Consider the following 57,671-nt stretch of genomic DNA (forward strand, 5'->3'; position numbering starts at 1 on the left):
ACGCTCCCGAACGACGAGGTCTTCATCTTCATCGGCGGCGAGCTTCCGAAGAAGTTTCTCGAAGCGTGCGGGATCAAGATGGACACGAAGTTCGGCCGCCCCTGACCGGCCCCGTGCCCCACGGTTACGCTGCGAGAAGAATGGCCGAAGGGGGACGATGAGCGACCGCCTGCGCGTTAGCCCCTCCTCGCCTGTCGCCGTATGTTACCGCAAACCCAACCCCCGTTCCCATGCGCGCGCTCCGTCTCCCCGTCCTCCTCTCCGCCGTCGTGCTCCTCGCCCTCTCGGGCTGCCGCAGCGAGGCCCAGACGCCGACGGTGACCGTCTACAAATCGCCGACGTGCGGGTGCTGCGTGCTGTGGGCCGACCACATGACCGCGTCCGGCTTCACCGTCGAAAGCGTCGACGTGGCGAGCATGGACGACGTGAAGGCCCGCCTCGGCGTGCCGAACACGCTCGCCTCCTGCCACACCGCCGTCGTCGGCGACTACGTGGTCGAGGGCCACGTCCCGGCCGAGGACGTGGAGCGCTTGCTAGCCGAGCAGCCCGACGCCGCCGGCCTCGCCGTGCCGGGGATGCCGATTGGCTCGCCGGGGATGGAGGTCGAGGGCCGACCGGCCGACAGCTACGACGTGTTCCTCTTCACACGGGACGGCCGCGCGAGCGTGTTCTCGCACCACTGACCGTCACTACTTCTCCCGAATATCTGGTTATGTGCCTCGGGGCACCTTGTCGTCAACATGAACAGGATTCTGCTGCTCGCCACCGCCGCCGCGCTCACCTGCTCCGCTACCGCTACGGCGCAGCATGCAGACTCGCTCAACGGCGCCGCAAAGGTGCTGCTTGAGCGAGAAGACTACGTGGCTGCTGTGCCCGCTCTTCGGGAGGCAGCAGAAGCCGGACATCCTGAAGCTCAGTACAACCTCGGGTGGGCACTGATCGAGGGCGCTGGTACTGTCGCCGATCCGGTTGAGGCGAACCGATGGTTGCGGAGCGCGGCGGAGCAAGGGTGGGTAGACGCGCAGTTCAAGCTCGGCTACAGCTACGCGCTCGGCCGAGGTACAGAGCAGAACATGACCAAAGCGTTCCGGTGGTTCGAGACGGCAGCGGAGAACGGCGATGCCGAGGCACAGTTCTTCATCATTGGCATGCTGATGGAAGGTCAGGGCGTGGAGGTGGACCTCGGCCGAGCGCTGGAGTGGGCCGAGCGTTTAGCCGTACAGGAGACCCCGGAGGATCTCCGTATCAGCGGAACTATCACTAACGCCCGCCTGAACCTCGCCCGGATGTATCTCAATGGCGAGCGCGGCGTGGAGCGCGACCCGTTGGAGGCTTACATGTGGCTGCTCATTGCAAACGAGAACAAGATTGACCTCTCGGTGCTGGTCCAGCAGCAGATGATCCGGGATGTCCAAGCGCTGCAAGAAGAACTAGAGTCTGCAGAGCAGGAGCAGGCTCGACAAGAAGCAGTAACCATGCTCGGGCGACCCCTCACCAACCTCGTCAACCTACACGAACAGGAGATATAACCGCTTTGGATGAGCCGGATTGATAGGTGATGGATCCGACCCGGTCTGTACCCAACCCATGGTAAGAGCTTCCGAAGAAGAGGCTGGCGTAGCTTCCCCGCCTTCGCCCGCTGCCCTGCTCCCTGTGCCCTCTCTCGCCGACGCCCGCCCTCGCTTTTCCCCCGCCGACGTCGAGCAGATCGTCTGTGACCGCTACGGGCTCGCGGCGACGGCCTCGCCCCTCCCGAGCGACCGCGACCAGAACTTTTTGCTGCGGCGCGACGGCAAACCTGTCGCGGTGCTGAAGGTCGCGAGCGCGGCCGAAGATCGGGGGATGCTGGAGATGCAGGCAGCGATGATGGCGCGGCTCGAAGCCTGCGGCGTGCCTGCGCCCCGCGTCCGGCCGAGCAGGGAGGGCGAGCGCCTCCTCTCGGTCGAAGCGGACGGGCGGACGCACCTCGCGTGGCTGGTGTCGTACCTCCCCGGCGTCCCGCTCGCCGAGGTCAGCCCGCACAGCCCCGGCCTGCTCCGGTCGCTCGGCCACACGCTCGGCCGGCTCGGCGCGTGTCTCGCCGACTTCGACCACGCCGCCGCGCACCGGACGTTCGACTGGGACCTGCGGCACGCGCCGACCGTCATCCGCCGCCACCTCGGGCACGTACGCGATGCCGAGCGGCGGGCGCTCGTCGGGCGCTTCCTCGACCGGTTCGAGCGGGACACGGCGATGCTCCTCTCCCGCCTCCGCACGAGCGTCATCCACGGCGATGCGAACGATTTCAACGTGCTCGTCGGCCCGCCAACGACGGCCGAGCGCGAGGTCGTCGGGCTGATCGACTTCGGCGACGTGGTGCACTCGTACACCGTCGCTGACCCCGCGATTGCGGCGGCGTACGCGATGCTCGACAAGCCGGACCCGGTCGCGGCGGCGGCGCACGTCGCGGCGGGCTACCACGCGGCGCACCCTCTCACCGAGGCCGAGATCGAAGCCCTCTTCCCGCTCGTGACGATGCGACTCTGCGTGAGCGTGGCGATGTCGGCGTTCCGGCAGACGGCCGAGCCGGACGACGCGTACCTCACGATCAGCGAGCGGCCGGCGTGGGACCTGCTCGAACGGCTCGACGCTGTCCCTCCACAGTGGGCACACCTCCGCCTCCGCGCGGCGTGCGGGTTCGAGCCGAGTCCGTCGTCGCCCGCCGTCGTCGCGTGGCTGCGGGCGCACGCGGACGAGATCGCGCCCGTCGTCGCGCCCGACCCGAGCCGGTCGCCCGTCGTCGTGTTCGACTTCAGCGTGGGCAGCACGGACTGGAGCACGGCCGCGCTCTCGACGCCGATGCTCGCCGCCGACGTGCTGACCGAGCGGATGCGGGCGGCGGGCGCCAAGGTCGGCGTGGGCCGCTACGACGAGGCGCGGCTGGTCTATTCCGGCGCGCAGTTCCGCACGTCGGGCGGCCCGCCGCGCACGATCCACATCGGCATGGACCTGTTCCAACCGGCCGGCGCGCCCCTCTTCGCCCCGCTCGACGGCGTCGTGCACAGCTTCGCCGACAATGACCTCCCGCTCGACTACGGCCCGACGATCATCCTCGAACACCGGCCCGACGACTGCCCGCCATTCTTCACGCTCTACGGCCACCTCAGCGCCGATTCGCTCGACGGGCTCGAAGATGGGCAAGCGGTGCGGAAGGGCGAGCGCTTCGCCGCGCTCGGCGCGCCCGACGAGAACGGCGGCTGGGCGCCGCACCTCCACTTCCAACTCATCACCGACCTCCTCGGTGCGCGCGGCGACTTCCCCGGCGTCGGCGGGGCCGACGAGCGGGACGTGTGGCGGAGCCTCTGCCCGGACCCGAACCTCCTGCTTCGCATCCCCGCCGAGGCATTCCCCCCGCGCGAGCCCACGCACGACGCGATCCTCGACGCGCGGCGGGAGCGGCTCGGCCCGTCGCTCAGCGTGTCGTACCGACAGCCGCTCCACATCGTGCGCGGGGCCGGGACGTACCTCTACGACGCCGACGGGCGAGCCTACCTCGACTGCGTCAACAACGTCTGCCACGTCGGGCATGCGCACCCGCGCGTCGTCGCGGCGGCGGCCGAGCAGATGGCGACGCTGAACACGAATACGCGTTACCTCCACCCAACTATCGTCGCCTATGCCGAGCGGCTGACAGCGCTGCTGCCGGACCCGCTCTCGGTCTGCTTCTTCGTCAACAGCGGCAGCGAAGCGAACGACCTCGCCCTCCGCCTCGCCCGGACGCACACCGCCGCGCAGGGCGTCGTCGCGCTCGACGGCGCGTACCACGGCCATACCGCCGCGCTCATCGACGTGAGCCCGTACAAGCACGACGGCCCCGGTGGCGCGGGCGCTCCGCCCCACGTCCGCATCGCCCCGATGCCGGACGTGTATCGTGGGCTGCATCGTGATTCCGATGCGAGTGCACGCTACGCGGAGCACGTTGCCGACGCTGTCGCCGAGCTGCAGCCCCGGCACGGCGTCGCCGCGTTCATCGCCGAGTCGGTGCTGAGCTGCGGCGGGCAGATCGTGCTGCCAGACGGCTTTCTCGCCGAGGCGTACCGGCACGTGCGGGCCGCCGGTGGCGTCTGCATCGCCGACGAAGTGCAGGTCGGGTTCGGCCGCGTCGGCAGTCACTTCTGGGGATTCGAGACGCAGGGCGTCGTGCCCGACATCGTCACGCTTGGCAAACCGATCGGGAACGGGCACCCGCTCGCAGCGGTCGTGACGACACCCGAAATCGCGGCCTCGTTCGCGAACGGGATGGAGTATTTCAACACGTTCGGCGGGAATCCCGTCTCGTGCGCCGTCGGCCTCGCCGTGCTCGACGTGCTCCGCGACGAGGGCTTGCAGGCCCGCGCCCTCCGCGTCGGTAGTTACCTGAAAGACCGGCTCGACGCGCTCCGCGACCGCCACGCCATCGTCGGCGACGTGCGCGGGCTCGGGCTGTTTCTCGGGATCGAACTCGTGCTCGGCCGTGACACGCGCGCGCCGGCTCCCGCGCAGGCGACGTACCTCGTCGAGCGAATGCGCGAGCACGGCGTCCTCCTCAGCACGGACGGCCCACTCCACAACGTCATCAAGATCAAGCCGCCGCTCCCCTTCGGCGAGGCCGAGGCCGACCGCCTCGCCGACACGCTCGACCGCGTGCTCGGCGAGGATTTCCTCCGTGCGTGACCGGCATCTCGGCACGCGCATGAAGGAAACCGTCATCTCGACCGAGCGCAGACACGCAGGTCGGAGCGAGCGGAGAGATCTCCCCTCGCGATAGGCTGTGACGTGGGAGATCCCTCGGCTGCGCTCGGGATGACATGGTTGAGGTTATGCTGTGCACTGATAGACGACACAGAAAAGCCCGACTGCCGTGGTGGAAGCAGCCGGGCTCGTGGTGGATCGGTGCGCTGGTCAGCGCAAGCTGTTGACGAGCACGAGGTCGACGCGCCCGTCGGCGTCATAGTCGGTCAACTCGGCGAGCGGCCCACGGCTGTCGCGGAGTTGGAGCACGCGGACGTCGCGGGAAGGCCGCACCCACCGGCCGACGATGGGGCCGCTCGCGACGCTCCCGAGGTCGCGCATCGTGGACCGGCCGAGAACCTCGCCGAGCACGCGCTGATCGAGCGTGGCGCGGCGGCGGTCCCGATCACTGCGCGGGGTGCCGAAGATGATGTCTTCGATCGTACGTCGCTCCCATCGGGCTTCGCGGCGGTCGATGCGGCGATCGACGCGCCGGTTGATCCGGCGGTCGTAGCGCGGTGTGGCGAAGCCTTTCTCGTAGCACCAGCGCATGCCCTTCGTCGGATGGCCCTGCCCGTTGCGGCAGAACTTCGGCCCCTTGTCGTTCCGCCGGTCGTCGCGGCGTTCGTACCGGTCGTCGTAGCGGTCGTCGCGGCGTTCGTAGCGGTCGTCGCGGGCGTCACGCCGGTTATCGCGCCGGTCGGGCGCGGAGCGGATGCTGCCGTCGGCGCGGTCGGAGCCGGCGGCCCAGCCCCACCACCCGTCGTCGGTGCGGGACTGCGCGTGGGATTCGGAGGGGAAAGCGGCGAAGACGAAGGCCGCGGCGAGTAGAACGCTCAGTCGGTGCATGGCGGGAGTCGGTTGGGGTGGGAGCCAGCGAGCATGCAACCCGTGGTCCAACAGGAGAGGGAGGGCTTTCGCGCGGGACCGGGCTGCGATTCGTACCAAATACTAGACAACCCTGAACGGGCGGAAGGCCGGGTTAGCGGCGGGCGCGGGCGCGGATACTGGCGTACTGTCCGTCGTTCGTCGTGAGGCCGCGGGTCGGATACTTCCGCGCCTCGCGGCGGACATCCCGGATCCGGTCTTCCGTGAGCGGGTGCGTCGAGAAGAACTGCTCGACGGAGCCCGGGCTGCGCTGCCGGTCGGCGATGAGCTTCTGGAACATCGTCGCCATGCCCTCCGGGTTGTAGCCGGCGCGGGCCATGTAGCGGACGCCGAGTTGGTCGGCCTCGCGCTCCGCGTCACGGGAGAACTTGGCGATCGCGCCGCCGCCCGCGATTTGAGCGGCGATCTGCCCCGCCAAGCCCGGATCCTGACCGAGCAGGATGGCCGCGCCCGCGTTCAGTCCGTAGGCGCTCGTGAGCCGCTCCGTACCGTGGCGTTCGACGCCGTGCGCGATCTCGTGCGCGATCACGCCGGCCAATTCCGCCGTGTTGTCAGCCGCCGCGATCAGCCCGGTGTGGACATAAACGAGGCCGCCGGGCACGTTGAACGCGTTGATCGCATCGTCCTCGACGACGTGGAAGCGCCACGGCAGGTTCGCGAACTCCGTCTGCGCGACGATGCGCTGGCCGAGTTGGTCGACGTACCGGTTCAGCGTCCGGTCGTTCGAGAGGCGGACCTGCTGCGCCACGTCGCGCTCGAGCTGCTCGCCCATCTGCCACTCCTCTTCGAGCGAGACGAGGTTGAAGTCATTGAGCCCGAGCGAGGCACAGCCGGCGAGCGGGAGGCTGACGAGCGCCAGCAGGAGGAAGAGAGAAGGGATAGAAAGGCGTCGCATGGGGAGAGAGGTTGGTGGTGGATGCACCGAGCATGCAAACCCCTTGCCGTTCCTCGACCCCCTGCCGCGCTTGCCGTCGCTTCGCTCCTAGCTTCGCGCGGCGGTCCCTGCCCTCGTCAAGGGGGACAGCTTTTCGCGTCGGGGAGCGCAGCGACCACGCGAAAAGCGGGGGGTCCGCTCATGGCTCGTCGGTCGGCTCTTCGTAGAGCCAGAAGTACCACACGACCCACGCCGCCGCAGCGACACCGACGAGCGTGACGATCCAAGCAGTAGTGTCCATCGGTCAGGGCGCGCCGAGTTGGAAGCGGCGCAGGCGCAGGCTGTTGGTGACGACGGAGACGGACGAGAGCGCCATCGCCGCCGAGGCGAAGATCGGCGAGAGGAGGAGGCCGAAGAAGGGGTAGAGCACGCCCGCCGCGAGCGGGATGCCGATGACGTTGTAGACGAACGCGAAGAAGAGGTTCTGCTTGATCGTCCGCAGCGTGCGCCCGGAGAGCCGGAACGCATCGGCGACGGCGCCGAGGCTGTCGCGCATCAGCGTCACGTCGCTCGCTTCGATGGCGATGTCGGTCCCCGCGCCCATCGCCACGCCGACATCCGCGGCGGCGAGCGCGGGCGCGTCGTTGATCCCGTCACCTACCATCGCTACGACGCGGCCCTCGCGCTGATACCGCCGCACGACCTCGGCTTTGTCGGCCGGGCGGACGTTCGCCTCGACGCGCTCGATTCCGACCTCGGCCGCCACGGCGCGGGCCGACGCCTCGGCGTCGCCCGTCACCATCACGACCTCCAGCCCGAGATCGCGAAGTGCCTGAACAGCGGCCTTCGACGTGGCCCGCACGGTGTCGGCGACGGCGAGCACGCCCGCGGCCGACCCGTCCACGGCGACGCGGACGACGGTTTTGCCCGACGCAGCGAGGTCGGCGTCGAACCCGTCGAGACTGGCTTGCTCGATGCCGTGCTCGGACAGGAAATCGCGGTTGCCGATGAGAACGGCCCGGCCGCCGACCGTCGCATCGATGCCGAGCCCGGTCTGCGATTGGAACGCTTCGACGGCGGGCAGCGCGAGCCCGCGCGCTTCGGCCTCGGCCACAACGGCTGCGCCGATGGGGTGCTCGCTGCGCGACTCGGCGGCGGCCGCGAGCGCGAGCAGGTCGGTCTCGCGCCAATCGCCGACGGGCACGACATCGGTCAAGCGCGGCTCGCCCTCGGTTAGCGTCCCCGTCTTGTCGAGCAGGACGACCTCGACGGCGCGGACACGCTCGACGGCGTCGCCGCCTTTGAGCAGGATGCCGTGCTCGGCCGCCTTCCCCGTCGCCACGACAATCGCGGTCGGCGTGGCGAGGCCGAGCGCGCAGGGGCACGCGATGATGAGCACGCTGACGAACGTGAGGAGCGCGTACGCGAGGCGCGGCTCCGGCCCGAAGTCGAACCAGACGACGAACGTGGCGATCGCGATGAGGAGGACGGTGGGGACGAAGATGCCCGCCACGGTGTCGGCGAGGCGCTGGATCGGCGCTTTGCGGCCCTGCGCTTCGCGGACGAGCCGGACGATCTGCGCGAGCGTCGTGCTCTGGCCCGTCCGGCTGACGCGGAAGGTGAACGCGCCTGTGCGGTTGACCGTCGCCCCGATCACCGCATCGCCGGGCCGTTTCTCGACCGGCAGCGGCTCGCCCGTGAGCATGCTCTCGTCCACGGCCGAGGCCCCGTCGATGAGCGTCCCGTCGAGCGGCACGCGCTCGCCCGGCCGCACGACGACGACCTCGCCGACGGCGACTTCGGCGACGGGCACCTCGACCTCGCGGCCGTCGCGGACGACGCGGGCCGTGTCGGGTTGCAGCCCGATCAGCTTGCGGACGGCGGCACCCGTCTGCCCTTTCGCCCGCTCTTCAAGGGCGCGGCCCGCGAGGATGAGCGTGATGATGACGGCGGCGGCCTCGAAGTACACGTCCGGCATCCGGCCCGTCGCCGCCATCCACACGCCGGGGACGAGCGTCGCGGCGACGCTGTAGCCATACGCCGTCCCGACGCCGAGCGCGACGAGCGTGTTCATGTCGGCGGCGTGGTGGCGGAACGCGCGCCACGCCCCCGTGAAGAACCCCGACCCGGCCCAGAGCACGACGGGCGTCGTGAGCGCGAGCATCAGCCAGCGCATGCCGGGGAAGTCGAGCGCGCCGTGCGCCATCGAGAGGACGACGACGGGGAGCGAGAGCAGCGCCGCGCCGATCAGCTTCCGCTTCGTCGCGCGGTAGCGGGCGGCGCGCTCGCGCTCGACGGCGTCCTCGTCCGCGTGCTCGACCTCGGCGCCGCGCGCGACGAGCCCGGCATCTTCGAGCAGGCGGACGAGCGCGTTCGGGTCGGCAACGCCGGGGACGTAATGCAGTTCAGCCACCGCAGGATCGGCGTCGGCGTCGACTTCGCTGCGGAGGAAGCCGTTCGACCGGGACAGCACCGCTTCGATGTCCGCTTCTGTCGGTGGATTCGCGGCCTCGGCGAGCGGGACGACGAGCGACTCCGTGCGGATGCCGTAGCCCGTCCGCTCGACCGTCGCCGCGAGCCGGTCGATGCCGACCTCGTCCGCGTCGTACTCGACGAGGGCCTCGCCCGTGGCGTAGTTCACGCTCGCCGAGCGGACGCCGGCCTCTCGGCCGAGCTTCTTCTCGATCCGCACGGCGCAGGCCGCGCACTCCATCCCCTCGACGGGGAGGGCGACGCGGGTCGGGCCGTCGGTGTTCGTGGCAGGGATCTGCTGAACGGGAGGTTCCATCGCGGTCGGTCGAAGGTGCCCGGGTCTAACCCTCGGTCGCACGCTCCGATCCCGGCCCGCCAAGCGTTCACACAAAACCCCACCCGCGTTACGGCGCGGGCGGGGTTGGCTGACGCGGGGCGAGGCCGGAGCCGTCGCCGGGGAGGCGCTACCGCGTCAGCACGGTCTTGCGGACGACGCGCCCTGCGCCCTCCACATCGAGCGTCACGAAGTAGACACCGTTGGAGAGGCCCGAGGCATCGAGCGTCTCGGTGTGCGTGCCCGCCGCACGCGAGGCGTCGGCGAGGCGGCGGACTTCGCGGCCACGCACGTCAAGTACCGTCAGCGTCACGTGGGCCGAGCGGTCGAGCGTATAGCGCACGGTCGCCTGCGCCGCGAACGGGTTGGGGTAGACGGCGTCGAATTCGAAGCCGAGCGGCGCGGCATTGCCCTCACTCGCCACCGGGTTCTGAACGCCGAGCACGACGACGCGGGAGGCGACGAGCGTGGCCTGCGCGCCGGGCGCGCCGGACACCCGCACGGCCTGGCCGCTTGCGAGAGCGCCGGGGTCGAACACGGCCCCGGACTCATCCACGAACAGCACGTCGGCGGCGTAGTCTACGCGGAGGCCGGGGAGTCCAAACGTGGCCGTCCCCGTCGTCGCGACACGGCCGGCGGCGCGGCCGGAAGGCTCGACCTCGATCCGCGTCGCGCGGCGGACGCCGCCCTCGGCCACGAAGGCGTCGACATCGACGCGCTGGCCGGGCACGAGGTCGGCGAGCGTGATCGGGGCATCGCCGGGGCCGACGATGACGGTCGCTTCGTCCACGAGGAAGGCGATCCCGATCACGTCCACGGTCGACGTCCCGACGGAAGTCACGGCGGCCTGGAGCCGGATCAGGTTCGCCGGGTCGTCGTCGCGCTCGATGCGGAGCGCGGTAAGGCTGCCGTCGGCTTCGAGCCGGGCGTCCACCTCCACCACGTCGCCCGCGGCGAGGTCGCCGAGCGCGATGGGCTCGTCGTCGAGCCCGAGGATGGGCGTCGTCGGGAGGACGAGGAACGCCCGGCCGAGCACGACGATCATCTCGTCGCCGACGGAGCCGAGCGCCGCCTTCAGCTCGACCTCGTCGTCGTTGTTCATGCCGTCCTCTACCTCGATCCGCGTGGCGACGAGGGCGCCGCCCGCATTCGTCCCGTGGACCTCTACGACGAGCCCGATCGTCAGTTCGGAGAACAGGATCGGCTCGTCCTCGTCGCCCCGGATGACGGTGGCATCGGTCACGGCGAAGGTCAGGCCGAGCACGGTGATGGTGGCATCGCCCAGGTCTTCGATGGCCCCCTCGACTTCGATCTCGTCGTCGTCGAAGTCCTCCACCTCGATCTCCCTGGCGACGAGCGTGCCGTCCGCCGCGTAGAACCCCTCGACCTCGACGAGCTGCCCGACCGCGAGGTCGGCGAACGTCAGTTCGATGTCGTCGCCCTCGATCTCGGTGTCGTCCGTGACGGAGAACGTGAAGCCGCCGACGGTGAGCGAAGCGTCGCCGAGCGCTTCGATCGTGCCTTCGACGTCGACCTCCTGCTCGTCGGATTCGTCCACCTCGATCTCGTCGGCGACGAGGGCGCCCGAGGCGTCGTAATGGCCTTCGACTTCAGCGAACTGCCCGACGGCAAGGTCCTCGAAGCTGATGTCTCCGTCGTCGCCCTCGATCTCCGTGGCGCCGGTGATGAGGAAGAACAGGCCGCTGACCGTCAGGCCGTCGTCTGCGAGCGCCGTGATGAGGCCTTCGACTTCGACCTCGTCTCCTCCATCATCGTCGTCTTCGACCTCGATCTCTTCCGCGACGAGCGTGCCGTCGGCGGTGTAAAAGCCTTCGACCTCGACGAACTGCCCGACGGCGAGGTCCTCGAAGCCGACGTCGCCGTCGCCGCCGTCGATCTCCGTGGCGGCGGTGACGAGGAACGTGAAGCCGCCGACGGTGAGCGTCTCGTCGCCGAGTGCTTCGATGACGCCCTCGACCTCGACTTCATCGTCGTCGGCACGGGCCGGCGGGGCGGACAGAACGCTGAGCCCGAAGAGGGTCAGCAGGAGCAGGGAGCGTAACCGTGGGGAGTACATAGCAGGAGGGGGTTGGTGGAGACCGGACGACGGCCCGGAAGAGTTAGCGTCACGGAGGTCTTTTGCAAGGGCGATGCCGAGTCGGCTCGTCTCCTCCCAAAACCGCCCACAAAAGCCCATTTCGCCTCTATTCGTTCCAACGAGCACCCGCCCTCGGCCCCTCCCCTGCGGCGCTGCGCACGGCCTGCACAAAGCCTGCACACGTCCTGCGCACCCGGTGCCCCCGCCTCCCGGGCGTGTTCCGGCGCTCGGACGCAGGCTCTGCTCTTCCTTTCTCATCATATTCCTACCGATGAATTCTATGAACACCCGCATCCAGCAGCCGCGGGAGTCCTCCTCTCCCGGTGCCCAAAAGGCATTCGCGCCGCCGTCGCTCGATCGGCTCGGCATGTTCGGGTTTGCACGGATCGTCTCTTGACGAACCCACCGCCGGATATTAGCCTGTGTGCCGCTGGTACGCCCCGCGTAGCACCGATGCCGCTCGGGGTGGTGGGCAGGGCATAGCAGATTGGCCTGACGCCTAAAGGTGTGGCTCCTACATTGATACCCCCGGCTCACTCTCCTCTCCCTTCATGCGCCTCGCCGCTGCCCTCCTCGCTTTCCTCTTCACCGAGGTCGCTGCCCAACCCGGCACGCTCGACGCCTCCTTCGGTGACGGAGGCATCGTCACCACGAACGTCGGCGCTTCCTTCTACCAGGTTGGACGCGACGTCGTCACCCAGCCCGACGGGAAGATCGTCGTGGCCGCCGTGTTGGAGACGTCCTCGGCCGAGGGCAGGGTCCTCGTCCGCTACCTCCCCGACGGCACACTCGACCCCGACTTCGGTGACGGCGGCGTCGCGCTCCTGCCCCCCGGCGATCTCGACTTCTCGCTCTCCCTCGCCCTCCATCCCGACGGGGCCCTCATCGCGGTCTACTCGGGCCCGCCCTTCGTCGTCGCCCGCATCCTCCCCAACGGCACACCCGATCCCTCTTTCGGTGAGAACGGCGTCGTGTCCACCCACATCGGGGAGAGCGGCGGCATCGCCTCCGGGGTCGTCGTCCAACCCGATGGCCGCATCCTCGTTGCCGGTCGCGCACGCGACGATGGCTCGCGCTACGTCGCTGTCGTCCGCTATCTCCCCGACGGCGGGCTCGACCCCGCCTTCGGCGACGGCGGCGTAGCCACTTTTTCCAGCGCGCCCTTTGGCGACGGGGTCGCCGCCGCGCTGGTCCTGCAAGAGGATGGGAAGATCGTCCTAGCCGGATTCACCGGCGACTCCCCTCGGCAGGTCGCCGTGCTTCGTCTCTCCCCGAGCGGCCTCCTCGATGGGGGCTTCGGCGCGGGCGGCCTCGCCGTGGCTTCAATCGGATCGGAGGCCGTAGCAGAGGCCGTCGCGATCCAGAGCGACGGCCGAATCGTCGCCGCAGGCTACGCGCGCGAAGCGGAGCAGCCCGCTGACTTCGCCGTCGTCCGTTTCCTGCCGGACGGAGCGCTGGACGCTGCCTTCGGTGAGGGGGGCACCGTCGTCACTGCGCTCAGCGGGGGCACCGATCTCGCGCAGGACGTGCTCGTGCAGCCCGACGGGAAGCTTGTGGCTGCGGGCTACACCAGCAACGAGCCCGGGCAGTCCACCGAGCAGCGCTTCGCCCTCGTTCGCTTCCTCTCCGACGGCACCCCCGATCCCGCCTTCGGCGGCGACGGCATCGTTACCGAGCCCGGTGGCGCAGAGGACGACATCTACGTCCAGGCGTGCGGTCTCACTCTCGGCGTGGACGACCGCCTCATCGCTGCCGGGATGAGCGGGAGCGCCGTTGTCGTAGCGCGTTTCGAGCCTGATGGTACGCTCGACGCCGACTTCGGCGAGGACGGAGTCGTGCGGAGCACTGGCCTCGGGCCGGGCGACGACCACGCCCGGACCCTCCTGATCCAGCCCGACGGAAAGCTGATCGTGGTTGGGCATGCCGACACCCATGACGACGGACTTTCGCCGAGGTCCTCCATCATTGTAGCACGCTACGAGGAGACCGGGGCGCTCGACGCCACCTTCGGCGCCGAGGGCACGACCGCCACCCGCACGCCCGGCCCCCTCTCCTACGTGGCCGACGCCGTGCTACAGCCCGACGGCAGGGTCGTCGTTGGGGGCTCCACCCATCGAGCGGGCGCGTCCGGGCTCGACTTCGTTCTGGCCCGCTACCTCCCCGACGGCACGCCCGATCCCGATTTCGGTGAGGGCGGAGTCGTCGCGCCGCCCATCGCACCGAACGTCTTCTCCAGCGCCGTGCTTCGAACCGACGATGGCCGGCTCATTGTCGTCGGCTATGCGGCATACGATGTCCTCCTGGCCCGCTACCTCCCCAATGGTGGCCTCGACGCCTCCTTCGGTAGCGGGGGCGTGCTCTCCGCCGATCTCGGCGGGTTGGAGCAAGTCGGGGACGCCGCGCTCCAGCCCGACGGGAAGATCATTGTCGTGGGACGACGCCTTGATTCCTGTTGCCCATACGAAGGCCTCGCTCTCTTCGTCGCTCGTTTAGAACCCAACGGCTCACTCGATGCGTCCTTCGGCGAGGATGGGGTGGTGATTCTGCCGGAAAAGGGGGCCTCGGCTGTAGCCTTGCAAGGGGATGGTCGGATCATCGTGGGGGGATGGAGCAACGGGTTCGCCGTCTTCGGGTTCAGCCCCAACGGGGCACTCGAGTGGAGTCGGACCGTGGGAGCGGGGTCGTCGGCCAGAGCCGTGGCCGTGCAGCCCGACGGCCGCATCGTGGCAACGGGGAGCACCAGTGACGGCGCGCTGATAACGGCCCGCCTCCTCCCCGGCGGCACGTTAGACACCGCCTTCGGCACCGGCGGCTACATCATCACCGCCACTGGCACGGGCGCGTACTACGATGCCCCTGCTGATGTCGCCGTCCACCCGAATGAGCGGATCGTCGTGACTGGGAGTACGTGGAGCGAGCTCGACTACGACCTCGTGCTCCTCGCCTATGAGGCGGGCGAGTTCGTGGCCGCCGAGTCCCCCGTAGCGATCGGAGACGCCGCCCGCCTGTCTGTGTGGCCGAACCCCGCATGGGGTGCTGCCACGGTCGCCATCACCGCGGCGCAGCGCGGCGTCGTTCGTGTGACGGTTTACGACGTGCTCGGCCGCCGCGTCGCCCTCCTCCACGACGGCCCGCTCCCGGCGGGGGAGCACCGGATCGCCCTCGATGGCTCCGACCTCCCGAGCGGGATTTACCTCGTCCGTGCCACCTTCGGCGGCCTCCATCTCACCCGCCGAGTAACGATAGCGCGGTGAACACGACCTCCGTCGGGCTGCTGGAAGGGCACGCATCGTCGCCCAGTGCGGTATTCTCCAGGCCATCGGTAGCTAGACCGCCACCGCTGGACTACGCACGCGCCCCAACGAAAAAGCCGGGCCCGATCCATGAGGACCCGGCCCGGCTTGGCGGAGGAGGAGGGATTCGAACCCTCGGTACCCAGAAGGGCACTCCGGTTTTCGAGACCGGCCCGTTCGACCACTCCGGCACCCCTCCGCTGCAAAAATACGCTGGCTCGGTAGCGGAGCGCAAGAAGGCTTGTTTAAGATGAGCGCTCAGCGCGCCACGAGCGCGACGCTGCCGCTACCGGTGCGGACCTTCAGCGGCTGCCCGCCGCCGCCGATCTGCCCCTCGGCGCTGCGGCGCTTGACCTCGCCCGCGAACCGGAAGTCCCGGTCGATGCGGATGGAGCCGCCCTGGATGTCCACATCTGCCGCGAGCGAGGCCGGGGCGACCAAGCGGACGCCGCCGCTGCCGGTGTTCACGTCTACGGCGCCGGGCTTGGCGAGGCCGACCTCGACGTCGCCGCTGGACGTGGAAGCCGCGAGCGAGCCCTCCAACTGACCGATTTCGATGTCGCCGCTGGAACTGCTGGCCTCGGCATTCCCGCTCAGCGAGCCGATCGAGATGTCGCCCGACGACGTGTTCCCGGTGAAGCGATCCGTATCGACCCGCTCGGCTTCGAAGTCGCCGGACGACGAGGAGAACGCGACGCTCGCCCCTCGGATCGTCTCGACTTCGACGTCGCCGCTGGAGGTGCTGAACTCGGTCTCGCCCTCGATCCGGTCGGCGCTGACGTCGCCCGACGAGGTGGCGACGCCGAGCGAGCCGCGTACCGAGCCGATCTCGATGTCGCCCGACGACGTGGCGATCACGCCGTCGCCTTCGAGCGCGTCGAACGCGATGTCGCCCGATGACGTGGCGATACGGAAGTCGATCCGCTCGGGCACCGTCACCACGATGTCGAACGAGGCGCGGTTGCGTCCGCCCCAGTTGGTGCCCTCGCGCTCGGTCTTCACGACGAGCCGATCGCCCTCCTTCTGCGCGCTGAAGCGGAGGCGTTCGAACGCTTCGTCGAGGTCGCTGCCTTTGCCGTAGACCTCGACGCGCGCCTCGTTGCCCGAGCCGGAGCGGATGATGACATCGCTGCTGCTGGTGGCGACGGAGAGCGCATCGCCCGCGCGGAGCGAGAACGACTGGTCGAAGACACGGTCCCCGGACTGCCCGTAGCACGTCGGGTACAAGAGGACAACGAGCAGAAAGAGCGGTATGAGACGCTTCATGGCGGTAGGCGTTGAGCGAACAGGAATGGGGCCGGCATCGGCCGGGAGCTATCGCTCGGCGCTACGAACCGGGTGCTAAAAAGTTACCCCCCGGCTGCCGCGAACCCCGCCCGCCGACGCGCTTTTACAGCGCTCACCCCGCCGCTCCGATGCAGCCCCTCCCCCGTTCGTACTTCGCCCAGCCGACGCTCGACGTCGCCGCCGACCTCCTCGGCAAGCTGCTCGTGCGCGAGCGCGACGGCGGCACGCGGCTCGTCGGCCGCATCGTCGAGACAGAGGCGTACACCCGCGACGACCCGGCGATGCACGGCTGGAAAGCCGTCTTCGATGGCGGCGGCCTCGTCCTCCCCCAGGGCCGCGCCGCCGACCTCTTCGCCGCGCCGGGCACGGCCTACGTCTACCGGATCTACCACACGAACTGGCTGCTCAACGTGGTGACGGAGCCCGAGGGCACGGCCGGCGCGGTGCTCATCCGCGGCATCGAGCCGCTCGAAGGGGTCGACGCGATGCAGGCGAATCGGCCGCCGACGCTGAAGCGCGCGCGAGACCTCACCAACGGGCCGGGCAAGCTGACGCAAGCCCTCGACATCGCCGACGGTGCCTTCCACGGCACCGACCTCACGACGCCTCCGCTCTACTTCGCTGACGACAGCCAGCCGCCGCCCGCGGTGGAGACCTCGTCGCGGATCGGGATCTCGCGCGGGATCGACCGGATGTACCGGTTCTACGTGCCGCGCCACCCCTTCGTCTCGCCCGGCCTCCCGAGCGACATCAAGCTCGCACGCATGACGAAGCGGCGCGGTTAGCCCTCTTTGTCATTGCGAGGGGCGAAGGGACTCGTCCCGGAGCGACGAAGCAATCTCCCAACTCTAGCGGACCGGAGGAGATTGCCGCGTCGCTTCGCTCCTCGCAATGACAAGCTTGGAGTTTGGTACGGGACGTAAAAGCAGCGTTTCGCTCAGGACGCCGAGGTGGCGAGGGCTCGCACCGCGTCGGCGAGCATCCGCACCTTCGCGCTGTCCCCGGCCGATCCGGCTTGGCCGTCGAGTTCGGCAGCGAGGGCCGCGAGGGCCGCACGACGTGCGGTGCCCGTCAGGCCTTCGGCCGCCGCGAGCGCCTGCCGGGTGGCGGCGATCCGAGGGGCAACGAGCCCGTCGTGCCGCGCGAGCTGGTCGAGGTACGCCCCGGCGAGGGCGAACGTGGCGGGCCACACGAATTTCGGCTGGCCCTGCGCGTTGAGGTAGTCGAGTTGGACGGAGTTTGCCGCCGCGATCTCGTTCGCCGAGATGTACGCGCTCGGCACGAGCTCGAACACGTCGAGGCCGCGCGAGATCTCCGAGCTCACGAGGAGTCCGTTGTACCAGTAGACCGACCAGCTTCCGCCGTCCGCCATCCGGTCGGCGTCGACAGGGCCACGGTCGTAGAAGGCGATCTCGATGGGGTTATCGACGTCGGTCCAGTCGAAGACCGAGATGCCGCCCTGGTACCACGACTGCACCATCACGTCGCGGCCGGGGATGGGGATGAGCGAGCCGTTGTGGGCGACGCAGTTCTCCTGCGACGTCTGCGGGGCCGGCATCTTGTAGTAGCTGGCGAAGTCCATCTCGCCGTCGTCGAGCCGGAAGAGGGCGTTCGCGCCCCACTCCATCGGGTCGGTGGCGCGGCACTTCGGCTGGCCGCCGCCGCCCCACTCGTCGCCAAAAAGAACCTTCGTGCCGTCGTTGCTGAACGTGGCCGAGTGCCAGTAGGCGAAGTTCGAGTCGGCGACGGCGTCGAGGCGTCGCGGGGCGATGGGGTCGGAGATGTCGAGCAAGAGCCCGTAGCCCTCGCACGCGCCGCCGGCGAGGCCGATCTCGGGATACAGCGTGATGTCGTGGCACTGCGTCGGGCCGCGCTCCTCCTCATCGTCACGTCCACCGAACCGCGCCTCGATCATCGCAGGCAGCGCGGCGCGGAGGGCGGCACTGTCGGCGGCCGTGGCTGGCCCGGTCCCGCCGCGCTGCCGCACGATCTCTTCGAGCATCGGCGTGACCATCCGCGGCCACACCACGCGCTCCTGCCCGAACACGTACGCCACGAAGTCCCCGCGCTCCTTCGCCTCCGCGACCGCCGCGATGTCGGCCGGGGCCATCCCGTGCTCCGGCGGCGCCGCGAGGTCGTCGAAGATGCGCGGCGAGCTTACGATGGCGGCCTGCTCGGGCGCGGCGAGCGGCACTTTGATCACCTCGATCCGGAAGAGGGCCGAGTTCGGATCGTCCTCGGGGAAGGCCGACGAGCAGCCCGGCAGCTCCTCTTCAGGCCGCACCGAAGCCGAGCCGGAGACGTAGACGTAGACGTTCTCGTCGTCGTCGGGGTCTTTGAGGACGGAGTGCGTGTGGGAGCCGCGGCAGGTCTGCACGTTCGCGACGTACTCCGGATTCCGAATGTCGGTGATGTCGAAGATGCGGATGCCGCGCAGCCGGTCGGGGCTCACGCGGTCGGGCACGCCATCGGTTCCGCAGTCGAGCCGGCCGCCGAGGCCTTCGCCGGAGACGAAGAGGAGGTCGCCGTAGACCGACACGTCGCTCTGCGAGGCCGGGCAGACGTACTCCGTGACGAGCTTGGGCTGGCGGGGGTTCGTGAGATCCCAGACCATGATGCCGTTGTAGTTGCCCTGGATCGCATAATCGCCGGTGAAGGCGAGGTCGGAGTTGGTCTCGCCGACGAAGGCCCTCGGCGGCGGGGTCGCGGAGAGGAGGCGGAGGTTCCACGCGGCCTCCTCGGCGTCGAAGAGCCCCGCGCCCAGCCCGATGCGCGGGTCGGGACTCGGCGGGCCGGCCATCTCGGGCATCGACATCGAGGGTGTCTCGGCCGGGGCCATCGCCGGCGGCGCGCACGCGGCGAGTCCGAGGAGCGTGGCGACGAGGGCGGTCGCGAAGAGGCAGGGGCGAGCGCGAAGAAGAGCAGGCATCAGCGTCGGGACGTGTGGGAGGGGGAGAACGGAGAGGGTCAGGGCGTGTCGGCAGCGAGGCCGTCGAGCATCTGTTGCATCCGGGCGATCTCGGTGATCTGGTCCACGTTGATGTCGGAGGCGATCTTGAAGGCGGCTTCGTCCTGACCCGCCCCGTCGTGGCTGAAGAGGTCTTCGACCATCGTGACGGCGCCGCTGTGATGCTGGATCATGTACGCCAGGAAGAGCCGGTCGAAGTCGGCCCCGCGCGCAGCGGCGAGCTCTTCGAGCTGGGCCTGCGAGAGCATCCCCGGCATCGTCGTGTGGTCGTGGTGGGCGTGCGCGCCGCCGCCGTGGATCATCAGGCGCAGGCCCTCGATGTGGACCTCGGGGACGGGCTGTTCGCGGTCGCGGAGCCACGTCTGCATCGACGTGATCTCGTCCCGCTGCGCGTTGATGATGCGGGCGGCGAGGGTCTGCACGCTCGGGCTCGCCCCGTTCGCGGGTGCCAGCCGCGACATGATGAGGGCTTGCGCGTGGTGCCCGATCATCCCGGCCATGAACCGAACGTCGGCCTCGGTGAACGACGTGCGGGCCTCAGCCCGGCGCTCCCAGTAGAGCGCTTCGAGTTCGGCCTGCGCTTCGGCATCGGCGGCCGGCGTGGTGGGGGGCGATTCCACGGAGCGACTCGCGCTGCTGCACCCGGCCAGCACAAATACCAGGGCGAGGGTCGGACCGGCGAAGCGAACACGCATGGGGAGGAGAAGAGAGGCGAGAGGGACGGGACGAGCGCGCTAAAGATAGCCGCCGACGGCACATGACGCACGACGGCGGACGCCATTTCGTGAACCGCTCGTGGTGGGAACCGCACCCGCGCCCAACGTACCTTTCCGTCCCCTTTCGAACCCGATGCCGCCCCGATGCCCGACCGCCCCACCGCCGACCGCTCGTCCGAGCAGATCCGCCAGGACTTCCTCGACTTCTTCCGCGAGAAGGAGCACGAGATCGTCCCCAGCGCCCCGCTCGTCCCGCACGACGACCCGACGCTGCTGTTCATCAACGCCGGGATGAACCCGTTCAAGGACGTGTTCCTCGGCGAGGGCACGCGGCCGTACTCCCGCGTCGCCGACACGCAGAAGTGCCTCCGCGTCAGCGGCAAGCACAATGACCTCGAAGAGGTGGGCGTCGACACGTACCACCACACGTTCTTCGAGATGCTCGGCAACTGGAGCTTCGGGGACTACTTCAAAGAGGACGCGATCCGCTGGGCGTGGGAGCTGCTCGTCGACCGCTGGGGCCTCGATCCGGACCGGCTCTACGCGACCGTCCACGAGGGCGACGCCACGCTCGGCCTTGAGGCCGACGAGGAGGCGGCCGACCTGTGGAAGTCGGAGACGACGATCCCGCACGACCACGTCCTCTACGGCTCGTCGAAGGACAACTTCTGGATGATGGGCGACACCGGCCCCTGCGGCCCCTGCTCCGAACTCCACATCGACCTCCGCCCCGACGCCGAGCGCGCCGACTCGCCCGGCGCGGCGCTCGTCAACCAGGACGACCCGCGCGTGATGGAGATCTGGAACCTCGTCTTCATCCAGTACAACGCGCAGTCGGACGGTAGCCTCAAGCCGCTCGCCGCGAAGCACGTCGACACGGGGATGGGCTTCGAGCGCATCGCCGCCGTGCTCCAGGGCAAGTCGAGCAACTACGACACCGACCTCTTCGCCCCGATCCTCCAACGCCTCGCCGACCTCTCGCCGCGTGTCGAGATCGGCGGGTACGACGCGATCGGCGGGTTGCCCGAGCCCGAGGCGGCGAAGATCCGCATCGCCATGCGCGTCGTGGCTGACCACGTTCGCACGCTCGCGTTCGCGATCGCCGACGGGGCGAGCCCGAGCAACACGGGGCGCGGCTACGTCATCCGCCGGATCCTGCGCCGCGCCGTCCGCTTCGGGTACCAGGCGCTCGGCTTCCGCGAGCCGTTCCTGTGGAAGCTCGTCGAGCCGCTGAAGGAGAAGATGGGCGGCCCGTTCCCCGAACTCGCCGAGCGGCAAGACTATATCGAGCGCACGATCCGCGCCGAGGAAGAGGGCTTCCTGCGGACGCTGGAACCTGGTGTCGAGTTCTTCGACAAGTTCGCCACGTATGCGCGCGAAATAGCGTCAACGCGCAAGAAGGTTGAGGCTGATTCAGGCAACGCTGAGAAACACGCCATTGAGAAGCTTATGTTACCGAGCCTCAGAGCGATAGAAGCTGATCGTAGCGTAATGAGGGTGCTTGAAAATGCGTATTCAGATCAAGAATCAAGCTTCGCGGTATACAAAGCTGCGACTAAGCTGTGGCATGAGCAGGTGCCCGGCGAAGTCGCGTTCGTTCTCCACGACACGTACGGCTTCCCCGGCGACCTCACGGCACTGATGGCGCGCGAGGAGGGGCTGACGGTGGACGAGGCTCGCTTCTCCGAACTCATGGAGGAGCAGCGTGAGCGCGCCCGTGCCGCCGGCAGCTTCGGCGCGGACCACAGCAAGGTCGGCGCGTGGGAGACGGTGTCCGAGGGAGAGCACTCCCGCTTCGTCGGCTACGACGCGACCGAAGTCGAGGGCGCACAGATTCGCCGGATGCGCTCCTTCGGCGAGGGCGAGAACGAAGTGCACGAGGTCGTCCTTGACCGGACGCCGTTCTATGCCGAGAGCGGCGGGCAGATCGGTGACACGGGCACGCTCACCGTCGGCGGCGAGACGATCCGCGTGACCGACACCCGCAAGTCGGACGACGGCAGTGTGGCCCACACCGTCGACCGGCTGCCGGCGGACCCGAGCGCCCCCGTCACGGCCACCGTCACCGCGAGTACGCGCCGCGAGACGGTGAAGCACCACACGGCGACGCACCTCCTCCACGCCGCCCTCCGCGAAACGCTCGGCGAGCACGTCCAGCAGAAAGGCTCACTCGTCGCGCCCGACCGGCTCCGGTTCGACTTCTCGCACTTCGAGCGCGTCACGCCCGAAGAGCAGCGCCGGATCGAGCGCCGCGTCAACGAACTCATCCAGCAGAACATCGAGGGCTGTATCGAGACTGATGTCCCGATTGCCGAGGCGAAACAGCGCGGGGCGATGGCCCTGTTTGGCGAGAAGTACGGCGACACCGTCCGCGTCGTCACGTTCGGGCCGGAGGTGTCGGTGGAGTTGTGCGGCGGGACGCACGTCGGCGCGACGGGCGAGATCGGGCTGTTCCGCATCACGAGCGAGGGCTCGGTGGCGAGCGGTGTCCGCCGGATCGAGGCCGTCGCCGGCGAGGCCGCGCTCGACTGGCTCGACGCGCAGATCGCCTCGCTCGACGCCGTGCGGGGGCAGTTCAAGTCGCTCCAGAAGCCCATCGAAGAGGCCGTCGCCGAGACGCTCGACGAGGTCAAGGCATTAGAGAAAGAAGTCGCCGCGCTCAAGCAGGCCGAAGCCGCCTCCGGCCTCGACCGACTCCTCGACGCCGCGCAAGACATCGACGGCGTCCGCCTCGTCACGGGGGATCTCGGCGCGGCCGACATGGACACGCTCCGCGAGGCCGCGACGCAGTTCCGCGACACGCTCGGCGCGAACGCCGTCGCCGTCCTCGGCGCGGCCGACCCCGAGGGCGGGAAGGTCTACCTCTCGGCGAGCGTCTCCGACGACCTCGTCGGGCGCGGCGTGCAGGCGGGCACGCTCGTCGGCACGCTCGCGAAGCTCGTCGGCGGCGGCGGCGGCGGGCGGCCGACGCTCGCCACGGCGGGCGGGAAGCAGCCGGAGAACCTGCCGGACGCGCTCGGCGCAGCGGCCGATACGCTGCGGGCGATGCTGTAGCAGACCCCCCGCACGTTGCGCCATCACTCGCTGCGCTCGCTCAGGGCGCAACGTGCTGTCCCCCTTGAAGGGGGACAGCTTTTCGCGTGATGGAGCGTAGCGACACGCGCGGAAAGCGGGGGTCCGACTACTACCTCCGCTATCACCGCGTTAGCGCCGCGGTTTCAAGGGCGTGTGCGGTTTGCACCCGGCGCCGGTATGACGCTATCATTCGGCAAGTTGACCCGGCGCTCGCCGCCTTCACTCCCCGATTCGAGGTGCTCCCTTGCCCTACCGCTACCCCGCCGCGCTCGTCGCCGCGCTGTTCCTCTTCGCCTCCGCCGCGCTCGCGCAGAAGCCCGAGGCCCGCTCCCCGCTCGAAGTCGGCGCCGACCGTGCCGAGACGCTCGCCCGCGCCAACGCCGACCGGCAGGTCGCGCCCGACGGCACGCCGCGCGCGCTCTACCGCGTCGACTACGCCGTTCGCTCCGCCGCGCCCGAAGCGATGGCCCGCGAGTACCTCGCCGCGCACGCGGCCGACCTCCGCCTGAAATCCGCCGACCTCAGCGACCTCGCCGTGCGGCACGTCCGCAGCGGCAAAGCGGGCCACACCGTCCGCTTCACGCAGACGCTCGACGGCGTCCCGGTCTGGGGCTCCGAGACCGTCGTCAACCTCGACCGGCAGGACCGCGTCCAGCTCGTCTTCCACGGCTACCAGCCCGACCTCGCCGTGGCGAGCACGGTCCCGGCCCTCGCCGCGGCCGACGCCCGCCAGATCGCGCTCGACCACCTCGACGCGCGCGGCACGCTGCTCGACGACGAGGCCGACCTCGTGATCTACCCGACCGAAGCCGGCGCCCGCCTCGCGTGGCGCGTGTTCGTGACGCCGGACGAGCCGTTCGGCAACTGGGAGTCGTTCGTCGACGCCGAGACCGGCGCGCTTCTCCGCGTGGCGCGGCGAACCGTCTTCCACAGCGAGCACGGGCACGGCGAGCGCGAGACGGCGCCCGTCCGCTCCCTCGTCGAAGTCCCCGCGCGGCCGAGCCGGGTCGACGCGACCGGGTTCATCCACGACCCCGACCCGCTCACGCGCGCCGGCGCATCCTACGGCGACCCCGGACTCGTGGACGGCAACGACGCCGACACGCCCGAGCTCGAGGCGGCGCGGATGGAAGTCACGCTCCGTGACGTCACCTTCGACGGGACGGTCTACAAGCTCGAAGGCCCCTACGCCGACATCCTCGACTGGGCCGGACCCTTCAAGGGCGAGTTCGAGCAGGAGACCGCCGAGTGGAACTTCACGCGCCAGGACGACGCGTTCGAGGCCGCCACGACGTATTGGCACATCGACAACTACATGCGCTACATCAACGAGACGCTGGAGATCGACGTGCAGCCGTACCAGTATTCCACGGGCGTCCGCTTCGACCCGCACGGGTTCAACGGGGCCGATAACTCGTCCTACGGCGGCGGGCGGCTCCAATTCGGCGAGGGCGGCGTGGACGACGCCGAGGACGCCGATGTGATCATCCACGAGCTCGGCCACGGCCTCCACGACTGGCTGACGGTCGGCGGCCTCTCCAACGGCGACGGTCTCAGCGAGGGGCTCGGCGACTATTTCGCCGTCTCGTACGAGCGCAGCCTCGGCCTCCTCGACGAGGACGACGCCGCGTACAACTGGGTGTTCAAGTGGGACGGCCACAACCCCTTCTGGAACGGACGTCGCACCGACTTCGCCGGGACGTACCCGAGCGGGAGCGCCCCACACGCGCGTGGCCAGCACTGGTCCACGTCGCTGATGCGGATCCTCGAAACCGTCGGGGTCGAGGCGACGGACACCGCCGTGATCGAGGGTATCGCGATGACGACCGGGAGCACGACGCAGCCGCAGGCCGCGCAGGCCGTGCTGCAGGCGGCGGTGAACATGGGCTATCCCAACCGGCAGGTCGTGGCGATGGAGTTCCAGTTCAACGAGAAGGGCTACAACGTCGAAGCGCCATTGCCGCCCGTGGCGAACGAGGACGGCGCGAGCGCGGACCGCGGCTTCGAGCTAGAGGCGGCCTACCCCAACCCGTTCAGCGCCGAGCGCGCCGCCACGCTCACGCTCCGCGTCGACGCGCCGCAGCGCGTGGCGGTGACGCTCTACGACGTGCTCGGCCGCACGGTCCGCGTGCTCCACGACGGCCCGCTCGCGGCAGACACCCCGCACACGTTCACCGTCGAGGCGGGCGACCTCCCGAGCGGGCTCTACGTCTACCGCGTCGCCGGCGAAGGCTTCGCCGAGACACAGACGCTGACGCTCGTCCGCTAGCCCCGCTGTCGCACGACGCTGTAGTTTGGAAGCCCCTCTCCCGGCGTTCGGGGGAGGGGCTTTTCTGTCTCTCCCCTCTCCGTCGCCCCATGCGCCTCCTGTTTCTCGCCCTCCTCCTCGCCGGCTGCGCCGAGCCTCCGGCCGATCCCCCGCCGCCCGCCGAACCGGCCCTCGCCCACTCGACGGCCGACCTCGCGGCGTTCTTCCCCGACAGCACCGAGGGCGCGTTCGTGCTCTACGACGCGCAGACCGGCGTCACGACGCGCTACAACCCCGAGCGGGCGGCCGAACGCCGGACGCCCGCCTCGACGTTCAAAATCTTCAACTCGCTCGTTGCCCTCGACGCGGGCGCCGTCGCCGACGAGCACGAGATCGTCGAATGGGACGGCGTCGACCGGGGCTCTGCTGGATGGAACGAGAGTCAGGATCTGGAGACGGCGTTCCAGCGCTCGTCGGTGTGGGTGTACCGCGAGCTCGCCCGCCGCGTCGGCCGCGACACGCTACAGGCGGCCCTCGACCGCGAGGGCTACGGCAACGCCTCGATCGGCGACGAGGTCGACCTGTTCTGGCTCGACGGCTCGCTCCGCATCTCGCCCGACGAGCAGGTGGCGTTCCTCCGGCGGCTGCAAGCGGGCGAGACCGGCTTCTCCGACCGGGCCGAGGCCATCGTCAAGCGCATTATGATCGCCGACACCACCGCGGGCGCGGTCGTGCGCGGTAAGACGGGCTGGGCACGGAGCGAAGAAGAGAACCTCGGCTGGTGGGTCGGCTGGATCGAGCAGGGCGAGGGCGTCCATTTCTTCGCCACCCTCGTCGAAAGCGACGACCCGGAGTACGACCTGCTCGCGGCGAGACGAGCCACGACGGACCGTATCCTTCGACACCTCGGCGTCCGCTGACACCTTGCGAAAGCAGCGAGGTCGGGCTACCTTCCATGCGCCTCTCGCCCCGCGCTAACCCACCCGTGCCTCCGTGTCTGCTTCGTCCAACGGTCACTCGACCTACGACCGCCTGCTGGCGATCGCGCACCGCAAGGGTGCGGGTTTCATCGTCCTGATCGACCCCGACAAACTGACGGAGGACGACCTCCCCGACTTCGCCGAGCGCTGCGAGCGGGCGGATGTGGACGGCCTGTTCATCGGCGGGAGCCTGATGCACGCCGTCGAGCTCGACCGGTACGTCCACACGCTGAAGTCGGTCACGTCGCTCCCGGTCGTCGGCTTCCCCGGCACGCTCAGTCAGATCTCCGGCGCGCTCGACGCCGTGCTCTACCTCTCCGTCGTCAGCGGGCGCAACCCCGAGCACCTCATCGGGCAGCACGTTCACGCCGCGCCGATGATCCGCCGGCTCGGGCTGGAGCCGATCCCGACGGCGTACATGCTCGTCGAGAGCGGGCGAATGACGACGGCGCAGTACATGAGCGGCTCGGCCCCGCTCCCGCGCAACAAGCCCGACATCGCGGCGGCGACGGCGCTCGCGGCCGAGATGATGGGCATGCGGATGCTCTTCACCGACGGTGGCTCCGGCGCCGAGCACCCCGTCCCCGAAGAGATGATCGCGGCGATCACGCACGTCTGCTCGATCCCGCTCATCGTCGGCGGTGGGCTGAAGACGCCGCAGGACGTCGCGCGGAAGGTGGCGGCGGGCGCGCGATTCGTCGTCGTCGGCAACGCCATCGAGCACAACGGGGACGCCGGCTACATCGCCGACCTCGCGGCGGCCGCCCACGCGGCTGTGGCGCAGCCGCTCGGCTGAGTGGACTCGCTGACGCAGGCCGTCCTCGGGGCCGCCGTCGGCGAAGCGACGCTCGGGCGGAAGGTCGGGCGTAAAGCGCTCGGCTGGGGCGCGCTCGCGGGCACGCTCCCCGACCTCGACATCGTCGCGTACCCGTTCCTCGACCCGGTCGGCGAACTCGTCTTCCACCGGGGGCCGACGCACGCGCTCCTCTTCGCCCCGCTCGTCGCCCCACTTCTCGGCTACGCCGTGTGGCGGCTCTATCGCGCGCGCTCCTCCCCCGCCGCGGACGTGGGCTGGCGCGGCTGGACGGCGCTCTTCTTCTGGTGCCTCTTCACGCACCCGCTCCTCGACACACTGACGGTCTACGGCACGCAGCTCTTCCGCCCGTTCTCGGACCTCCCGGCGGCCGTGCCCGCCCTCTTCATCATCGACCCGCTCTTTACGCTCCCGCTCATCGTGGCGGTCGTCGGTGGGCTCATCGTGCGCGACGCCGAGCGGCGGTGGCGGCTCGCCGTCGTCGGCCTCACGCTGAGCACGCTCTACGCCGGATGGGCGCTCGGGGTAAAGGCCCACGTCGAGCGCGTGGTTGCCCGGAATATCGACGCGCAGGGCATCGCGGCGGAGCGGTTTATGACGTCCCCGGCTCCGTTTCAGACCCTGCTGTGGAACGTCATCGTCGACGTGGACGACGCGTTCCTCGTCGGCACGTACGGCCTGCTCGACGACGATGACGGGATCGCGTTCCGTCGCGTCGAGCAGCAGGCGGACCGCTTCGAGCCGTACCGCACGACGCGCGCGGGCGAGACGCTGCTGTGGTTCTCGCGGGGCTATTTCGTGATGCGCGACACGCCCGCGTTCGAACCGGAGGACGCCGCCGAACCGCTCGGCCTCGTCTTCAACGACATCCGCTTCGGCCGCGCCGACGGCTGGCTCACCGACGGCGACTCGGCCGACTACATCTTCCCGTTCCGCCTCGTCCGCGAGCTCGACGGCGCCGTCTCGTTCCGGCTCGGCTCCCCGTCGATCGGCCCCGATGCCTTCCCTGCCCTCTTCCGCCGCATCCTCGGCGACGAGGGAGAGGCCGATCGGGCTGCCCCTTAGGCCACCGCCGCGTCGAGTTGGCGCGCGAGTTCGTCCGGATCCGTTGTCGGGGACTGGCAGGCGAAGTGTTCGCAGACGTACGCCGTCGCCTTGCCGTCGATCATCGTCTGCGCTTCCGTGTACGGCGCGAGCGCGGCGACCTCGCCCCCGTCCGGCGGGCGGAGGTGGACGACGGCGTTCGGCAGGTAGCGCCCGCGGAGCACGTCGAGCAGCGCTTCGGTATCCGCCGCGCCGCGCTCACCCACGACCGTGATCTCCTGCGCCGAGCCGAGGCTGAACGTGAGGGCGCTCATCATCATCGTGTGCGCCATCGGCGCCTGCGTCACCGCCCCCGACGACTGCCCGATCCGCTCGGCGGTATCCTCCAGTTCGGTCTGGCCGGTGAGGCGGCCGAGGCGGAGGTTGTTGAGGTAGGCGACGGAGTTGCCGGACGGGCTCGCGCCGTCGTAATACTCCTTCTGCCGGACGAGGAGCGCCTCGCCGTCATCGGGCGAGAGGAAGAGGCCGCCGTGTTCAGGGTCCTCGAAATGCCGGAGCATCGTGGCGTTGAGATCGAGCGCAGCACGGAGCCAGCGGGGTTCGAACGTGGTCTGATAAAGCTCGATGAGTCCCCACACGAGGAACGCATAGTCGTCAAGCAAGGCGGGAATGCCGGCGTCGCCGTTGCGGTAGCGGTGGAGCAGGCGGCCACCGTCGGTCCGTAGCGTGGTGAGGAGGAAGTCAGCGGCGCGGGCGGCGCGGGCGGCGTACTCCGGAGCGCCGAACGCGCGGGCGGCCTTGGCGAGCGCGGCGATCATCAGCCCGTTCCAGTCGGTCAGGACCTTGTCGTCGAGGAGCGGGCGCGGCCGATTCGCGCGCACGTCGAAAAGCGCCTCGCGCATCCCTCCGATCCGCTGCCGAAACGCCTCGGCCGCCACCTCGAATCGCTCCGCCGCCTCGTCGTCGTCGACGGTGCGGAAGAGGACGTTCGCGCCGGTCAGCTCGCGCGTAGCCTCGTCGCGGAAGTTGCCCTCGCGCTCGACGTTGAAGAGGGCGGCGGCGATCACGCCGTTCCGCTCGCCGAGCGCCTGCATCAGCTCGCGCTGGGTCCAGACATAGAATGCCCCCTCCTCTTTCTCGCCCTCGGCGTTGAGCGAGTCGGCGTCCTCGGCCGAGAAGAAAGCCCCGTCCGGGCTCGTCAGATCGCGCTCGACGTACGCGAAAATCTCCTCGGCCGTGCGCCGGTAGATCGGATTGCGCGTCGCCTCGAACGCTTCGGTGTACGCCGTGGCGAGGAGGGCCTGGTCGTACAGCATCTTCTCGAAGTGGGGCAGCTTCCACGTCCGATCCGTCGAGTACCGGTGGAAGCCGAAGCCGAGGTGGTCGAAGATCCCGCCGCGCCGCATCGCCCCGAGCGTCGCCTCGACCATCCGCAGCGCGCGCTGGCCGAAGACCGTGTCCGGCCCGAGGCGCTGCGCTTCGCGGAGGAGGAAAAGGAGGTGGTGCGGCGTCGGAAACTTCGGCGCCGCGCCGAACCCGCCCGCCTCGGCGTCGAACCGGCCCGAGAGTTGGTTGAACGCCGTTTCGAGCGTTTCCTCGCCGAGCGCCCCGGCGGACGCCGCCTGCTCCGCGATCCCGTTGCGCACCGCGTCGGTGATGTGCTCGGCCGAGGCGTCGACGCGCTCGCGGTCGTCGGCCCACGCCGTGGCGATCTGCGGGAGAATGTCCATCATCCCCGGCCGGCCGCCGCGCCCGTGCTTCGGGAAGTAGGTCCCGGCGAAGAACGGCTTCCGCTCGGGCGTCAGCAGCACCGTCATCGGCCAGCCGCCGTGGCCGGTGAGCGCCTGCGTGACGGACATGTAGAGGGCGTCGACGTCGGGCCGCTCCTCGCGATCTACCTTCACCGCGACGAAGTGCTCGTTGAGGAGGGCGGCGACCTCGTCGTCCTCGAACGACTCGTGCTCCATGACGTGGCACCAGTGGCACGTCGCGTAGCCGACGGAGAGGAAGATCGGCTTGTCCTCGCGCCGGGCCTTCTCGAACGCCTCGTTGCCCCACGGATACCAGTCGACGGGGTTCTCGGCGTGCTGGAGGAGGTACGGGCTCTGGGTGTCGGCGAGGCGGTTCGGCATGGGCGGAGAGGCGCGGGAGAGGGGTCCGGCGATACGACGCGCCCGCGCCCGCGTTCCGGCATCGGCCCGCCCGTGTGCCATCCCGTGGGGGCGCCCCGGCGGGGCGTCTCTACCATCGCCCCTACCGTCCCGTCATTCCCGACTCGGGCCGCCGTCCTCCACCCCACGTTCTTCCGACCGAGCGCCGCCGTTGCCGGCGAACCCACGCGGCTCGGCCCTCGCCCCGGGCTTGCCCTCGGTGACGTTGTGGAAGTACCGCATCGTGGGGTAGGCGAAGTCGATGTCGTCGCGCGCGTCGAAGGCGTCGAGGATGGCCTCCCACAGCACCTCCTCGCTGCCGCGCCGCCGGCGGGGCTCGACGAGGTAGCGGATCGTGAACTGGATGCCGACATCGACGACGCTCGTGTAGACCGTCGGCGTGAGCTTGGAGTAGAAGATCATGAACTCCTGCGCCGCCTGCCGCACCTTCCGCTCGGCGTCGGGGCTAAGCTCCTCGGCCCGCTCCTGCGCGATGCGGAAGAGGATCTCCTTGGCGTCGCGCCACGCGCTCTCGAACGTGACGACGATCGGGATCTCGTTCCAGATGTAGGGGAAGCCGCGCGTGTAGTTGATGACCGGCTCCGTAAACGCCATCCCGTTGGGGATGTGGATGATCCTGCCGGTGGACTGCGCGGCGCCGGTCGGCGTGCCGATCTCGAGGAGTGTGAACTGGAAGATCCGCTGGTCGATCACGTCGCCGGCGATGCCCCGGATCTCGATGCGGTCGCCGGGGCCGAACGGCCGCCGCCACACGATGAAGCCCCACCCGGCGACGTTCGTGATCGGGTCCTTGAGCGCGATCGCGATGCCCGCCGAGAGGAGGCCGAGGAACGTCCCGAGCTCGCCGAACTCGTCGATCCAGATCCGCCCGACGAGGAGGAAGCCGATGACGACGACGGTGTAGCTCGCCGTCTTCCGCCACTGGTACTGCGAGCGGACGTCCGTCGTCCGCTTGTTGATGAGCCGGATCAGGAGGACCCGGATGACGCCGAGCACGAGGACGACGCCGAACGTGCTCAGGAGGTGGTCGAGCGTAGCTTCGCTGAGCCCCGTGGCGTCTTGCAGCCACAGGTAGAATTGGGCGAACGCTTCGGAGATCCGGGGCATCGGAGGGGAGTGGGGGGACGCGTGCAACGTACGGCGTACGCCGCTCTAACCGCGCGTATCCGGCAATCGTTGCATCGGCGCGGGCGGGGCCTGTTAAAAGGCCCCGCCGAAGAACACGGCGTTGAGGAAGAGGCCCTGCGTCCCCCACCAGAACGCCCGGAAGTTCGGGTCGAAGTCGAACGCCACGACGCGGCCCCGCCCGAGGCGCTGCCCCACGATCGCCGCCGCACCGCCGAGCCGCTCCAGGTTCGGCGCCGAGATATAGCCGCTGAGGAGGGGGGCTTCGGTGTAGACGGCGACGTTCGTGCCCGCCTTCGCCGAGGGGTCGAAGAGGACCGTGTTGTTCTTGAAGAGGGCGACGCGCTCCCCTTGCCCGAACGCGAGCGGGTGCGACGTGTCGAGCGTGGCTTCGAAGATCGAGCCGCCGATCACTTGGGCACCGCGCGCGTCCGACACCTCAGCGTAGGGCCGGAGCGTGCTGTCCTCGTCGGCCTCGCGCTTGTCGAGTTCGATGAGGCCGCGCTCGGCGGCGACGCCGGCCGCGCCTTCCGTCACGATCAGCGTGCCGCCACTCCGCACCCACGTCTTCAGCGTCTCCGCCGCTACCTCGTCGAGCCCGCGCACGCTGCCGACGACGGCGAGCACGGTGTAGCGGCCGAGGTCGGCGCGGCTGAGCTTGGTGATGTCGAGGAGGGAGACCGGCAGGCCGGCCCGCTCCGTGAGCAGGTGCCACGCCTGCCCGACGCTGTACGAGTCGGTGCCCTCGCCCGAGAGGAGCGCGACGCGCGGCATCGTCAGGACCGGCACCGAACCGCTCCCGAGGTCCGGCCCGCTCGGGGTCAGTCCGCCGCCGAGCGCAAAGACCTCAACGTGATCCTGTGTGGCGGCGGCTACGAGCGCGTGAACGGTCTCCGCCTCCGCATCGCCCTGCTCGACGGGCACCACGAGCGTCCCCCGCTCGAAGCGCTGCCGCGCGCCGCCAACCGCCGCCTCAAACGGATCTTTGGCGAGACGCACGCGGACACCGGCTCGCTGCAACCGGGCGAGCGTGCGCGGCGCGAACGTCTGCCCCCACGGGATGAGATAGGCATAGCCCGCCCGGCCGCCAGCCTGTCGCCCTTCGCGCTGCGACGGCGTCCACTCCGCGCCGAGGAGGGCGCCGGGGTCGCGCGAGAGCTCCGCGTGGCGGACGCCGAAGGCGAGCGGCAGCGTCCACGTCGACACGTCGTAAAACAGCGAGTCTTCGAACGTCGTCACGCGCTCCATCATCGCTTTGATGAGCCGCGCCTGCGGCTGGTCGACCGGCACGACGAATGCGGCGCCCGGCTCGAACCGGTCGCCATCGACCTCGACCGACCGCGCGAGATCGTGCGCGCGGACTCGGTGGCGGGCCAGCAAGGCAGCGAACGCCTCCGCCCGCGCCCGGTCGCCGTCGAGCCCGAACACGTAGCCCCGTACGTCGGCGGCGCGCGCGAAGTCCGAGGCGCCCGCGTAAAAGTCGCGCTGGTGCTGGAGCAGCTTCACCCGCATCGCTACGGCCGCTTCGAGCGACGAGAGCGACGTGGCGAACTGGTTGCGGACCGTCGCGCCGTAGTCGAGCCGGCCGTTCGCGGTCTCGGCGGCGAGGGCGCGGCTCGACGCCTGCTCGAAGAGGATGCCGACGCCGCCGTTCACGTCGGGGTACGTCGAGCCCTTGCCGTAGTAGAAGTCGTCGAACGACTCGCTGGAGTAGTAGAGCGAGCCGATGCGGTCGAGCGCGCGGGCGTGGTACGTCGCGATCTCCCCGGTGAGGTCGAACGTGGCGGCGGGCGTGTTCGGGTTGTTGCGGCTCGGGATGCCGGGCTGGAAGAAGAACGTGGCATCGCCGCCCATCTCGTGGAAGTCGGTCGAGAGCTGGGGCCGCCAGCTATGCCAGAGCGCCATCCGCCCCTGCGACTCGGGGTGCTGCATCAGCAACCAGTCGCGGTTGAGGTCGAAGAGGTAGTGGTTCGTCCGGCCGCCGGGCCACGGCTCGTCGTGCTCGCGGTCCTGCCCGTCGAGCGACGGCAAGCCTTCGGTGCCGCCCCGATTGCCGTTCACCCAATCGACGAAGCGGTCGCGCCCGTCGGGGTTGAGCATCGGGTCGATGAGGACGACGGCGTTGTCGAGCACGTCCTCAACGGCCGGTCCCTGCCCGGCAGCGAGGTGATAGAGCAACAGCAGCGCGGCCTCGGTTCCACTGGCCTCGTTGCCGTGGACACTGTAGCCCATGTACGCTACGACGGGCTGTGCGCCGAGCGCCGCATCGCTCACCGAACCGGGCGCGTCGGAGAGTTGGACGTTGGCTCGTCGCGCTGCGTCGAGGTCCGTCCCCGGCGCAGCGACAATTGCGTGGATGAGCGGCCGTCCCTCCCACGTCCGCCCGTGTTCGCCGAGTGTCACGCGCGGGCTCGCCGCGGCGACGGCTTCGACATACCGGACCACCTGCTCGGGCCGCGTGTGCCGCGTGCCGATCACGTGCCCGATCACCTCCTCGGGCGTCGGAATCGTGGAGTCGTAGCCGGTGACGCCGGGCGCGGTGAAGTCGGCGGCGAGCGGGAGCTGCTGTGCCGAGGCGGCGGGCGTGAGGAGAAGCGAGGCCAGGAGGGCGAGGACGAAAGGGCGGGGCGACATGCGGCGTGGGGCTTACAAACGAGTAGGGGCGCAGCGCGCTGCGCCCCTACCGAAACGATGGTGGGAAAGGTGAATCAGGAGTCGGCCGGCGGCGCGGTCTCCGCCTGCGCGGCCCGCGCTGCGGCCTTCTCGCGGGCGGCGAGGTCGATGAGCCCGCCGAGGCACTCCGCCGTGAACGCCTCCGCCGTGCTGGCGACGACGCGCCCCTCGATCATGATCTTCGGCACGCTGTTGATGCCGATGCCCGAGATGATCTCGTTCTGCTGCTGGATCAGCCCGACGTACTTCCGCGCCTCGATCTCGCTGCGGACACGCTCGCCGTCGAGCCCGATTTCCCCGGCCATCTGCACGAGGCTGCGCATGATGGGCTCGCCGTCCGGGCTCTGCTGCCGGAGCGACGCGAGGACCTGCTGATTCGCGAACTGCCGGTCGAGCATCTCGAAGAACTTGCCCTCCTCACCGGCGAGGTAGAGCGCCTGCACCTGCGGGATCGAGTAATCCCAGATCGGATACGGCTTGTAGTAGAACCGGGCCTCGTCCGCGAGCTGGGGGATGATCCGTTCGAGCTGCTGGTGCAGCGTCTTGCAGTGCGGGCAGTTCGGGTCGAAGATCTTCACCACGTTGACGGGGGCGTCGGCGCTGCCCTCGTACGGCGTTTCGAGCGTGAGGAGCCGGTCGAAGTCGCGGAAGCGCGGGATCTCGACGTCGTAGCGGCACTGGGCCGAGATCCCCCCGGCGGCGGCGACCTGTTGCGCCGTCACGGCGGGCTGCCCCTCGGTTCCGGCTACGGTTTCGGGCGCATCGCGCGGGATCAGCACGTCCGCCCCGGCGAGCACGACGAGGGCGACGGCGGCGATGGCGTACGGCCGCAGCGCCGCGCTGAACGCGACGGCCGGGCTCGCCCCTTTCAGCTGCTCGACGACGTGAAGGGCGAAGATCGTCGCGACGGTGAGCGACGAGATGAGGCAGAGCACGCAGAACTGCTCGAGCACGAATGCCTGCACGGTGACGAGGTACGCCGCGAACAGAATTCCCAGCGTCGAGACACCGAAGCTGACTTTCCGCAGCGTCTCGCTGAGCGGCGGCTTCGCGGCAGCCACGCCGAAGCGGAGCGCCGCGAGAGCGAGGTAGAACGCCGCGCCCCACGCCAGCAGGCTCACGCCGACGAACGAGCTGTACACGCTGGAGGTCACGTCGGCGCAGCCGCCGGCGCTCGCGGCATCGCCCGCGCCGGTGCAGCCGAAGACGAAGTCGGCCCGCTGCTGGACCCAGAGGTGGACCACGACGAGCACGCCGAAGAGCGCGAGCACGAAGATCGGGAGGTTGAGGCGGGGGCCGGTCGGCGTGGACGGAGCTACTTCGGGGGTGCGAGCCATAGGGGTCGGAGGATGCCGTTGCAGAGGACGCGGAATATACGGCTTCGCCCCACCGCCGAAAACGACGTAGGGGCGACCGGCCGGTCGCCCCTACAACGGGAACGCGGAGCCGGATCGTGCGCCTACGTCTGGAGCACGCCGGGGTTGAAGCGCGGGATGTCCGGGTTGTGATCGGCCATCTCGATGCCCGTCGCAAGCCACGTCCGCGTTTTTATGGGGTCGATGATCTCGTCCACCCACAGCCGGGCGGCGGCGTAGTACGGCGAGGTCTGCGCGTCGTAGCGCGCCGTCATCTCGGCGAGGAGCGCCTCCTGCTCGGCCTCGCTGATCTCCTCGCCCTTCCGCTTGCGCGTGCCGAGCTCGATCTGCAGCAGCGTCTTCGCCGCCTGCGCCCCGCCCATCACCGCGATCCGAGCCGTCGGCCACGCGAGAATCAGGCGCGGGTCGTAGGCCTTCCCGCAGAGCGCGTAGTTCCCCGCCCCGTACGAGTTGCCGATGACGATCGTGAACTTGGGGACGACGGAATTCGCGACGGCGTTGACCATCTTCGCGCCGTCCTTGATGATGCCGCCGTGCTCGCTCCGGTTGCCGACCATAAAGCCCGTCACGTCTTGGATGAACACGAGGGGGATCTTCTTCTGGTTGCAGTTCATGATGAAGCGCGCAGCCTTGTCGGCGCTGTCGGAGTAGATCACCCCGCCCGCTTGCATCTCGCTCGTGTGCGACTTCTTGCCCTGCTTCGCCATCACCACGAGCCGCTGGCTGGCGACGACCCCGACGCTCCACCCGTCGATCCGGGCGTAGCCGCAGAGGAGTGTCTTCCCGTAGTCGGCTTTGTACTCCGTCCAACTGTCGGCGTCGACGATGCGGGCGAGGATGTCGCGCACGTCGTAGGGCTGCTGCCGGCCTTCGGGCATGAGGCCGTAGAGTTCTTCGGCGTCGAAGGCGGGCGGCTTGGCGTCGGCGCGGTCGAAGCCGGCGCGGGGGCGAGCGCCGAGGTGGGAGACGAGGTCGCGGATCGTGGCAAGGCAGGTCTCGTCGTCGGGCATCTTGTAGTCAGTGACGCCGGAGATCTCGGAGTGCGTCGCGGCGCCGCCGAGCGTCTCGTTGTCCGTCGTCTCGCCGATGGCGGCTTTGACGAGGAACGGCCCGGCGAGGAAGACGGAGCCCGTGCCGTCGACGATGAGCGCCTCGTCGGACATGATCGGGAGGTAGGCACCGCCCGCGACGCACGAGCCCATGATCGCCGCGATCTGTGGGATCCCCATCGACGACATCCGCGCGTTGTTGCGGAAGATGCGACCGAAGTGCTCTTTGTCGGGGAAGATCTGGTCCTGCATCGGGAGGTAGACGCCCGCCGAGTCTACGAGGTAGATGATCGGCAGATGGTTCTCCATCGCGATCTCCTGGGCGCGGAGGTTCTTCTTCGCCGTGATCGGAAACCACGCGCCCGCTTTCACCGTGGCGTCGTTCGCGACGAGCACGCACAGCCGCCCCTCGACGTGGCCGAGCCCCATCACGGTCCCGCCCGCCGGGCACCCCCCCTCGTCCTCGTACATCCCCCACCCCGTGAACAGGCCGAGTTCGAGAAACTCCGTGCCCTCGTCCACGAGCCGGTCGATCCGCTCGCGGGCCGTCAGCTTGCCCCGGCTGTGCTCGCGCTCGATGCGCTTCTTGCCGCCGCCGAGCTTGACCTGCTCCGCCCGACTGTTGAGTTCGTCGAGGAGCGTGCGGTAGTGCTGCGTGCGCGCGTCGAACTGCGCGGTGTCGGGCGCGGGGCTGCCGAGCGTGGGGAGGGAGGCGACGTCTGCCATCGGGGTGCGGGGAAGGGCGATTCGAAAGGATGCGGGCCGAAAGTAGCCACCGCGCGGCCAAAAAGAAAGGTCCGCCCCGGAACGAGGCGGACCCTGGCGGTGGCTCTGCTGAGCGGATCAGATGAGGCCGACGACCTTCTGGCGGATTTCGGGACGAGGATCCCCGGTCTTCGCGTGGATGAGGTTGACCATCTTGGTCAAGTTGCCCCGCGTCTTCTTCATTTCCTTGTCGTTGAACTCGGCGTCGCTCCACGCCTCCTTGATGCGGTCTCGAATCCGGTACCACGTCTCATTCATCCGCTGGGTCGCCATACAGCCTCTCAAAGTGGTTGATGTTTTACCGTTTACTTTATTTCCTACGGGCGAGAGCCCTCAGGGTTTCCCCGATATACAATTCCAGATCCGCCCAGAACGCGCAACGCCCGGCCAGAGGGGGCCAGGCGTTGTCGATTCGCGGTGAGCGCGCGGTCTTAGATGACGGCGCTCATCTTCTGCATGATCAGGAGGCGGTCCTCGCCGGTCTTCTCATGGATGAGGTTGACCATCTTGGTCAGGTTGCCGCGCGCCTTCTTCAGCTCTTTCTCGTCGATCTCGCCCCAGACGGCGTAGATCTGCGTCTTCACGCGGTTCCAGTTCTGCTCCATGCGCTGCTTGCCCATGCGTCTCTCTCCCTGATTGGTGGCACATATACGCTCTAGCGAGCCGGAGGGAGTTGGTTGTTGATTTCCCACAGGCTCTTAAAAAGTACAACGTGATAGTCCGTATGACAAGTACGTGTGTGCCCCACCTCACCGCCGCCCACCGTTTCCACGTCAACTTCTACAACATGCATGAACGGCGGGCATAATTCCACCCCCTCCTCTTCTCCCCTCGCCGGTACGCCCCCATGCCCGACTCCCCAGCAATCGCCGTCATCGGCGGCGGGATCAGCGGACTCGCCGCGGCGTGGCGGCTCCAAGCGCTCGGCGGTGCCGTCACCCTCTTCGAGGCGAGCGACCGGACCGGCGGCGTGATCCGCTCGACTCGCCGCGACGGCTTCCTCGTCGACGAAGGGCCGAACACGCTCGTCGCTCGCTCGACGGTCGTCACAGACACGATTGAGGCGCTGGGGTTGGCGAGCGAGCGCGTCGCGGCGAACGAGGTGGCAGACGCGCGCTACGTCGTCCGCGACGGCGCGCTCGTGCGCATCCCGACCTCGCCGTCCGGCCTGCTCACGACGCCGCTGCTCTCGGCGTGGGCGAAGCTCCGCCTCCTCGGCGAGCCGTTCGTCCGGCCCCACGACGGCGACGACGAAGCGCTCGCCGCGTTCGTGCGGCGGCGGCTCGGGCCGGAGGTGCTGGACTACGCCGTCAACCCGTTCGTCGCAGGCGTCTACGCGGGCGACCCCGCGCACCTCTCGACGCGCCACGCATTCCCCATGCTGCACACGCTCGAACGCGAGCACGGCTCGCTCCTGCGCGGCATGATCCACCGCGTCCGCAACCGCGCCGACGCGGCCCCGAAGCCGTCGCCGCACCCGTTCTCGTTCCGCGGCGGCGCCCAGGCTCTCCCCGACGCCTTTGCCGGCGCCATCGGCCCCGACGCGATCCGGCTCCGCGCGCCACTCGTCGCCCTCCGGCACGACTCCAGCGGCTGGCGCGTCACGACCCGCACGGACGATGGGACGACGAACGAGGACCGCTTCGACGGCGTCGTCTTCACTGCCCCGCTCCACCGCCTGCCCGCGATCGACTTCGAGCCGGACGTGGACCTCGGCCCGCTCGCCGACGTCGTCTATCCCCCGCTCTCCGTCCTCGCGCTCGGCTTCCGGCGGGCGGACGTGGTGCACGCGCTCGACGGCTTTGGCGTGCTCGTACCCGAGCGCGAAGGGCTGAACGTCCTCGGCGCGCTCTTCTCCTCTACGCTCTTCCCCGGCCGCGCGCCCGACGGCCACGTGCTGCTGACCTGCTTCGTCGGCGGCATGCGGCGGCCCGACCTCGCGCCCCTCCCGACCGACGACCTCGTGCCGCTCGCCCTCGCCGATCTCCGCGCGCTCCTCGACGTGCGGGGCAAGCCGGTGTTCGTCCACCGCGTGCTGTGGGAGCGCGCGATCCCGCAGTATCAGGTCGGCTACGGCCGCGTGATCGAGACGCTCGACGCGCTGGAGGCGCGGCACGCCGGGCTCGCCGTCGCCGGGAACGTCCGCCGCGGCATCTCCGTCGGCGACGCGCTCGAAGCCGGGCTCGACGCGGCCGAGCGCGTGCTGAACGCGCTCCCGTAGCGACGCGGCCGACGTACCGCGTCAACGCAGGACGAGCACCTTCGTCGCCTGCCGCTGCCCGTCGGCTTCGAGCACGACGAAATAGACGCCCGTTGCGAGCCGCGACCCGTCGAGCGTCGTCCGGTGCGGGCCCGCCGCCACGTCGCCGTCGACGAGCGTCGCAACGCGTCGCCCGAGCACGTCAAAGACCGAGAGCCGGATCGGGCCCGCGCGCTTGACCTCGAAAGGCACCGTGGCCGTTGCCGCGAACGGGTTCGGGAACGCAGACCCGAGCCGGAACGCCTGCGGCGCGGCCGGCACGTCGTCCTCTGCATCGACGGTGAGTCTATCGACCGAGTCGAGCCGGATCGTGGTGCCGGCGGGTGGCGTGGTGCCGTCACCGGCGAGGTCGGCGAGGACGAAGCCCTCGAGCCCGCCGACGGGTGCGACGAGGCGGTTACTCCCGCCACGGAAGCAGAAGTCGGCGTAGAAGTCCTGGCTGCGGCACGGCTTGCCTTCGATGGGGCCGGGATCGATCTGCTCGTCGCCGTCGGTTGCGGGGTCGTACGTCGCGCCCGGTCCGCCGAAGCCGTTGGCCGCCGCTTCGAAGAGGGCGTAGCCGCCGGGCCGGTCGGGCATTACGCCGAGCACGCGATGCGTCACCGGGAGCGTGAGGCTGTCCTCGCCTACGATCACAGGCTGGGTGGCGGGAAAGGTGTCGGCCCATTCGGCGGCGGGTTCGGTGCCCGAGAGCGCGCGGAGCATGGGGATCATGCGCACGTCGTCTTCGGGAACATCCACGACGGCGCTCCCCACGTTCCACAGTTCGAACGGCACGCTCGCGATCAGATTCGTCCCTCTCGGTAGCCGCGACGAGTAGACGCCGAGGCAGGCACCAGGCGTGGCGCAGGCCTCGGTGAAGCGGATCTCGAAGTCGTCGCCGTCGAACGACGCGGCATCGCGCAGGAGATCTTCGAGGCTGTTACCGGAGTTGGTAGAGGGAATAGGCACGGGGGTCGTGAACACGTAATCGCCGGTGCTGTTCGGGCTCAGCCAGACGGTGTTGCCGGGGTAGCCGGCGGCGCAGCCGGGGTCGTCGCCGTCGGGGCACACGGCGGCACCGGGATAGGCCGTCTCGATGACGCCGATGCCGTCGGCGAGGTCGTCGAAGGCATAGCGGTAGAACGTGAACGAGCGTGGCTCGGAATAGCGGCTCGACGCCAAGCCGTCACCGACCGCCTTCACCCGCCAGCGGTAGGCGAAGACCTGGTTTGCTCGGTCGTCGAAAAAGGAGAGCGACGGGTCCAGTACGTAGAAGACGAGGCGATCGGAGAAGTCATCGTCAGTGGCGATCTCGACGCGGTAGCTCTCGGCACCGGGCACGGCCGTCCACGCGAGCGGCGCGGGCTCGTCGATGAAGACCGACCCGTCGGCGGGCGCGAGGAGGGTGGGCGCGGCGAGGGCGCCGGGCGCCGGCGGCTCGAAGCCGGGCGCGAAGAGGGTGCCGCTGTCGTAGCGGACCTGCACGGCATCGGAGATCGCTTGCAGTTCTGCGACGGAGTCGAGATGGTCCGCGCCCTGCGCGAAGAGGAGGGCGAAGTCGAAGGCGCGGACCTCGCCAGGCGCGAGGGTGAAGGCCGGTGAGGCGATCATGTGGCGGACGTCGCGGGGCGTAAAATTCGACCCAGTTCCGTCGATATTCACCGCGCTCCAGAACTGCTCGGTGATAGGATTGCCAGGGAAGAACCACGTGGTGACGGGACCGCCACTCATATAACCGTCACCTCCCTCTGTCATGGGAAGCCCGTCCCGCCAGAGCCCGTTCATGCGGAAGTAGATTTCCATGCTGTTGATCGGGTCTCCGGTTACACTGACTCCTGAGAGATAAGCTGACACGTCGCCGCCCGAGAGAAAGTCGTAACCGAAGGCGGGCGGGGTTTCACCGTAGCCGCCATTGAGCCCGCCGTTGTCATCGTTATCGGCGTTGTAGACGAAGGCCATGCTCCGCGTCGAGTCGCTCCCGACGTAGTCGTCGGCGGGGTCGCCGAGGTCGGGGTCGGTGAAGAGCCCGAAGCGGGCGGCCTCGAACGGTTGGTCGTTCCGGTTCACGAGCTCGTAGCGGTAAAACGTGTGGCGGTCGAGCATGGGCCCGGCCGAGACGAACGCCGTCGCACGCACTTCCAGACCGATGGGTTCGGTCTCCGAGTTATCGTGCTCGTTGCCGACATCGTTCATCACCCAGAACGCCGTCTGGTGCCCGTACACGACAGGCCGATCACCGCCCGCCAAGTTGTAGTTCCCCTCGACGCCGTCGCCGTCGACGACGGGCGCGCCGAGGTCCACGGGCCAGTTCAGCAGATCGCCGGATGCCTCGCCCGTCGCCTCGTAGAGCGAGAGGTCGAAGGCATCGATCAGCCAGAAGCGGTCGAAGGCGGAACAGTCGTCGGGATTTGGGAGCGTACCGTCGGCGTTGAGTGGGCCGGGCCAGAACTCGAAGTCGTCGTAGGTCGCCGCAGCCACGCGGAGGTCGCCGCCGATGAGCCCGCCGACCCAGAGCCCGGCGGCGAAGATCGGCGACAGGCCGGAGCCCTTCGGGGCGATGTAGCCGTCGCCGCCGACGGTGCTGTTACCGAAGAAGAGGCTGCCGGTGTTGAAGAGCCGGGCCTGCACGTCGGAGATGGAAAGTTCGACTTCGGCGCGGCCGGGTTCGCAGCGGCCGGGCGTCTGCGCGAGGGCAGGGGCGGCGCAGAGCAGCAGGAGCGTGGTGACGAGGCGCATGGGAGCGGAAGGAAGTGATCAGGAGCTATAGCCTAGCGCCCAGCTAGTTAGGAAGCAATCCCTTCCCCCGTGCCCTCCAGGATCAGGCCCGGCCCGGCGCACCGCCCACGGCGAGGTACTGGAGCAGCTTCCGCTTCGCCACCGGCAGCACGGTCTCCTCGACCGGGAACTGTAGCTCCGTCGCCACGCGGTACGTCGCGGGGTTCGGCAGGTCGGGGTGGTGCGCGACGAGGAGTTGCTTTAGCGCGTGTACCGGCGCGTCCATCGGGACCTCGTCCACGGCGGCCGTGCGGAGGCTGCGGAAGCGCTCGTCGTGGCTCGTGAAGATAGAGACGGCGTAGCGGACGACGCGGAGGACGGCTCCGTCGGGCACGAGGAGGTAGCCCTCGTCCTGGTACGCCGGCACGATCCCGACGGCCTCGACGGCCGTATGCTCGTCCACGAAGTCGTAGATCGCCCGCCCCTCTTCGATGGCGGCCTCGACGAGCGGCAGCGCCCACGCGATGAGCGCCTCGAACAACAGCGGCGGCTCGCCGTCCGCGTAGCGCAACACGCCCTCCTCCAGGTCGATCTCCGTGAGCGGCCCCCGCTCGCGCAACCCCTCCGACCGCTCGCCGATCTCGCGCAGCGCCGACCGGAGGTGGATCAGGTCGGCGAGGTGGGGATAGACGTGGTTGCTGCCGAAGGCGCGGCGCACCTGCTGCAACCCGTGGAGGACGTGGTAGCGGCTGGCTTCTTCGTCGCGCGCGCCGGTAAAAAAGGCGAGGTCGAGAGCGGGCATCGGGATCGAAGGCTGGTGAGCGAGGGATGGTACACTCCTTCACGCAACCTTTGCAAATACCAAGCCACCGCCGCGCGGGGCCGAAGCACGTGCCCTACAGCCCGAGCCAGAACGACGCTTTGACGAGGAAGACGTTGTACACGTCGCCGTCGATGATCCCGTCGATGCCCCGCCCGAGGTCGAAGTCGCCGTCGAACGTGAACCCGTAGCGCTCCTGCTGCCACACGAAGAACAGCGCCGAGCCCGGCCGGTACTCCCACCGCAGCACGGCATTCCCCTGCACGGCGAACTCGTTGAAGTCGAAGTTCTCCGGCACGTAGACCTCCTCCCCCTCCGGCACCGGATCGAAGGCGAAGGTGCCCGCTGCCCGGAGCGTCTTGAAGTTCTCGTATGCGCCAGCGGCGATGAAGGGGCGGGCGTAGAACTGGAACGTGAGATCGGGGGTGAACGTCCAGTTCAGCCGCGTTTCGAGCGCGAGGACGGTGAGGTCGAGGTCAGAGAACACGTAGCGCCGCCCGAACGTGGCCGCCGCCGCCTCGTCGTCGAACGCGCCGGCGTACTGCCCCGTCCGGAACTCGTACGAGAACGACGGCGCGAGCCGCACCTCGACGGACGGGCTCAGCCGCCCCGTCAGCCCCACCTCGAGTGTCCGCTCGATCCGGCCCGACTCGTCCCACCGGCCGAGGAACGTGGCGTCGCCGAAGACGGGCTGCCGCCGGTCGGAGAACGGCTGGAAGACGACGTTGTACGTCGTCGGAGTCCGGGCGACGGGGCCGCCGCGCGTGAGCCGGTCGTCGAAGGTCTCGGGCTGGAGGAAGCCACGCAGGTTGAAGCCCCACAGGTTGCTGAACTGCGGCTGCAGGTGGAGCGCGAAGAACGAGTCGAAGAGCTGGCCGCCGTGGTTCCAGCTCTGGATCGTGAAGCCGTAGATCTGATAGAACCGGAGCCAGTCCGGCGCGGGCTGCGTCTCGCGGTAGTTGAGCTGCGTGGTGAGCGTGCGGGCGTCGGCCCGCGTGAGGAAGCCGAGGTCGTTGACCTCGAAGCCGGGGCTGATGAGGGAGCCCGTCACCGAGCCCGTCCAGTTCGCGCCCGAGGTCCGCGCGAGCGACACCTCGGCGAAGTAGCCGTCGAGGCTCGTCGCCTCCGCGTCGAGGTCGAGGTAGTCGGCGTCGGGGCGCTGGTAGTAGCGGGCGCTCGTCCGCTGGAGGCGGAGGATGCGGCCGGGCTCGCCCGTGACGCGGCTGAGCGAGCCGACGCCGCTGACGGTCCACCGCCGGTCAGCCCAGGCGTGCTCGAAGTCGAGGCCGCCGACGTAGGCGCTGCGGTTGAGGAGCGGGTCGAACGCCTCGTTGCTCCCGTCCCGGTTGACGCCCGTAACAAGGGCGCCGACGACAGTCTGCCCGTCGCGGAAGTCCCGCTTGAGCCGGCCCGCCGCGTAGTTCGCCCACGGCTCGACGGCGAGCCGCTCGCGCGTCCCGTCCGGTCCGAGGTACTCCCCGAACTCCTCCGTCGTGACCGCGTCGAGCAGGCCGATCGACCAGTCGCCGACCTTCCCGCTGAGCTTCACCGCCGAGGCGATCGTCGTCTGGTCCGGCGTGTCGGAGAACTCGACCTCGAGGTCGCGGTAGACCGCGCCGAACGCGGTCGGCTGCCGCCCGATCCGGCGGGAGTAGAAGAACGTCGGGGTGTGGCGCGTGCGGTAGGTCCGCGTCCGGCCGAATCCGAAGATGTCGGTGCCTTCGAGAAAGAACGGCCGGCGCTCCTCGAAGAACGTTTCGAACGCCGTAAGGTTGACCTCGGCGGGGTCGGACTCGACCTGCCCGAAGTCGGGGTTGATCGTCGCCGTCAGCGTGAGGTTCGATGTGATGCCGTACTTCACGTCGGCGCCGGCGGAGCCGATGACGGCGTTCTCGCTGTAGAACGGGTCGGCCCCGTCGCCCGGCTCGCGCGTGAGCCGCGTCGCGACGTAAGGCTGGATCTCGAGCCCGTTCGGCGCACGGAGCCCTTCGAGCCCGACGAGCCGGCCGAAGCGCGAGACGTAGCGGTCCTCGTCCGGCCGGATCGGTGCCCAGAACGCCTCCTCGCCGTTCGACGGGATCGAGCGCTGGAACTGGATGCCCCACGCCTGCGCGCCCTCGACCGTGCGGAAACGGAGTTGGGAGAGCGGGATGCGGAACTCGGCCGTCCACCCCTCGCCCGAGCGGTGCGTCTCGGCCTCCCATACGGCGTCCCAGTTCCAGTCGTCGAACGTGTCGTTGTAGACGAGGATGTCCTGCTTCACCCCGGCCGCCGTCACGGCGAACTCGAACGCCGTCCGCTCGTCGTCGTAGCTGTCGATGCTGACGAGGGCGCGGTCGCTCACGATGGACTGGTCGCGGCGGCCGAGCCGGGCGATCATCGTCGAGGGATCGCGGACGAAGTTGAGGAAGCCGACGTAGAGCGCCGCGTCGTCGTAGAGCACGCGGACTTCGGTGCGCTCACTCGCCGGCTCGCCGACTTCGGGTTCGAGTTGGACGAAATCCGTCGCCACCGGCGCGGCGTCCCACACGGCCTCGTCGAGCCGCCCGTCGATGTCCGGCCGCTGACCCGGCGCGAGGCGGACGGCGCCGAGCACGAGGCGCGTCTCCCCCGTCTGCGTGGTGTCCGCACCGAGCGAAACCGACGCGAGGGAGGCGGTCTGCGCGGCGGCGGTAGACGCCAGCAGGCAGAGCCCGGCGACGCCGGCGAGAACCTTACGTGCACCTATCATTATCGGTCGGTTCGATGAGCCCGGCGCCCCGCAAGCGCCTGAGCGAAATAATCGCCCCGATGATAGCGCACATATCCCGCCGACGCAACCACTTCCCCGATGGTGCCGCACCCCCCGTGCCGGGCGTGTCACCGCCGGCTTCTAAAGCCCTCGATCCCCTCGGCCGAGCCGCGCTGTCACGTGCCAAGCCAGTACGTCGCTTTGATGAGGAAGATGTTCTGCACGTCCTCGCGGAAGATGGCGCCGAAGTCGCGGCCGAACCGGAAGTCCCCGAAGTTCTCGAACCCGTCGCGCTGCTGCTGCCACACGAAGAACAGCGCCGAGCCGGGGCGGTACTCCCAGCGTACGACGGCGCTGCCACGGAGCGAGCGGAAGTTGAAGTCGGGGTCATCGAGCGTGAACGCCTCGCCGCCGTCGCCGGGCTGGACTTGGAAGGCGTCGCCGTCGGCGTCCGGGACGAAGACGTCCGCGCCGTCCACCTCGTCGATGCGGCCGGGCGCCACGCTCCCCCGGTCCACGCCGTACACGTCGAAGTCGTACGTGCCAGGCGCGGCGAACTCCTTGTAGCCGGAGTACCGGCCGGCGGTGACGAAGGGGCGCGCGTAGAGCTGGAGCGAGAGCTCCGGCGTGAACGTCCAGTTCGCCCGCAGGCCCACGGAGAACGATGTCTGCTCGATGTCGCCGAACACGTAGCGCGTGCCGAACGTCGCCGCCGCCGCGTCGCTCTCGACGCTCGTGAGGTACTGGTCGGTGTCGAACTGACGGCTGAAGTCGGGGCTGATGGTGAGTTCGAGTGACGAGTTCGGCCGAACCGTGATGTCCGTCCCGAACTCGACGTCGTATTCGGGGTTGTCGACGAACTCGGTGCGGAGGAAGGCATATGCCTCGCCAGAGACCGCCTTCCGCGGATCGCTGTAGATCCACGGGTTGACGCCGATGTCCGCCGGCCGCCGCGCCGCCGGCCCGCCGCGCGTGAGCCGGTCGTTGTACACCGCGGCAGGCACGCCGCCGACGTAGAGCCCGCCGCCCCACAGGTTGCTCAGTTGGACGTTCGAGTTGAAGTTGATGCCGCGGTTGATCACCTGCCCGTCGCCGTTCATCGACACGTTCCAGTTCACGTTGCCGCCCCACCGCCGCAGCCAGTCCACACCGGGCTCGTTCTCGTTGTAGATCACGATGCCGGAGAGTGCGTAGGCGTCGGACCGGAACTGGAAGCCGAGGTCGTTGACGTCGAAGCCCGCGCTGACGAGGTTCGTCGTGACCGAGCCGATGAGCTTGCCGCCGGTCTTGGCGACGGAGAACTCGCCGTACGTCCCGCTCAGGCTCGTCGCGCCGGGGTCGAGCGCGAGGTGGCCGGCGTCGGGCCGCTGGAGGTAGCGCTGCGGCGCGCGCTGCAGGTCATCGATCACCTCGATCGAGCCCGCGACGTAGCTCCCGGCGACGACGCCGCTCACGGCCCAGCTCCGGTTCCCCCACGCGTGCTCGAAGTCGAGCCCGCCGACGTAGGCCTCGCCCGGCGTGATGCCCTCGAACGCCGCCTCGCTCATGCTCCGGTTCGTCGCCGTGAAGAGCCCGCCGACGACGGAGTTGCCGCCGCGGAAATCGCGCTTGACGCGTCCGACGGCGTAGTTCGTGAGGGGCTCGACGGGCGAACGTAGCTCGTCCCCGCTCGGGTCGATGTAGCGCGCCTGCTCCTCGAGGGTCACGGCATTGAGCACGCCGACGGACCAGTTCCCCACCTTCCCGCTGAGCTTCGCCGCCGTCGCGATCGTTGTCTGATCCGGCGCGTCGACGTACACGTACTCGTCGCCGCTGAGCCCGCGCTGGGGCCGCCGCCCGATCCGCCGGGAGTAGAAAAACGTCGGGCGGTAGCTCGCCGTGTAGCCCCGCGTCCGCCCGAACTCGAACACGTCCACGCCCTCGACGAAGAACGGGCGCCGCTCCTCGAAGAAGACCTCGAACGCCGAGAGGTTGACGACGGCGGGGTCGGCCTCGACTTGGCCGAAGTCTGGGTTGATCGTCGCGGAGAGCGTGAGGTTCGACGTGATGCCGTACTTCAGGTCGGCCCCGGCGCTCCCGATGACGGCGTTCTCGCGGTAGAACGGGTCGTCGCCGTCGCCCGGCTCGCGCGTGAGCCGGGTTGCGACGTAGGGCTGCACCTCCAGCCGACGCGGCGAGGCGAGCCCTTCGAGCCCCCCGAGCGTGCCGAAGCGCGAGACGTAGCCGTCGACGTCGGGCAGCAGCGGGGCCCAGAACGACTTCTCGTCGTTCCGCGCGATGTCGCGCTGGAACTCGATCCCCCACTGCTGCGGCCCGTCGCCCGTCTGGAAGCGGAGTTGGGAGAGCGGGATGCGGAACTCGGCCGTCCACCCATCCACGTCCGACGCCACGGCGACGTCCCAGACGGCATCCCAGCTGTTGTCCTCGTCCGAATCGTTGTAGATGAGGAAGTCGTACTTCACGCCGGCGGCGTTTACGCCGAACGCAAAGGCCGTGCGCCCGTCGCCGTACGAGTCGATGCTGACGAGCACTTTGTCGCTGACGTTCCAGTCGTCGCGGCGCGCGAGGCGGCGCACGATCTGCTCCGGCGCGTCGTCGTGACAGCGGAAGCCGACGTAGAGCGCGTCGTCGTCGTAGAGCACGTAGGACTCCGTGCGCTGCGTGGAGGCCGCGCCCGGATCGGGCCGCATCTGTGTGAAGCCCGTCGCCATCTCGGCCGTCGCCCACGCCGCGTCGTCCAGCTTTCCGTCCAGCACCGGCCGAGCGATCGCCGCGATGCGGACGGCGCGGACCTCGGGGTTGCGCCGTTTCTCATCGTCATCCCCGTCGGGGGCCGCGGCCACGGCGGAGGTCAGCAGGAGCGAGAGGAGGAAACACACGGGGGCGCGCATGGGGGTAGCCGTTTGGGACGGTGCTGCCAGGGCATAGCTCACCCAGCAGGGGTCGATAAAGGGTGAAAAGGGTGGATAGGACCGCGTGCTGCCGCTACCGCTGCTCTCGGCAACGCGCGTCGTTGCCGTCGCGCTGAGCGCGGGCCTCGCAACGCACGCGCTCCAGTTCGCGCTCGACGTTCTGGAGTGCGGCGCGAGCAGCGCGGAGGTCGGAGCGGAGGGCACGACGCTCGGATTCCGTCCAATCGGAGGAGTCCTGCTCCACGTCGTCGAGTTCCGCGTTCACTTCGTCGAGGTCGCTGCGGAGGTCTTCCAACGCTTCGTCGAGATCGGCTTCCGCCTCCGACCATGCTTCGATGTGGGCAGCCTCCATCTCTACCGTAGCCTCGGCGAGCGCCTGGTCGACCTCTGCTTGGATGCTCTGCCAGTCGACCTCGTCCATCGCAAGCGCGATCTCGCCTTCGAAGTCGATCGCGGCCATCGCGCGTCCGGCTTCGGCCATCGCCTGCTCCATGATCGGCCCGATGCCTTCGAGCGCCCGTTCGATGGCGGCGAAGTCGGGTTCCTCGACACGGATGTTTCGCCTCGCTTCGCGCTCGACCTCACGTTCCGCATCGCGCGTGGCCTTCCGGTCGATGACGGTTCCGAAGGCACCCGACGTGCGGCGGAGCTTGATGCTCCCGTTCAACACTCGAAGGTCGAGTTGACGTCCGCCGGACCCGATCCGGCCTTCGGCCTGGCTACCCACGTGCCCGGTTCGCTGGATGTTCAGCGGGAAGTCGGAGTGGATGCTCCCGGTCTGCGCTCGTGCCCGGACGTTCGCGTCCAGCGAGGCGGGCAAGTCGAGGACGATGCTGCCGTTCGTCGTTTCGAACGTCATTTCGCCGTCCCACTCCGCGCGGCCGAGCCGGGCCCTGATGCTCCCGTTCGTCGTGTTCGCGCGGACGAGACCGGCGGCCTCAGCCGTGATACTGCCGTTGACCGTGCTCGCCGTCACGTCGCCGCGCCGCGAGGCCGTCTCGATGCTCCCGTTGACGGTACGGGCTTCCACGTCGCCGCCGAGATCGTCCGTCTTGACGCTTCCGTTGACGGTCCGCCCGACGAAGCGCACGTCCTCCGGGAGTACGATGTCGAACGTCACCTGCACGTCGTTGTCGCGCACATTCCCGCGCGCGCCCTGCCCCGGCTCGCACTCGGCCCGCTGCCCCGGGTAGACGGCACAGACCACGACGCCGTTGGCAAACTCGTTAACGACGATCTCCACCTCGTCCTCCATCCCCCGCCGCGACTTCTTCTCCGCCTCGACCTTCACGCGGTCGCCCGAGCCGGTCCGGGCACGGATCGACCCGTTCACGCCGTGGACCTCGATGAATCCGCCACGACCGACGCGCCCTTCCCAGAGGAACGTATCGTCGCTCGAACGGAAGGCGTAACCCGATACGATCGCAGGCTGCGGAGGCGAGGGCTTCGCTACGGACGATTCCCACACCTTCGGCGTTTCCGGCTGGCTCTCCACCGGCTGGAACGCGGCGAGCGGTGCCGCAAGTGCCAGCGCCAGCACGCCGACCGTCGCCAGATCGGTGCGCGTCGCGGCGCCCCGGTTCTGCGCGGGATCGAGGATCGATAGGACGCGGCCTTCGAGGTTGGAACGCCGCGCCATAGGGGCCGTCGCAGCGAGCGCGAGCGGCTCGCGGCGGAAGCGGCGTGCGATCTGGACGAGGTGCTGCGCGTAGTCCGACGCCCGCGCGCCGTGGTTCAGCACGAAGTCATCGCACGCATGCTCCCGCTCGACCATGAAGCGCCGGTAGGCGAGCCACGCGAGGGGGTTGAACCAGTGCAGCGCGAGGCTCCCCTGCGCAACGCTCTGCGTCAGGCAGTCGCGGCGGACGATGTGGGCCAGCTCGTGCGTGAGCACGACTTCCCGCCGGTCCTCGTCCCAGTCGTCGGCGTCGTACGGCAGCACGACGACGGGGTCGAACACGCCGCCGGCTATGGGGATCGTGAGTCGGTCGCTGCGGAGCAACCGAACGGGCCGGTGCAGCTCCATCCCGAAGGCAACGCGCTCTTTGAGGTCCAGCCAGTCGAGGTCGTACACGGGCTCGGCCTGTTGCACCAGCCGCCACGCGCCGAGCACGGCGAGAAACCAGCGAGCGGCAATCAGAAACGCGCCCGCTCCCCAGACGAGCACGAGCCACGTTTTCCAGTCTCGCATCGGACCCGGCATCGACGTGCTGCTCCACGGCATCGGCGAAACGGCAGCGGGTGCGGCGGCGCGGTGCTCGATGACAAACGCCCGCGTGTCACCAGAGAGCACTCGCGTCTTCACGTCGCGCTCGAGCCGGACCACCGGCGGAGCTACGGCTGCACGGGGGGCCTTGGGGGCGCGGGGTGCGACGGCGGGCGCCGGAGCCATCCGAGGCATCGGAGCGGCAGGTGGAGCGGGCGCCACGGGAGGAGCCGGGAATGCCGCAGCCGGCAGGCTCTGGGCTGGAAGCACGGGGACGTGCCAGCCGGGGACCACGGCGAAGAGTAGCGGGAGCATCAGCGCCGTTCCGAACGCGAACGCCCAGACGGCGTGCCGCGTCGCCGCCGAAACCCGGCGCAGCATCGCGACGGCGAGGAAGGCGAGGAGAAAAACGAGCGTGCCTTTGGCGGCGACGGCCAGGAGCAGCGCGGCTCCGTCGGCGAGGCTGAGATCGGTAAACAGGTTCATGCTAGCGGCCCTCTCTGCGTGCGTGCTCGATGAGCGTGGCGAGGCGGTTTAGTTCGTCGTCGGAAAAATCACGACCCTCCGTGTCTAGCAGCGCCGCGACGGCCTGCTCGGCGGAGCCGTCGAAGAACGTCCGGACGACGTGGCGGAGCGCGGTCTTTCGCGCCTTCTCCGGTGCGACGGTGGGCTGGTAGACGTAGCGCGGCCCGTCCTTCGTGTGCGTGAGGTGCCCCTTCTCTTCGAGGATGCGCAGCATCGCCCGGACAGCCGAATAGCTCGGCGGGTTGGGCATCCCGTCCATCACCTCGGCGGCCGTGGCCTCGCCAAGTTGGTAGACGATGTCCATGATTTGCCGCTCGCGGCGGCTGAGCGTGGGAGGAGGCATAGAGATGGAAGAGCGAGTTAGAAGGCGCTACGGGGGCAGCGAGCGGAGTGTTACACGCCGTGCTAATTTTTTACCACTCACAAAGTAGTGGCTCCCACGCGCGCCGTCAATACGTCATGCTATTTTTTTAGCACCTACCTCATCGGACCGAATCGCCGCCCCAAAACGAAGCGGGCGGCGCCGCTCGTGCAGCACCGCCCGCGAAGCGCGCTATCGTGTCTCAGCCTACTTCCTGGCTCCCTTCATCATCTCGAAGACCTGGAGCACGCCTTCACGCGGCATCTTGATGAAGTCGTTGAACTGCCCGCCCGACGCGAGGATTTCGCCTCCGTCGAGCGCGATCGACTGCCCGGTGAGGTAGGTCGAGCCGTCGGAGAGGAGGAAGACCGCGAGGTCGGAGAGTTCGTCGGGTTCGCCGAAACGCCGGAGCGGAACGCGCTTCTTCATGTTGTTCGCCATCTCCTCGTCGGGGACGAGCCGGCTCCACGCGCCCTCCGTCGGGAAAGGGCCGGGGGCGATGCAGTTGAGGCGGATGCCGTACGTCCCCCACTCCGCCGCGAGCGACTTCGTCATCGCCACGATGCCGGCCTTCGAGACGGCGCTCGGGAGGACGAACGCGCTGCCGGTCTCGGCGTACGTCGTCGCGATCGAGAGGACGACGCCTGCCGTGCCGCGCTCGATCCACCGCTGCCCGCACCATTGCGTGCAGTAGAACGAGCCGTAGAGGTTCGTCTTGACGATGGCGTCGAACCCGTTCGGGCTGATGTCGGCGGAAGCCGAGAGGAAGTTGGCGGCGGCGTTGTTGAGCAGCATCGTGACGGGCCCCTGCCGCTCCTCGGCCGCTTCGAAGAACTCGACGACGCTGTCGTGCTCGCGGATGTTGCACGAGATGCCCTCCGCCTCGCCGCCCGCTTCGCGGATGTCGGCGACGGTCTCGTCGAGCGGTTCGGTGCGGCGACCGCAGATCGTAACGCGGGCGCCGAGCGACGCGCACCGCATCGCCATTTCGCGGCCGAGCCCGGTGCCGCCGCCGGTGACGACGAGGTGCTCGCCAGATAAGAGGTCGTCGCGGTAGATCGATGCCATAGCAGGAAGGGGAGATAGGGTGAGGTTAGGGGCCTGAAAAGTACGGCCGGCACAACGGGCGAGGGACAGACTTCGCAGCCTGTCCCTCGCTTGGCGCTCCCCCAACCTCACGCGGTCACTGGAGCAGCGTCAGCTTACCCGAAAGCACCGCGTCCTCGAGGCTGACGACGTAGATGTACGTCCCCGCGGCGGCGCGCGCCCCGCTATCCATGCGACCATCCCAGATCACCTCGTACGCTCCTTCCCCCTGCACTTCGATGGCCAGCACGCGCACGAGTTGGCCCAGCACGTTGTAGATCTTCACCACCGCCACTTGGGGAGCGACGTCAGCGCTGGTTCTAAACGAGATATGCGTTCGCTCCACGAAGGGGTTGGGGTAGGCTCCGAGGAGTTCGACGGAAGTAGGAACGGCCGCCTCTTCCTCTTCGGCGTCTACCGGATTCTCTCCCCCATCCGAGAGCGAGGTGAACGGACTCGTCACGCCCCATGCGAGGCTGATCGCGACGATTTCGTCGCGCACCTCTTCGGCCTCCGGTGACCCTTCGGGCAGGCTGTAATAGAGCACGAGCAGGTCTTCGATCTTCAGCTTGGCCCACACCTTGGGCAGGAACTGATACCGCGTCGCGCTGGAGTCCGCGAGACCGAGATCGTAGGCATACGACACGGGCTGTCCGAACGCCTGGCCGCTCAACGTAATCGTGACGGGCACCGCTTCGTCGTACCGGCCAGAGACGATCATCTGCTGTCCTTTGAAGAGGCTCGGCGGCGGATCGGGGTGGACGTCGGATACCACCGCCGGGGCGAAAGCGATCTCGGTGTCGAGCAGGACGGGGTTACGGATCTGCAGGTAGAAATCGGTAATCACGGATTCGAGTTCGTCCTCCCCGAGGAACTGGGCGAACCCGTCGTTCTCGCTCGCCAGCAACGTCAGGAGCTGACGGTTCACCGATTCCCCGATCCCGAACGTGAAGACGATTACGCCCGTCTCCGTGTCCAGAATGAGGTCGCGGACGTACGCAGCCAACGGTTCGGTCTGCGTGATACCCGCCGTGGCTTCGCCATCGGTAAAGAAGACGATGAGGTTCGCCGTCTCCTCGCTCGCAGCCGAGAACTGCGGCACCGCGACGCCGAACGCGCCCGAGATATTCGTGCTCCCGTCGGCTTGGAACCCGCTGATGTACGCGAGCGCAGCATCCCGATTCTCTGCGGTGTACTCGACGTGCTCAGGCCTGAAGCTGCTGACGTTGGAGGCGAAGTCCACGATGTTGAAGCGGTCGCCTTCGTCGAGGTTGTTCACGATGAAGTTCGCTGCGTTCCGGGCCTGCACGATCTTGTCACCTCTCATACTCCCCGAGCGGTCCACAATGAGCGTGAAGACCTTATCGATGGACTCGGTGACGTCACTCGCATCGGGCTCCACCACGAACACAAGGAAGCCCCGATTGCCGTCGTCCGCGACCGTGCTGTCGGCGAGGAACGTGCTGAAACCGAAGAGTCCGAGTTCGTCCGGGTTGAGCGTGTAGCGCATGCGGTAATCCGCGTTCGCTACCGTCTCAAAGGATTCCCACACGACGGAGGCCGTCGCCCCATCGTTCAGCACGGTGGCTCCGGAGTGGCTAATAAAATTGATCGCGTCGATCATGCGCGAGGACGTCAGCGTCAACTCCAGCCGTTGCGCATCCAGCGGAGCCGTTTGAATGGAGCGGTAATCGTGAGGGTATCGGTACTCCACGTCGCCAAAGGAATAGGGCAGGAGCTGGACGTAGCTGATCTCCACGACGAGGGACGAGTCCGCCTGCACGGCTTGCGGGATCGCGAAGTAGAACGGCTCGCTCTCGGCGAGGTAGGCCTCGAGGCCCGGGTCCGGCTCTCCCCCGCCCCCCGGAAGCGTGGTGTCGGGAGGCGCAGCGGTGAAGACGGCCTCGCGCCAGACCCCGTTGACGCGCCACCGGAGCGACGTCGCGCTCGCGCCCTGTGGCAGCGGGAACACGTAGGTCGACCGCACCGAATCGGCGAACGTGTTCTGAAACGTCTGCGTCGCCGTCGTGAGCGCGATCTGGTTCTCGATGGCGGCGCTCACCTCGCTCCGCTCCAGCCGGAGGAAGACGCCCTCGGAAGCGTCCACCACGCCGACCCCATCGGCCAGCGCTACCGAGCTAGCGAGCGAACAGATGCAGGCGAAGCAGGCGAACAGAAACGGTCTCATGACACCCTCCAGATCGATAGCTGGTACGAAGCGGCCCGGTCACAGCCGGCCGGACCAAACGGATACAAAGTATTCGCCTGACACCGCTTATGCAACCTCCCACTGCTCTCCTAAGCGAAAAGAGGAGGCCCCCACAGTGTGAAGGCCTCCTCTCCTCTACTCACTTACTCGATCACGCCTTGGACTCTTTCGGCTTGACTTCGGGCTCGGTCGGGAAGACCGATGCGCCGTAGGCCTGGCCTTTGCTCTGCGGAAGCGGCCCGCCGTCGCCAGCCGGAGCGCCGTCGCCCGACGCCGCTTCGAGCGTCATGACGGCGTTCTTCATGTACTCCTCCAGCGTGAACGAATCGACCTGGATGGCATCGAGACGAGCGGCTTCGGCCTGCGCGAGGGTCTCGGCCTCGTCGCGGGTGATGATGCCCTTCTCGGTAGCCATCTGCACGAGCTCCTTCCCACGGATGCGGGGGAGCTGCCGGGCCTTGATCGCCTCTTTGATCTTCCGCTCGGCGGGCTCCGCCGTGTGGACGAGCCGGAGCGCGTGCTCCAGCCGGCCGAGCGCGTCGGTCGGGTCGTCGGAGACGTAGAGGCCGGCGGTGTGGCGGTCGCGCTGCGGGCCGGGCACCTGCATGGCCTGCGCCACCTTGTGACCGAGGGAATCGCTCGGGCCTGTCGAGAGCGGGTTGCTCCGGCTCCAGAGCGCGACGGGGCCGCGCAGGACCGAGCCGAGCACCGGCACGTCGAGGTTTTCATAGAGCCCGTCGAACGCGATCTGGATCTGCAAGAGCGCGTACTCCATCGACCAGCGCATGAACGACTCGTCTTCCTTCCGACGGCCTTCGTTCTCGAAGCGCGCGAGCACGGCATTCCCGAGGTACATCCACGAGAGGATGTCGGCGAAGCGGCCCGTGACCTTCTCCTTCCGCTTGAGGTCGCCGCCGAGCGAGCCCATTGCGATGTCCGCGAGGAAAGCGAACGAGGCGCTCGTCCACGAGAGCTTGCGGTAGTAGTGCGCCGCCGGTCCGTTGACGGGCGCGCCGGCGAGGTAGCCGCGCGAGAGCGAGAGGTAGAGCGCGCGGACCTTATTGCGGCCGATGTGCGCGATGTGACCCCAGAACGCCCTGTCGAAGCTGTGGAGGTCGTCGTTCTCGAGCGCTTCGATCTCTTTCAGCGCGTACGGGTGGCAGCGGATCGCGCCCTGCCCGAACACCATCAGCGTCCGCGTCAGGATGTTCGCACCCTCGACCGTGATCGACACAGGAACGCCGGTGTAGCCGGCCGCGAGCGTGTTACGCGGGCCCTCCGAAATCGCGTTCCCGCCGAGGATGTCCATCCCGTCGTTGATGATCTTCCGGAACAGCTCGGTCGTGTTGTACTTCATGATCGCCGTAACGACGGCCGGCTTGGCGCCTTTGTCAAGCCCGCCGTTCGTGTAGCGGCGCGCAGCTTCCATGATGTACGTGAACCCGCCGATGCGGGCGAGCGGCTCTTCGATCCCTTCGAACTTCCCGATCGGGAGGCCGAACTGCTTGCGGACCGCGGCGTGCGCGCTCGCCACGCGGTAAACGTGCTTCGCACCGCCCGTCGCGGAGGCGGGGAGCGAGATGCCGCGCCCGGCGGCGAGGCTCTCCATCAGCATCCGCCAGCCGATCCCGGCCCCAGCCGCCCCGCCAATCACGGCGTCTTCGAGCGAGAGGACGACATCGTGCCCCTCGGTGGGGCAGTTGTAGAACGGGACGCCCATCGGGTCGTGCCGCTTACCGAGCTCGACGCCCTCGGTGTCGGTCGGGATGAGGGCGCAGGTGATGCCGAGGTGCTTGCCTTTGCCGAGGAGGTTCTCGGGGTCTTCGAGCTTGAACGCGAGGCCGAGCACGGTGGCGACGGCCGCGAGCGTGATGTAGCGCTTCCGCCAGTTAAGACGGACGTAGAGCTTGCCGTCGTCGCCGCGGAAGACGGTGCCGGTCGACGAGATCGCACCCGCGTCGCTGCCGGCCTGCGGCTCGGTGAGCGCGAAGGCGGGGAGGTCTTCGCCGTCGGCGAGGCGCGGGAGGTAGTGGTCCTTCTGCGCCTGCGTCCCGTAGTGGATCAGCAGCTCGGCCGGGCCGAGCGAGTTGGGCACCATCACGGTGATGCCGAGCACCTGGCTCCGCGCCGACAGCTTCGCCACGACGGCGGAGTTGGCGGAGGCGCTGAAGCCAAGCCCGCCGTACTGCTCGGGAATGATGAGGCCGAAGAACTTCTCCTTACGAAGGAACGCCCATACCTCGTCGGGCAGGTCCTTCCGCTGCTGGACCTCCCAGTCGTTCGTCATCCGGCAGACCTCTTCGACGGGGCCGTCGAGGAAGGCCTGCTCTTTGGTGGTGAGGCCGGGGTAGGCTTCGCGGAGGAGCCGCTTGAAGTCGGGCTTGCCGGAGAACAGGTCGCCGTCGACCCAGACCGTACCGGCCTCGATCGCGGTCTTTTCCGTCTCGGAAATCTGGGGGAGGAAGCCGAGCGCCTTCATCCCCTGCATGACGCCTTTCGAGAGGGTGTTGCGGCGGATGGGCGGCACGCCGAAGAGGGCGGCTGCGGCGCCGGCACCGAGGAGGGCTGTGCGGAGCTTCATGGGAATAGGAGTTGATGAGCGAGGGTCGAGCGGCGTCGCGAGGTTTACAGCGTTAACCGCTTCCGTTAAAAGAGACGCCTCGGGTACCCGTCGGGATGCCGGAAGCGCTTCGGTGACTCTAGGTTAACAGTGTAAACCATTTCAAAGATCCGCGCAAGTCGAAGCAAATCGTACCTCCTCATTGACCACATAAAGAGGCCCGGCTGCGAACACATCGCAGCCGGGCCTCGATCTTTCAGCGGATCAGTCCGCTGAGTCGAGCCGTTTTAGAACGCGCGCCGCAC

The 57,671-nt window shown here is 68.9% G+C and carries 36 protein-coding genes and 1 tRNA gene (2 of these 37 running past the window's edge); 12 read left to right on the forward strand and 25 right to left on the reverse strand.

Annotated elements, in window-relative coordinates; all coding sequences use genetic code 11:
• The 4 genes from ABJF88_18640 to ABJF88_18655 form a co-directional block, all read left to right on the forward strand.
• A protein-coding gene (locus ABJF88_18640; protein ID MEP0548959.1) for an NAD(P)-binding domain-containing protein crosses the window boundary here: on the forward strand, window positions 1-105 show its final stretch. 1,206 nt of this gene lie to the left of the window's left edge; only the last 105 of its 1,311 coding nucleotides appear in the window; its start codon lies off the left edge, out of view; its stop codon occupies window positions 103-105.
• A 125-nt stretch (window positions 106-230) separates the two neighbouring features.
• Window positions 231-683, forward strand: a complete 453-nt coding sequence (locus tag ABJF88_18645; GenBank protein MEP0548960.1) for a DUF411 domain-containing protein — start codon at window positions 231-233, stop codon at window positions 681-683.
• Window positions 684-740: 57 nt separating this feature from the next.
• Window positions 741-1,529, forward strand: coding sequence for a tetratricopeptide repeat protein (locus ABJF88_18650; protein ID MEP0548961.1), 789 nt, complete (start codon window positions 741-743; stop codon window positions 1,527-1,529).
• A 124-nt stretch (window positions 1,530-1,653) separates the two neighbouring features.
• Complete coding sequence (locus ABJF88_18655; GenBank protein ID MEP0548962.1) at window positions 1,654-4,692, forward strand: aminotransferase class III-fold pyridoxal phosphate-dependent enzyme; 3,039 nt, start codon at window positions 1,654-1,656, stop codon at window positions 4,690-4,692.
• Between the two features lie 228 nt (window positions 4,693-4,920).
• Here ABJF88_18655 and ABJF88_18660 read toward each other — a convergent pair whose 3' ends face one another.
• The 4 genes from ABJF88_18660 to ABJF88_18675 all read right to left on the reverse strand — a co-directional run bounded on the left by ABJF88_18660 (window position 4,921) and on the right by ABJF88_18675 (window position 11,394).
• Window positions 4,921-5,598 (reverse strand): hypothetical protein, encoded by a 678-nt coding sequence (locus ABJF88_18660; GenBank protein MEP0548963.1) that lies wholly within the window; start codon window positions 5,596-5,598, stop codon window positions 4,921-4,923.
• Window positions 5,599-5,731: 133 nt separating this feature from the next.
• A complete protein-coding gene (locus tag ABJF88_18665; GenBank protein MEP0548964.1) occupies window positions 5,732-6,532 on the reverse strand; it encodes a M48 family metallopeptidase in 801 nt (266 codons plus the stop codon).
• A gap of 283 nt (window positions 6,533-6,815) precedes the next feature.
• Entirely contained in the window at window positions 6,816-9,299 is a 2,484-nt protein-coding gene (locus tag ABJF88_18670) for a heavy metal translocating P-type ATPase (GenBank protein MEP0548965.1), read from the reverse strand.
• 148 nt (window positions 9,300-9,447) lie between these two features.
• Window positions 9,448-11,394: a DUF5666 domain-containing protein gene (locus ABJF88_18675; protein ID MEP0548966.1), complete on the reverse strand. Its 1,947-nt coding sequence runs from the start codon at window positions 11,392-11,394 to the stop codon at window positions 9,448-9,450.
• 572 nt (window positions 11,395-11,966) lie between these two features.
• Between ABJF88_18675 and ABJF88_18680 the strand changes: the two genes are divergently transcribed.
• Window positions 11,967-14,669: a T9SS type A sorting domain-containing protein gene (locus tag ABJF88_18680; GenBank protein MEP0548967.1), complete on the forward strand. Its 2,703-nt coding sequence runs from the start codon at window positions 11,967-11,969 to the stop codon at window positions 14,667-14,669.
• Between the two features lie 148 nt (window positions 14,670-14,817).
• Here the strand turns inward: ABJF88_18680 and ABJF88_18685 are convergent.
• Together ABJF88_18685 and ABJF88_18690 are read right to left on the reverse strand one after the other, a co-directional pair.
• A tRNA-Ser gene (locus ABJF88_18685) sits at window positions 14,818-14,907 on the reverse strand.
• Between the two features lie 59 nt (window positions 14,908-14,966).
• Window positions 14,967-15,974: a DUF4097 family beta strand repeat-containing protein gene (locus tag ABJF88_18690; protein ID MEP0548968.1), complete on the reverse strand. Its 1,008-nt coding sequence runs from the start codon at window positions 15,972-15,974 to the stop codon at window positions 14,967-14,969.
• A 149-nt stretch (window positions 15,975-16,123) separates the two neighbouring features.
• Here ABJF88_18690 and ABJF88_18695 point away from each other — a divergent pair, with 149 nt between their 5' ends.
• Window positions 16,124-16,780, forward strand: coding sequence for a DNA-3-methyladenine glycosylase (locus ABJF88_18695; protein MEP0548969.1), 657 nt, complete (start codon window positions 16,124-16,126; stop codon window positions 16,778-16,780).
• Between the two features lie 152 nt (window positions 16,781-16,932).
• On the opposite strand, the gene ABJF88_18700 is transcribed toward ABJF88_18695, so the two are convergent.
• Both ABJF88_18700 and ABJF88_18705 read right to left on the reverse strand, forming a co-directional pair.
• Window positions 16,933-18,924: a hypothetical protein gene (locus tag ABJF88_18700; protein ID MEP0548970.1), complete on the reverse strand. Its 1,992-nt coding sequence runs from the start codon at window positions 18,922-18,924 to the stop codon at window positions 16,933-16,935.
• A gap of 38 nt (window positions 18,925-18,962) precedes the next feature.
• Window positions 18,963-19,658, reverse strand: a complete 696-nt coding sequence (locus ABJF88_18705) for a DUF305 domain-containing protein (protein MEP0548971.1) — start codon at window positions 19,656-19,658, stop codon at window positions 18,963-18,965.
• A 165-nt stretch (window positions 19,659-19,823) separates the two neighbouring features.
• On the opposite strand from ABJF88_18705, the gene alaS reads away from it, so the two are divergent.
• The 5 genes from alaS to ABJF88_18730 all read left to right on the forward strand — a co-directional run bounded on the left by alaS (window position 19,824) and on the right by ABJF88_18730 (window position 27,861).
• Window positions 19,824-22,733, forward strand: a complete 2,910-nt coding sequence (alaS, locus tag ABJF88_18710) for an alanine--tRNA ligase (protein ID MEP0548972.1) — start codon at window positions 19,824-19,826, stop codon at window positions 22,731-22,733.
• A 265-nt stretch (window positions 22,734-22,998) separates the two neighbouring features.
• Window positions 22,999-25,023 (forward strand): T9SS type A sorting domain-containing protein, encoded by a 2,025-nt coding sequence (locus ABJF88_18715; GenBank protein ID MEP0548973.1) that lies wholly within the window; start codon window positions 22,999-23,001, stop codon window positions 25,021-25,023.
• An 89-nt stretch (window positions 25,024-25,112) separates the two neighbouring features.
• Complete coding sequence (locus ABJF88_18720; GenBank protein MEP0548974.1) at window positions 25,113-25,922, forward strand: penicillin-binding transpeptidase domain-containing protein; 810 nt, start codon at window positions 25,113-25,115, stop codon at window positions 25,920-25,922.
• Between the two features lie 73 nt (window positions 25,923-25,995).
• Window positions 25,996-26,778, forward strand: a complete 783-nt coding sequence (locus ABJF88_18725; protein ID MEP0548975.1) for a geranylgeranylglyceryl/heptaprenylglyceryl phosphate synthase — start codon at window positions 25,996-25,998, stop codon at window positions 26,776-26,778.
• Window positions 26,779-27,861 (forward strand): metal-dependent hydrolase, encoded by a 1,083-nt coding sequence (locus ABJF88_18730; protein ID MEP0548976.1) that lies wholly within the window; start codon window positions 26,779-26,781, stop codon window positions 27,859-27,861.
• Here ABJF88_18730 and ABJF88_18735 read toward each other — a convergent pair.
• From ABJF88_18735 to ABJF88_18765, 7 genes are all read right to left on the reverse strand, one after another.
• The gene (locus ABJF88_18735) at window positions 27,858-29,972 is read right to left on the reverse strand and encodes a thioredoxin domain-containing protein (protein ID MEP0548977.1); all 2,115 of its coding nucleotides are present in this window, start codon (window positions 29,970-29,972) and stop codon (window positions 27,858-27,860) included. The genes ABJF88_18730 and ABJF88_18735 overlap by 4 nt on opposite strands.
• A 132-nt stretch (window positions 29,973-30,104) precedes the next feature.
• Complete coding sequence (locus tag ABJF88_18740) at window positions 30,105-31,118, reverse strand: mechanosensitive ion channel family protein (GenBank protein ID MEP0548978.1); 1,014 nt, start codon at window positions 31,116-31,118, stop codon at window positions 30,105-30,107.
• A gap of 93 nt (window positions 31,119-31,211) precedes the next feature.
• Entirely contained in the window at window positions 31,212-33,770 is a 2,559-nt protein-coding gene (locus tag ABJF88_18745; protein ID MEP0548979.1) for a M14 family metallopeptidase, read from the reverse strand.
• Between the two features lie 74 nt (window positions 33,771-33,844).
• Window positions 33,845-35,146 (reverse strand): vitamin K epoxide reductase family protein, encoded by a 1,302-nt coding sequence (locus tag ABJF88_18750; GenBank protein MEP0548980.1) that lies wholly within the window; start codon window positions 35,144-35,146, stop codon window positions 33,845-33,847.
• 122 nt (window positions 35,147-35,268) lie between these two features.
• Window positions 35,269-36,960 (reverse strand): carboxyl transferase domain-containing protein, encoded by a 1,692-nt coding sequence (locus tag ABJF88_18755; protein ID MEP0548981.1) that lies wholly within the window; start codon window positions 36,958-36,960, stop codon window positions 35,269-35,271.
• A 117-nt stretch (window positions 36,961-37,077) separates the two neighbouring features.
• Window positions 37,078-37,272, reverse strand: a complete 195-nt coding sequence (locus ABJF88_18760; protein MEP0548982.1) for a hypothetical protein — start codon at window positions 37,270-37,272, stop codon at window positions 37,078-37,080.
• Window positions 37,273-37,430: 158 nt separating this feature from the next.
• Window positions 37,431-37,619, reverse strand: coding sequence for a general stress protein CsbD (locus ABJF88_18765; GenBank protein MEP0548983.1), 189 nt, complete (start codon window positions 37,617-37,619; stop codon window positions 37,431-37,433).
• Window positions 37,620-37,846: 227 nt separating this feature from the next.
• Here ABJF88_18765 and hemG point away from each other — a divergent pair, with 227 nt between their 5' ends.
• Complete coding sequence (hemG, locus tag ABJF88_18770) at window positions 37,847-39,220, forward strand: protoporphyrinogen oxidase (protein MEP0548984.1); 1,374 nt, start codon at window positions 37,847-37,849, stop codon at window positions 39,218-39,220.
• A 21-nt stretch (window positions 39,221-39,241) separates the two neighbouring features.
• Here hemG and ABJF88_18775 read toward each other — a convergent pair whose 3' ends face one another.
• From ABJF88_18775 to ABJF88_18820, 10 genes are all read right to left on the reverse strand, one after another.
• Entirely contained in the window at window positions 39,242-41,977 is a 2,736-nt protein-coding gene (locus ABJF88_18775) for a T9SS type A sorting domain-containing protein (GenBank protein ID MEP0548985.1), read from the reverse strand.
• 82 nt (window positions 41,978-42,059) lie between these two features.
• The gene (locus ABJF88_18780; protein MEP0548986.1) at window positions 42,060-42,758 is read right to left on the reverse strand and encodes a hypothetical protein; all 699 of its coding nucleotides are present in this window, start codon (window positions 42,756-42,758) and stop codon (window positions 42,060-42,062) included.
• 94 nt (window positions 42,759-42,852) lie between these two features.
• Window positions 42,853-45,507, reverse strand: coding sequence for a DUF5916 domain-containing protein (locus tag ABJF88_18785; GenBank protein MEP0548987.1), 2,655 nt, complete (start codon window positions 45,505-45,507; stop codon window positions 42,853-42,855).
• A 176-nt stretch (window positions 45,508-45,683) separates the two neighbouring features.
• Window positions 45,684-48,398 (reverse strand): DUF5916 domain-containing protein, encoded by a 2,715-nt coding sequence (locus ABJF88_18790; GenBank protein ID MEP0548988.1) that lies wholly within the window; start codon window positions 48,396-48,398, stop codon window positions 45,684-45,686.
• 94 nt (window positions 48,399-48,492) lie between these two features.
• A complete protein-coding gene (locus ABJF88_18795) occupies window positions 48,493-51,111 on the reverse strand; it encodes a M56 family metallopeptidase (protein MEP0548989.1) in 2,619 nt (872 codons plus the stop codon).
• A gap of 1 nt (window position 51,112) precedes the next feature.
• Window positions 51,113-51,493 carry a BlaI/MecI/CopY family transcriptional regulator gene (locus tag ABJF88_18800; GenBank protein ID MEP0548990.1) on the reverse strand — a complete coding sequence of 127 codons (381 nt, stop codon included), beginning with the start codon at window positions 51,491-51,493 and terminating at the stop codon, window positions 51,113-51,115.
• Between the two features lie 225 nt (window positions 51,494-51,718).
• Complete coding sequence (locus ABJF88_18805; GenBank protein ID MEP0548991.1) at window positions 51,719-52,579, reverse strand: SDR family oxidoreductase; 861 nt, start codon at window positions 52,577-52,579, stop codon at window positions 51,719-51,721.
• 115 nt (window positions 52,580-52,694) lie between these two features.
• Entirely contained in the window at window positions 52,695-54,785 is a 2,091-nt protein-coding gene (locus ABJF88_18810; GenBank protein ID MEP0548992.1) for a VWA domain-containing protein, read from the reverse strand.
• Window positions 54,786-54,957: 172 nt separating this feature from the next.
• Window positions 54,958-57,387, reverse strand: a complete 2,430-nt coding sequence (locus ABJF88_18815) for an acyl-CoA dehydrogenase (GenBank protein ID MEP0548993.1) — start codon at window positions 57,385-57,387, stop codon at window positions 54,958-54,960.
• Window positions 57,388-57,653: 266 nt separating this feature from the next.
• On the reverse strand, window positions 57,654-57,671 hold the 3' portion of the coding sequence (locus tag ABJF88_18820) for a YsnF/AvaK domain-containing protein (protein ID MEP0548994.1). 1,050 nt of this gene lie beyond the right edge of the window; the window shows 18 of its 1,068 coding nt (coding positions 1,051-1,068); its start codon lies beyond the right edge, outside the window — the gene reads right to left on this strand; its stop codon occupies window positions 57,654-57,656.

Source organism: Rhodothermales bacterium (genome assembly GCA_039944855.1).
In the GTDB taxonomy this organism is placed as follows: Bacteria; Bacteroidota; Rhodothermia; order Rhodothermales; family JANQRZ01; genus JBBSMX01.

Bases quoted from the DNA above. Each gene is read 5' to 3' on its own strand.
- ABJF88_18680 (MEP0548967.1), top strand. From the start codon at position 11,967: ATGCGCCTCGCCGCTGCCCTCCTCGCTTTCCTCTTCACCGAGGTCGCT.
- ABJF88_18650 (MEP0548961.1), top strand. From the start codon at position 741: ATGAACAGGATTCTGCTGCTCGCCACCGCCGCCGCGCTCACCTGCTCC.
- ABJF88_18705 (MEP0548971.1), bottom strand. From the start codon at position 19,658: ATGCGTGTTCGCTTCGCCGGTCCGACCCTCGCCCTGGTATTTGTGCTG.
- ABJF88_18690 (MEP0548968.1), bottom strand. From the start codon at position 15,974: ATGAAGCGTCTCATACCGCTCTTTCTGCTCGTTGTCCTCTTGTACCCG.
- ABJF88_18815 (MEP0548993.1), bottom strand. From the start codon at position 57,387: ATGAAGCTCCGCACAGCCCTCCTCGGTGCCGGCGCCGCAGCCGCCCTC.
- hemG (MEP0548984.1), top strand. From the start codon at position 37,847: ATGCCCGACTCCCCAGCAATCGCCGTCATCGGCGGCGGGATCAGCGGA.
- ABJF88_18660 (MEP0548963.1), bottom strand. From the start codon at position 5,598: ATGCACCGACTGAGCGTTCTACTCGCCGCGGCCTTCGTCTTCGCCGCT.
- ABJF88_18800 (MEP0548990.1), bottom strand. From the start codon at position 51,493: ATGCCTCCTCCCACGCTCAGCCGCCGCGAGCGGCAAATCATGGACATC.
- ABJF88_18785 (MEP0548987.1), bottom strand. From the start codon at position 45,507: ATGATAGGTGCACGTAAGGTTCTCGCCGGCGTCGCCGGGCTCTGCCTG.
- ABJF88_18745 (MEP0548979.1), bottom strand. From the start codon at position 33,770: ATGTCGCCCCGCCCTTTCGTCCTCGCCCTCCTGGCCTCGCTTCTCCTC.
- ABJF88_18665 (MEP0548964.1), bottom strand. From the start codon at position 6,532: ATGCGACGCCTTTCTATCCCTTCTCTCTTCCTCCTGCTGGCGCTCGTC.
- ABJF88_18760 (MEP0548982.1), bottom strand. From the start codon at position 37,272: ATGGCGACCCAGCGGATGAATGAGACGTGGTACCGGATTCGAGACCGC.
- ABJF88_18645 (MEP0548960.1), top strand. From the start codon at position 231: ATGCGCGCGCTCCGTCTCCCCGTCCTCCTCTCCGCCGTCGTGCTCCTC.
- ABJF88_18790 (MEP0548988.1), bottom strand. From the start codon at position 48,398: ATGCGCGCCCCCGTGTGTTTCCTCCTCTCGCTCCTGCTGACCTCCGCC.
- ABJF88_18755 (MEP0548981.1), bottom strand. From the start codon at position 36,960: ATGGCAGACGTCGCCTCCCTCCCCACGCTCGGCAGCCCCGCGCCCGAC.
- ABJF88_18720 (MEP0548974.1), top strand. From the start codon at position 25,113: ATGCGCCTCCTGTTTCTCGCCCTCCTCCTCGCCGGCTGCGCCGAGCCT.
- ABJF88_18775 (MEP0548985.1), bottom strand. From the start codon at position 41,977: ATGCGCCTCGTCACCACGCTCCTGCTGCTCTGCGCCGCCCCTGCCCTC.
- ABJF88_18750 (MEP0548980.1), bottom strand. From the start codon at position 35,146: ATGGCTCGCACCCCCGAAGTAGCTCCGTCCACGCCGACCGGCCCCCGC.
- ABJF88_18795 (MEP0548989.1), bottom strand. From the start codon at position 51,111: ATGAACCTGTTTACCGATCTCAGCCTCGCCGACGGAGCCGCGCTGCTC.
- ABJF88_18670 (MEP0548965.1), bottom strand. From the start codon at position 9,299: ATGGAACCTCCCGTTCAGCAGATCCCTGCCACGAACACCGACGGCCCG.
- ABJF88_18780 (MEP0548986.1), bottom strand. From the start codon at position 42,758: ATGCCCGCTCTCGACCTCGCCTTTTTTACCGGCGCGCGCGACGAAGAA.
- ABJF88_18805 (MEP0548991.1), bottom strand. From the start codon at position 52,579: ATGGCATCGATCTACCGCGACGACCTCTTATCTGGCGAGCACCTCGTC.
- ABJF88_18695 (MEP0548969.1), top strand. From the start codon at position 16,124: ATGCAGCCCCTCCCCCGTTCGTACTTCGCCCAGCCGACGCTCGACGTC.
- ABJF88_18700 (MEP0548970.1), bottom strand. From the start codon at position 18,924: ATGCCTGCTCTTCTTCGCGCTCGCCCCTGCCTCTTCGCGACCGCCCTC.
- alaS (MEP0548972.1), top strand. From the start codon at position 19,824: ATGCCCGACCGCCCCACCGCCGACCGCTCGTCCGAGCAGATCCGCCAG.
- ABJF88_18740 (MEP0548978.1), bottom strand. From the start codon at position 31,118: ATGCCCCGGATCTCCGAAGCGTTCGCCCAATTCTACCTGTGGCTGCAA.
- ABJF88_18735 (MEP0548977.1), bottom strand. From the start codon at position 29,972: ATGCCGAACCGCCTCGCCGACACCCAGAGCCCGTACCTCCTCCAGCAC.
- ABJF88_18675 (MEP0548966.1), bottom strand. From the start codon at position 11,394: ATGTACTCCCCACGGTTACGCTCCCTGCTCCTGCTGACCCTCTTCGGG.
- ABJF88_18810 (MEP0548992.1), bottom strand. From the start codon at position 54,785: ATGAGACCGTTTCTGTTCGCCTGCTTCGCCTGCATCTGTTCGCTCGCT.
- ABJF88_18765 (MEP0548983.1), bottom strand. From the start codon at position 37,619: ATGGGCAAGCAGCGCATGGAGCAGAACTGGAACCGCGTGAAGACGCAG.